The sequence below is a fragment of the Stakelama flava genome (genome assembly GCF_019351405.1).
Lineage (GTDB): Bacteria > Pseudomonadota > Alphaproteobacteria > Sphingomonadales > Sphingomonadaceae > Sphingomonas > Sphingomonas flava_A.
On sequence record NZ_JAHWZX010000011.1, the window covers coordinates 57672 to 115342 of the forward strand.

Consider the following 57671-nt stretch of genomic DNA (forward strand, 5'->3'; position numbering starts at 1 on the left):
TGGGACGGCAGGCGTTGCTGCAGCCGTTCGAATGGAACGCCAATGGCTGGGCACGCCCGGTCGGCGGCGATCTGTCCGAGCCGCTGAAGAAACCGGTTGATCTTGGTACGCTGCCCAGCGGTATGCCGCTCAGCGACGATTTTTCGACCGACCGGTTCGGCATTCAATGGTCCTTCTACGATCCCGGACGGAATGAAAAAACGCGCGTGCGTCGGATGGATAGCGTGATGCATGTTCGCGGCAAGGGGACAAGCCCGTCGGACTGTTCGCCGATCACCTGCATCTGCGGCGATCATCGCTACCGTATCGAAGTTGATATCGAAGTCGATTCGGGTGCCGAGGGGGGGCTGCTGCTGTTTTACAGCCGCCGACTTTATGCGGGACTTGGCCTCAACGCCAAGGGGTTGGTGATGCACCGCTATGGTCTTCAACGGCAATCGGGAAAACCGCCGGCAATCCGAAACCGGATGCGGGTGGCAATCGAAAACGACCGCAATATCGTCACCATGTATACCAGTGCCGATGGCGGGAAAATCTGGGAAAAGTTCGACGTCCAGATGGAGGTTTCTGGCTATAACCACAACACGGCCTATGATTTCCTCAGCCTTCGTCCCGGCCTGTATTCGGCGGGGAAGGGGGAAGTGCGTTTTTCCCGCTTCACCTATCGGGCGATGACATGATCGACCGCCGCACCGCGCTGATCGGGTCGCTTGCCGCCGCCGGAATGGCCAGTTCCACGCGGGTCATGGGGCAAACCGCGCCGCCGCATAATGTCGGCGACCGCGTTCCGGCATGGCCGCAGCCGGTCGAAACGATTGACCTCTGGCCGGGTGGCGCGCCGGGCATGCCGGACAATATGCCTGCCGAAAGCGTTGTCGAGCGAAGCACGGACGGCGCGATCAATGATCGTGCGGTGGACAATATCGCCGTGCCGCGCATGGCGGTGTTCAAGCCATGGCGGCCCAATGGAGCGTCGATGCTCATCATGCCCGGTGGCGGTTATGTTCACGTCGTCATCGACCGGGAAGGCTATGAAATGGCACAGTGGCTTGCCGAACGGGGGTTTACCTGCTTCGTGCTGTTCTATCGCCTGCCGGATCAGGGATGGGCGGCGGGGCCGGATGTCGCGCTTTCCGATGCGCAGCGCGCGATCCGGCTGATCCGTCAGCGCGCGGGCGATTACGCGCTCGATCCGGCGCGCGTGTGCGCCATGGGATTTTCGGCCGGAGGGCATTTGTGCGCCGATCTTGCCGCGCGGTTCGACGCCGCAACCTATGACGGGGTGGATGGTGCCGACAAACTGTCTGCCCGCCCGCTCATCGCCGCGCCCTTATACCCGGTCATGACCATGCAGCGGCCCTGGGCGCATGAAGGATCGCGTACCGCGCTGATCGGCAAGGACGCCGGACCGGCGCTGGAAGCCGCGCATTCGCCCGATCGAAATGTGAAGGAAAATACGCCGCCCTGTTTTCTGTGCCATGCCGAGGACGATCCTTCCGTGCCGGTCGAAAACACGCTGTTGTTCCGCGCTGCGCTGAAAGCGAAGGGAGTGCCGGTTGAAACGCATCTGTTCGAGTATGGCGGCCACGGTTTTGCCATGCGCCGGGTAATCGGAAAGCCGGCCGGACGCTGGCCGGAACTGCTCCTCAATTGGGCGCGAACCCATGAAGTGCTGATATGATCGGCCAATTCGGTTTTTCGCGGCGCACGCTGCTGGGTTCGGCGGTCGTGCTGACGGCGCTGCCCGGCCTTGCCGCATCTGGTGCGGTAACGCGCGATGCCGCGTTGGTTGCGCTGCTCGACGACATCGCACGATCGAATGATCCGGCGCGGGGAATGGATGCGCTGCGTGCGTTCGACCCCAAAGGGCTTTCGCCCGTGCGGCGGCTTGATTTGCTGACGGTATGCGCAGGACTTGCCACCGATGCGCGGATGGTCGCGCAATGGCCATGGGCAGTGCCCGGCCACTCGCCATGGCCCGTATCGCCGCGGGCAGGCCTTTGGCGTCACGGCGGTGCAAGCAATGTTCCAAACGCGGCAGCGCAGATCGATACCGAAACCAGAAGCCTGTCGATTGCTGCGCAACATGGCGTGATCCTGGCCCATGCCGCGCTTGAAGAAACCTTGGCCGGTCTGGAAAAGGCGGCTGCGATGGCCAAAGGCGATGTGGGCCGGGCATTGCAGCGGCAGGCGGCGATGCTGGCAGCGCAGCGCGAAACGGCACCTGCACGCGCCGGGCTGACCCATTGTCCCAGTGGTGCGAAATATTATACGCTGATGCTGGAACGTGCGCTGGGCAAGGCGATAGCGCCTGAAATGGCGCACCGTCGCGCCGAAAGTGTATCGCGGGCATTGGTGCAGCGTGCCGATACGCTGTTCCGATTGATCGGCATGGCGGACGGATCGACCGGCGAGCGTTTTCGCGAGCTGGCGCGCGATCCGCGTTACCTTTATGCAGACAGCGACGCCGGGCGCGATCGGGCGGTGGCCGACATGAACCACCGGCTTGCTCGGGTGAAGACGTGGCTTCCCACGGCTTTCGCGGACTTGCCCCCGGCAATCGACCATGTGGCCGCACGACGTATGTCCCCGGCGGACGAGGCGGCGGGGCGGGGTGGATATCGCATCGTTCCACCAGCGGACGGATCGGGCGAGGGCGGCTACTTCGTCGACCTCAGTCATATCCGGCAGCGGCCGAGCTGGACGCTGCCTTCCGTCGTGCATCATGAATTGCTACCCGGGCACATGGTGCAGATGCCGATCGAGGCAGCGGCCGATCCGCATCCGCTTCGCCTCGATCATGCTGCTGCTTTCACCGAAGGCTGGGCAGTATATGCCGAACGCCTGATGCTGGAGGAAGGCGCTTTTGAGGGCGCTCCCCTCGCGGAACTGGGCTATATCCAATGGGCGTTGTTCCGCGTCGGGCGCGCGCTTGCCGATACGGGAATTCATCACCGCGGTTGGACTCGCGCGCAGGCGGTCGAGACGCTGCGCGATCTTCAGGGAGAGGGCGTGATCTTCGCTCCGCTGGAGGAAGACGTCGCCCGGATCGCGCTTGAACCCGCAATTCGTTCGGCCGAATTTCTGATGGCGGATTCACTGGGTTCGATGCGCGCTGATGCTGCCGACATCCGCGCTTTTCATTCCGCAGTGCTCGTGCCGGGATCGCTACCCCTGACGCTGGTCGAGCAGGTTACACGCGGGATCATATAGGCTGACGCCTTGCCGCGGCGGCGCGGGCAGGGCAGGGACGCTCTGCACAGATGGATATGGGGAGACGGGCGATGGGGCGATTTCTTGCGTTCGGCGAAGTCATGCTTCGCCTGTCGCCACCGGGCCGCCAGTTGTTGTTACAGACGCCGGGGCTGGACGTGTGGACGGCGGGCGCGGAAGCGAATGTGGCGAGCGCTCTGGCGATGCTGGGGCACGATGCGGCGCTTGCGACGGCGCTTCCCGAAAACGCTCTGGGTGATGCCGCGCTGCGCAGCCTGCGCGCGCTTGGCGTCGATTGCCGCCATATCCAGCGGTTGCCCGGAAGGATGGGGCTGTATTTCGTTACACCCGGCGCGGGGATGCGGCCGACCGATGTGATATACGACCGCGCGCATTCCGCCTTCGCCGAAGCGGCAGTGGAGGCGTGGGACTGGGACAACCTGCTCGATGGCGTCGCGCATCTGCACCTGTCGGGGATCACGCCTGCACTTGGCCCCGTTCCGGCAAAAGCGGCGCTGGCCGCGGTCGAGGCGGCATCGCAGCGCGGTATCCGCATTTCGTTCGACGGTAATTACCGTGCCCGGCTGTGGGAAAGCTGGGACAGCGACCCGCGGTCGATCCTTACCCTGCTCGTGCAGCGCGCGCATATCCTGTTCGGCAATCATCGCGACATCGCCCTGCTGCTCGACCGTGATTTCGGCGGTGAGGGCGAAGCGCGGCGGCGGGCATCGGCCCGGGCGGCATTCGAGGCGTTTCCGAACCTTGAAGTGATCGCATCGACCGCGCGGCAGGTAATCGATTCCGATCATCATCACCTTTCGGCGCGGATCGATACGCCCGATGGCCATGCCCAGAGCGAGGAAATTGCGCTTTCGGGCATCGTCGATCGGATCGGGGCGGGCGATGCTTTCGCATCCGGCGTGCTCGACGCGCTGCTGAACGGCAGATCGATAGAAGCGGCAGCGGCCAACGGGCTGGCGCTGACCGCTCTCAAACATTCGCTGCCCGGCGATGCCAGCCTGTTCACCCGGCGCGACCTTGAAAGTTTCAGCATAGCCGGGGTCGATGTGCGACGGTAGGATGTATTGAACGTTCATTCAAATGACTTAATCGTCGGCTATGAAAAGTATCGGCTGATTGTCGGGATACCTGCTTCCCTTGTTAAAAATGGGTTCAACGGGTATTTAACCGGCAGATTGTCAGGAGATACCATTGGTCGATCGTCGTAATTTCCTTCGCAACGTTGCCGCGCTTTCCGCTGCGGGCGCGCTGCCCGTTCCGATCGCAAAAGCGCTCGCCCAACCGGTGGGCAAGCGCACGGGTACGTTAAAGGATGTCGAGCATGTCGTGATCCTGATGCAGGAGAACCGATCATTCGACCATTATTTCGGAACGTTGCCCGGCGTTCGCGGCTATGCCGATCCGCGCCCGATGCCGCTGCGCAGCGGCAAATCGGTTTTCCACCAGCCCGCCCCTGACGGCGGGGAGGTTTTGCCGTTCCGCATGAACGCGCGAACGACCAGCGCGCAACTGCTCAAAAGCCTCGACCATAGCTGGAAGGGCGACGCGCGGCGCTGGGCCGATTACGATGTGTGGATCGACGACAAAACCCCCATGACCATGGGCTATTTCAATCGCGCAGATGTGCCCTTCTATCACGCGCTTGCCGACGCGTTCACCGTTTGCGACTCCTATTATGCCTCGCTCCACGGGCCGACCAATCCCAACCGGATGTATCTGTTCACCGGAACCAGCGGGCTTGCGGTTGGCAATGCCGGGCGGCAGGCGGTGCATAATGCCGATGACGGAAACTGGACGGGCGATGCCAGCCGGGACAAGGCGGATTTCCCCGATGTCGCAACTTGGACCACCTATGCCGAGCGGTTGCAGAAAGCGGGGATAGGCTGGCGCGTCTATCAGGAATATGACAATTTCGGCTGCAATTCGCTTGCCTATTTCAAACAGTTTCGCGGGTTGGACCCGTCGTCCGAACTGTATCGGCGCGGCCGCGCGATCGTGCCCGGATCGACCGCGGAAAATGCCGATGCGACCGATGGCGGGCATCTCGTCTCCGCCTTTGCCGCCGATGTTCAGGCCGATACGCTGCCGCAGGTTTCTTGGATCGTCACGCCGACCAAATTCACCGAACATCCCGAAGCGCCGCCGGCTTTCGGTGAATCGCTGACCTCTCGCCTGATCGAGGCGCTGGTTTCAAACCCCGAAGTCTGGGCGAAAACCGCGCTGATCATCAATTATGACGAAAATGACGGCTTTTTCGATCATTTCCCCGCGCCACTTCCCGCGACCAATCGCCAGATGGGGCTGAGTACCATCGATACGCGCGGCGAAACGTTCGAGGGGCAGTCCGTCGGGCTGGGCATGCGCGTTCCGCTCATCGTGATCTCGCCCTGGACGCGCGGCGGATGGGTCAATTCCGAAGTGCACGACCACACATCGGTCATCCGGTTCCTCGAAAGCCGTTTCGGCGTTCACGAACCGAATATAACCCCGTGGCGACGCGCGGTAACGGGCGACATGACGAGCATGTTCGATTTCGCTGATCCCGATGGTTCCGCGCTTCACGCCTTCCCCGATACCGAGGATTATCTTGCGCGCGTCATGGCGGCGGCAAAATTGCCGCCGCCGCAGGTCCCGGCGAAACAGAGCGTGCCCGCGCAGGAACCGGGGCGTCGCCCGGTTCGGCCGCTACCCTATCGCATGGCGGTTGAGGACAGTTTTGATGACGGCGGTCTGGCGTTGCGCTTCGCCAATCAGGGCGAACAGGGCGTGGTGTTTCAGGTCTATGCACCCGAAACCGAAAGCGCGGGTCCGTGGTTCTATACGGTAGAGCCGGGCAAGAGCGTCAGCGACCATTTGCCGGGACTTGCGGGCGAGGGGCGCTATGCACTCAGCGTCTTTGGCCCCAACGGCTATCTGCGCGAGTTTGCGGGAGAAGCATCGGGTAAGGCGCGAGCCGTATTGGTCCGGCTGGAAGAACGCCGTGACGGCGGGTTGCTGCTGAAACTTGCCAATCGCGGGTCGTCGCCGGTCGCGTTGTCCGTCGGCGCGCCCACCTATGGCGAAACCACGAACAGCGATGTGCATCTGGAACCGGGCGGCAGCCATTCGCTGCGGATCGATCCGGCGCAAAGCGATCACTGGTATGACCTTGTTGTCGCCGAACGCGACGGTCCCTTCCGCCGCCGCTTTGCCGGTCATGTCGAAACCGGAAAGTCGAGCATGTCGGATCCTGCGCTGGAGGCGGGAGCGAAGGCATGATCGCGCGAATGATCGGCGCGGCGATTGCAGCGGTGGCTGGTTTCTCTGCAATGCCCGCCCATGCCCAGCTCGACCAATGGCCTGCCGAGGCGCGCGCCGAAATCAAGCGGGTCGTGGCGGATGCGCCCGCCGGCTCCTATGCGGTGTTTGACGCCGACAACACCATCTGGCGCCACGATCTGGAAGAGGCGCTGCTTCCCTTCATGGAACAGCGTGGCGAACTGTCGACCGCATCGCTCGATGCCTCGCTGCGCCCGGTCCCGGTGCATAAAGGTGAGAGCCTGTACGGCTATTATGTCCGGCTTTGCGAGATCGACGACAAAATCTGCTATCCTTGGATTGCTCAGGTTTTTGCCGGGCGTTCGCTCGCCGCGCTGAAGCGTGATGTCGATGCGCTTATGGCATCGGACAAGCCTATTCCGGTACGCTATGCGGCCGGCGGCAAGGCGGTCGAGGACAGTGTTTCACCGCCGAAGATATTCGCGGCGCAGCGCCAGTTGATCCATATGCTCCAGGCGAAGGGCGTGCATGTCTATGTCGTGACCGCCGCTGCCGAGGAACTGGTGCGCATGGTCGTGTCCGACCCCAAATACGGCATCGGGATCTCGCCGCAGGACGTGATCGGTGTCACTATGCTGCTGCGCGATCCCGACGATGGAAGCGTGACGACCGCGCGGCGGCAGATCGTGAACGGCCATTTCCTCGATACCGAATATACCGCCGCGCATCATGCCCGGATGATCCTCACCCCGACGCTCTGGTCACCGCTTACCTGGTATGAGGGGAAGGTTGCCGGGATCGACGCATATATCGACCCGGTTCGCCATCCGCTGCTGGTCGCCGGCGACAGCCGCAGCGACTGGGCGATGCTTTTTCAGGCAAGCGGGCTGCGGCTATGGGTAAACCGAAAGCCGGACGTGACCAGCGAACTTCACGCTGAACGCCAGCGCCGGGCGGAAGTGCAAAAAAGTTCGGGCAACGGCTCCGCGACGGCCGATGCCAATAGCGGCTGGATAGAAGTCAGGCAGGACGCGCTGGAACAATAGCCGCGTTCCGGGGGAGGACAGACACGCGGATCAGCGCTGCGCGTCCCGCCAGTTCGACGCGCGCGAATATTCGATTTCGGATGGCGCGAGCATCTGCTTGCCCAGAATATGGTCGGCCGCTTTTTCAGCGATCATGATCGTCGGGGCGTTCAGATTGCCGGTAGTGATCGCGGGCATGACCGAACTGTCGACCACGCGTAGTGCTTCGACCCCGCGCACGCGCAACTGAGGATCGACCACCGCCATCATATCGTCGTCCGCCCCGATTTTGCAGGTGCAGGAGGGGTGGTAGGCGCTTTCCACCTTTTGCGCGATCCAGGCGTCGATCTGTTCATCGGAGACGATGTCCGCGCCGGGGCTCATTTCGCGGCCGGTAAAGGGCTTTAGCGGGTCCTGCGCGAAAATCTCCCGCGTCAGGCGAAGGCACGCGCGCATCTCCGCCCAGTCGTCAGGATGACTCATATAGTTGAAGCGGATGCTCGGCCGATCGTTGGATCGCGGACCGCTCAGCGTGACATTGCCCCGGCTTTTCGAACGCATCGGTCCCACATGCGCCTGATAGCCATGCCGGTCCGCCGCCGCGCTGCCGTCATAGGATACGGCGAGAGGAAGGAAATGGAACTGGATATCGGGATAAGGAATGCCCGGAGCCGATCGAATAAAGCCGCAGCTTTCGAAATGGTTGGTCGCGCCGAGTCCCTTTTTGGTGAGCAGCCATTGCGCGCCGATGCGCGCCTTGGCGATGGGGTTCATCACCGAATAGAGCGTGATCGGCTGCGTACATTCCATCTGAAGATAGAATTCGAGATGATCCTGAAGATTTTCGCCAACGCCTGGCAGATCATGCACGACCGGGATGTCGAACCGCGCAAGCTCAGCCGCCGGGCCGATGCCCGACCGTTTGAGCAGGTGCGGCGAGTTGATCGGGCCGCTCGATACGATCACTTCGTGGCCGGCGCGAACCTCATGTTCCGTATCGCCCTGGCGATAACGCAAGCCGACCGCGCGATTGCCTTCGAACAGGATGCGATCGACCATCGCATGGGTGATCAGGGTAAGGTTCGGCCGCTTGAGCGCGGGTTTCAGATAGGCGTTGGCGGCGCTCCAGCGGCGACCGTTATGGACGGTCATGTCCATTCGGCCAAACCCTTCCTGCTGACCGCCGTTAATGTCGCTGGTGACCGGATAGCCCGCCGCGTGCGCAGCGTCGATAAAGGCGGTGTATAGCGGGTTTTTCAATCTGCCATAGCGATTGTGCAATGGACCGCGATCGCCGCGATAGGCAGTGCCGCCTTCGGCGCGGCTTTCGGCGCGCATGAAATAGGGAAGGACCTGTGCATAGTCCCATCCTGCCGCGCCCTGATCGGCCCAGCCTTCGAAATCCATCGGATTTCCACGGACATAGACCATGCCGTTGATCGACGACGATCCGCCGATAACTTTACCGCGCGGCGTGTGCATCCGTCGTCCGGCAAGCCCCGGTTCGGGTTCGCTGCGATAGCCCCAGTCGAATTTCGGGCTGTTCATCGGGATCGAAAGTGCGCTCGGCATCTGGATGAAGACCGACCGGTCCGATCCGCCGAATTCCAGCACCAATACGCTGTTGCGCCCATCGGCGGTCAGCCGGTCGGCAAGGACGCAGCCCGCCGATCCGGCACCGACGATGATATAGTCATAGGCTGTGCTCACCCATGCCTCTCCGTCAATAGGGCGCGTCGACATCGCCCTTGGCGACATAGACGCTTTTGATCTGGGTATAATATTCGATCGCGGCGAGGCCGTTCTCGCGGCCGATCCCCGATTGTTTGTACCCGCCGAACGGCATTTCGATCGGCGTCACGTTATAGTCGTTGATCCAGCAGCTTCCCGCCTGAAGCTGCGCCACGACGCGGTGCGCACGGTTCAGGTCGTTGGTGAACACCCCGGCCGCAAGCCCGTAATCGGTGTCGTTCGCGCGCGCGACCGCCTCTTCCTCGCTGTCGAAGGGGAGGACAAGCATGACCGGCCCGAATACTTCGTCGCGAACGATGGCGGCATCGTCATTTTCCGCCTGGAAGATGGTCGGTTCGACATAGAATCCGCGATCATAATCGCCACCGGTCAGCCGGTCACCGCCATGGATCAGCTTCACGCCCTCACGCCGGGCGCGGCCGATATGGCCCATCACCATGTCGAGCTGGGCGTCGCTGACCAGCGGGCCGATATTGGTTTCGGGATCGAAGGGATCGCCGATGCGCAGCTTTGCGGTGCGCGCGACAAGCCGGTCGACAAACGCCTTCAGCACGCCGCGCTGAACGAAGACGCGGGTTCCGTTCGAACAAATCTGACCGGTCGAATAGAAATTACCCATCATCGCGCCGCTGACCGCATTGTCGAGATCGGCATCGTCGAACACGATCATCGGCGATTTTCCGCCCAGTTCCAGCGTGACAGGCTTTAGGCCGCGTGCCGCGCGCTCCATCACCAGCTTGCCGGTTTCGACCGAGCCGGTAAGCGACGCCTTGGCAATACCGGGATGGCCGATCAGCGCCTGTCCGGTCTCGCCATAGCCCTGCGCCACCTGAAATACGCCGTCGGGAAGGCCCGCCTCGGCAAAGATGTGACCCAGTTCGATCGCCGTCATCGGCGTCTGTTCGGCAGGCTTGAAGATGATCGCATTGCCGCAGGCAAGCGCAGGCGCGGATTTCCAGCAGGCGATCTGCATCGGATAGTTCCATGCGCCTAGCCCCGCCACCACGCCAAGCGGTTCGCGCCGCGTATAGCCGAACGCACTGGGGCCAAGGTCAAGATAACGCCCGGTAATCGTCGCCGCCATGCCGCCATAATATTCCAGGCAGTCCGCGCCCGACACGATGTCCACCGCAGCCGTTTCCTGAATGGGCTTGCCGGTGTTGCGCGTTTCGATGCGGGCGAGTTCGTCATTGCGATCACGCAGCAGGTCGCTGGTCCGGCGAAGCACCCGGCCGCGTTCGGTTGCGCTCATCGCCGCCCAAATCTTCTGTCCGGTTTTCGCGCGGGCAACCATCGCGTCGATATCGGCGGGCGTGGTAACCGGGATGTCGGCGATCCGTTCGCCGGTGGCCGGATTGACCGGGCGAACGCGGGTGCGCGGCGCGGCACGTTCGGGACGGGCAGGGGTGTGCAGCAGGTAATCGTCGACGAATAGCGTCAACATCTCACGCGCACTTTCAGGGTCGGTTTCCTGCCAGCGCGACAGCGCGCCGCGCAGCCATATGCCATCGATCATCGCCGCGATCATGGGGGCAAGCCGGGTCGCTTCCTGCGTGGTGTCCAGTTCGCGGAGCGCGTGGCTGAGATTGGAGATCATGCGCCGCTGATAGACGCGCTGGATACGCCCCAATGTGGGAATCTGAAGCGCTTGCCCCCAAAAGGCGAGCCATACCGTGCTGGTGCGCGGATCAAGCTCCTTCGCCGATAGATTGGCATCGATAATCGCCTGCACCCGTTCGCGGGGACCTTCGGCTGCGCGGAGCCGCATCCGGACGCTTTCGCTCAGTTCGAACACCAGCGCGCGGAAGGCAGCTTCCAAAAGACCATTTTTGTCTTTGAAATAATGTGCGACAAGTCCCGCCGAGACGCCGGCACGCCCGGCGATTTCGGCAAGCGTGGTGCCGGAGAAGCCGACTTCCGCAAGGCTGTCGATCGTCATCTCGATAAGCTGCCGCGCCCGGCCGTCATGCCGATGGCTGGAACGCGGAGCGCCGGAATGGGTCGCCATCGCAAGGCTCCTGAATGGCTGTTCAATACGTGCAGCGACCGCTAAACCTTTGTGCTATGGATAGGCAAGTGGAAAAACACCGCCTATAGAGTAAGGCTAGAGATATCTTTGAATATGCGTTCAATAAGCTTTAGCGTTTCCGGGGGAAGATACATCATGCGTCGTTTCATGGCCATTTTCATGCTGGCCCTGTTCGCCCTCGTTGCGGTGAATCCCGCTTATGCGAAAGCCGAGGCAAAGGCGTGCCGGACGGTGCGACTGGCCGATGTCGGCTGGACCGATGTGACCGCGACAACGGGCATGCTGGCAAGAATATTGAGTGGGCTGGGCTATCATCCCAAAGTGTCGGTACTTTCCGTGCCGGTGACGCTGAACGGACTGCATCGCGGCGATGTCGACGTGTTTCTGGGCAACTGGATGCCGATGCAAACGTCGGATATCGCGCCTTATATCAAGGATGGTTCGATCGTTCGCGTTCGCGCGAATCTGATCGATGCGCGCTATACGCTCGCGGTTCCGGAATATCTTTACAAACAGGGGCTTACCGATTTTTCTTCCATCGCGGATTTCGGTGACGAACTGCAGCACAGGATTTACGGGATCGAGGCAGGCAATGACGGCAACCGGCTGGTTCTCGACATGATCGCACACGACAAGTTCGGGCTGGGCGATTTCGATCTGGTCGAAAGCAGCGAACAGGGAATGCTGGCGCAGGTCGAGCGCGCGGTGCGGCAGAAAAAGCCGATCGTTTTTCTTGGCTGGCAGCCACATCCGATGAACGACCGGTTCGACATGCGCTATCTTTCGGGTGGCGACGATGTGTTCGGCCCGAATTTCGGGGGAGCGAAAGTCTATACCACCGTGCGTCAGGGGTTTCTCGACCAATGCCCGAATGTCGGGCGATTGCTGAAAAACCTGTCGTTCAATGTCGAGGACGAAAATGTTCTGATGGCCGGGGTGACCAAGACCGGCAATGCGCAGGGGACCGCGCAGCGCTGGCTCGCCGCGCACCCTAAGCGGTTGCAGCAATGGTTGCAGGGCGTCACCACGATCGACGGAAAACCCGCCGGTCCGGCGATGATGAAGGGCCTGACGCCCGAACCGACCGGAAATTTCATCACCCGCAACAAGATCCCGGTGGGTGACTGGATCGCCGACGCGGTCGAATGGACGAAATCGCACAGCGCGCTGCTCGATCTGATATCGACCGGGGTCAGTGCCAGCGTAAAGGCGCTGACCGGCGCGTTATCGGCGATACCGCCGCTGCTCTTCGTCCTGCTGGCGACGGTGCTGACATGGGCGTTGCGCCGGTCGATCCCGATTACGGTGTTCGTGCCGCTGGCCCTGCTGTTCATCATCAACCAGGGATATTGGGCGGCGACGATCCAGACATTGGCGCTGGTGGTTTTTGCCGCTGCCATCTCTACCGCGGTCGGCGTGCCAATCGGCATCTGGGCGGGGCATCGCCCGCGCGCCTATGAAGGGCTTCGTTCGGTACTCGATCTGATGCAGACGCTGCCGACGTTCGTGTATCTGATCCCGACGCTGGTGGTATTCGGGCTTGGCGTTGTTCCGGGCCTGATCTCCACGATCATCTTTGCCTTGCCCGCGCCCATTCGCCTGACCCAGCTTGGCATCATGTCAGTGCCCAAACCACTGCTCGAAGCGGGAAAATCGTTCGGCGCGACCAAGTGGCAATTGCTCTTGCGCGTCGAACTGCCCGCTGCGGCCGGTTCGATCCTTGCCGGCATTACCCAGTGCATCATGCTCAGCCTGTCGATGGTGGTCATCGCCGCGCTGGTCGGGGCGGGCGGACTGGGGGTGCCAGTCGTGCGTGCGCTCAATACGGTTCAGGTCGGTATGGGCTTCGAAGCGGGCTTCGCCATCGTGCTGCTTGCCATCATCCTCGACCGCGTAACCCGTCGCGAAACGAAAGGAGACAATTAATGTCCACCGCACTGGAATTTCGCGACGTCACCATTCTTTTCGCGCAAGGGGCGGGGCGCAAGCGCGATGCGGCGATCGCACGGGCGATGGAAATGATCGCAGCCGGGGAAGAACGTCCCGGTATCGCGGAGGAAACCGGCGTCGTCCTCGGCGTCGCGCATGCCGACCTGGCGGTCGAACGCGGGCGCATTTCGGTTCTGATGGGGCTTTCCGGTTCGGGAAAATCGACCCTGTTGCGTGCGGCGAACGGGCTGAACTCCGTCACCAGCGGGCAGGTGCTGGTGCATGGGGAGGCGGGCGCGCAGGACATTGCCTCGTGCGACGCCGCCACCTTGCGCGACATCCGCCGCCACCGCGTGGCGATGGTATTTCAGCAATTCGGCCTGCTTCCCTGGCGAACGGTTCGCGAAAATGTCGCGTTCGGTCTGGAACTGCGCGGAGAGGGCAAGGCGGAAATGCGCGAGCGGGTCGACCAACAGCTTGAAATGGTGGGACTGCACGATTGGGCGGACAGCTATGCCAGCGAATTGTCGGGCGGGATGCAGCAGCGCGTCGGGCTCGCGCGCGCCTTTGCGACCGATGCCGACATATTGTTGATGGACGAACCCTTTTCCGCGCTCGATCCGCTGATCCGCGCCAAATTGCAGGACGACCTGCTGGAGCTTCAGCAATCGGTGCACAAGACGATCATCTTCGTCAGCCACGACCTAGACGAAGCGTTTAAGCTGGGCGACCAACTCACCCTGCTCGAAGGGGGGCGGGTGGTGCAGACCGGCACGCCCAAGGACATCATGATGCGCCCGGCGACCGACTATGTCGCCAGCTTCCTTGAACATATGAACCCGCTGAACGTAGTCACCGGCGGCGCGGTCATGCGCCCGCTATCCTCGCTCCCGCGTGAGGGCGATGCGCTGCTGCTCGATGACGGCGGGCGTTATCGGCTGGAAGGCGAGCAGGTGACGCTGGAGGGCGAGGTTCTGCCCACCACACGCATCGATCGGCCGGATGAGAGCGACGTCCACCCGACAGGCGTCGTCATCTGCCCATGGGGCGCGCCGGTGCGTGCGCTGATGCGCTATTACGCCGAAACCGGTCATCCGGTGCTGCTGACCAAGGATCGCAAGCTGTTTGGTGTGTGCGATGGTCAGGACATTCTTCGCGGCCTCAACGAAACCAGCGGCGACCGGGCGGCGTAACCCTCCGGCGCGTAAACGGCGCGGCGGCTTTCCTATGTGGCGCACAAAAAAGGGCGGCCTCGGGTAGAGGCCGCCCTTTCCCGTTCGCGGGGAAGCGAAACGATCAGAAGGATTTTTTCAGCGTCACGAACCACTGGCGCGGCGGACCGACGAGGAAATACTGGTAGTCGCCTTCCGAATAGCTCGTCAGGTTGCCGCCGGTTTCCCCGATCGTCGCGACATATTCCTTGTCGGTGACGTTGGTTACGTTGAGCTGCAGTTCGGTGCCGTCCAGCAGCCCCGGCTGATTGAAGCGATAGCCGAGCGAGACATCGACCAGTCCGCGTCCGTCAAACGCCAGATCGTTTTCATAAGTGGCGTAGCGCTTGCTCTGATAGTTAAAGTGCACGCGGCCGAAATAGGTGCCGTTGTCATAGGCGATTTCGGCATTGGCGAGATGGCGCGGCTGGTTGACCACCGCCTTGCCCGCCGTGGCGACCGCGACTTCTCCCGCGCCGTTCAGCACATCGTCGTCATATTCGGCATGGGTGTACGAATAGGACGCATAGAGCGACAGGAAACGCACCGGACGATAGGTGCCCGTCGCCTCGACACCATTGGTGGTGACCGAACCCACGTTCGACAGGACTGCGGGGCAGCTCTGGATTGCCGTGCACGGCGATACCGCGAAGAGGCGATTGTCGAATTTGACGTGATAGACGGCTAACGAACCGTCGAATTTGGGAAGATGCGCGCGAACGCCGCCTTCGGCTGTCCACGACGTTTCAGGTTTCAGGCCGCTCGCCTTCAACTGCGCGAACTGGGTGGGCGAGGTGATGAACGGCGTGGTGGTGAAGGCGCGCATGTTTTCGGCATAGCTGGCGAAAAATTCCAGCGCGTCGGTCGGCCGGTAGTTCACGCCGACCTGCGGCAGGAACATGTCCTTCGCTTCCAGCGAACCGCTGGTGCCCCAGGTGGCAAGGTCGGGCGTGTGAGCGGGGTCGTAGCTCTGATCGATATCGACTTCGCTGCCCTTCCAGCCGGCGGTGACCTTCAGCTGGTTGGTGACGTCCCACGTATCCTGGACATAATATTGGTACGTGTTGATGTCGAAATTATAGTCGTAATCATAGGCGAAGGGGTTTTTCGGCCATTCGCGCGCACTTATGCTCGAATGGTCGGTATCTTCCAGACCGAAATAATCGCGCGCCTGTTCATAGTCGTTATGTTCGTACCAGCCGCCGACCTCGACGGTGTTGCCGGCGAACAGGTCATAGGCGAGGCTTCCGGTGATACCCGACCGCTTGATCCAGTATTCGGTGCCGCGCACCGACAGGTTCGCGCCGCCCGGCGTGGGCGTGTAGAACGTCCACCACGTCCCGATCCCGCGATTATGGTGGTAATAGGGGGTCAGCTTGATCGTCAGCTTGTCGTCGATGGTATATTCGAAATTCGCACCCATCAGCACGTCACTGCGCAGGCCATAGCCATCATAATAGGCGTCGTCGCCGGTCAGCGTGCCATAGCCGTCATAATCGTCGACATAGACGCCGTTCTCCTGATAATTATCGGCGATCGCGCTGGCCGTATCCCAGTCATAGCGCAGATAGTCCCAGTCATATCCTTTGCGTTCGAGCAGATTGGGCCACATGTCGACATAATCGTCATCGGCGAGGTAGGAATAATTCACGAAAAACGCGAACGAGCCCTCCGTGCCGATCGGCGCCTGGATCTTCGTATTGACCTGATATTGATGCTGCGCGCCCTTGCCCTTCCATTTCGGCGTATCGCTGAACGCGCCGCTGACATAGGCTTTCAGCCCGCCGCCCAGATCGCCGGTATCGATCCGGCCAAAGACGCGGAAGGCATCGTTGCTGCCATAGGTGGCCGACATGTCGCCGCCCAGCGTGTCGCTGGGTTCGCGGCTGTAAAACTGAATCGCGCCGCCCAGATTGGACGTGGAGGCAGTGGAAAGCGCGCCTGCGCCCTGCGACAGTTCGGTGCGCGCGATATTGTCCGAAATGATCGCGCGGCTGATGTGCAGGCCGTTGAAATTGGCATAGCTCATATCGCCGAGCGGTACGCCGTCGAGCGTGAAACCAAGCTGGTTCTGGGTGAAACCGCGGACGGAAATGCGCGTCGACCATTCGTTCGACCCGAACGGCGTCGCCGACTGAAAATTCACGCTGGGCAGCTTGTCGAGCACCTTCAGCGGGCTGGTTCCCGGAGGTGCGACCGCGATATCTTCCTGAGTAAGGCCCTGCACCTGCCGCGTCTGGCCCTGACCGATGACCACGATGTCCTGAACCTGCGGATCGGCCTTCGCCTTTGCGGCGCCTTGTGCGGTGGCGGCATTCGCGGCGGCGGTATCGTCGGCCGGCGTGCCGTCCACCGTGCCAGCATGGGCTGGCATCGCGCTGGCGCACGCTATCGTCATGATACTCGAACTAATCAACATTCTGGTTCGCATCGTAAAACCCCTTTTTAAAAACCGACGATCCGCAAAGCGCGGCGCGCTGATAGGTCGCGTGTCGTTTTGTCGACGGCGAAACATGCCCGCTTCAAACCGGTCGATGGTGCGCATGTCCGGGCCGCGGCGGCCAGCGGCGGACCAACCGGTCCCTGCGTCCCTCCCTGCATAGCCGACTCCGCCTATTGATCAACCATTCAATTCGGTTTGCTCATTTGCCTGAGCAATGTGTCAATCTTGCTACAGTCGGATTTCATCCCAATTTTTCGTGATTTCAAGAACTCGTCTTTCAACCGAAAGCGCCATTCATCGGCGTGACCCACAGAAATGAGGCAGAGAAACGCTGGCTGATTTGGGATTATTGAAGTGCTGTTCAATTATCGGGATCGAGCAGTCGCTGGCGCTCCATCCGCTGGCCAAACTCGATATTTGGAACGATAGGCCTGGAACGTGCGGAATTCCGCATGACCATGCGGAGATCGTGTCACGAACTCCGCACAATATTCAGGCGAAATTTCGCATAATACATTGATTAAAAGCTATTTTGTTTAATTTTGCAGGGCGACGACGTTTCGATCGATCCTTCCTGCACCAACACGGACCTTCAAAGTGTCCGGACGAGGGGAGAAGAATGACAAGCGTTGATACTCATGCGGCGGCGGATCGGCCCGCGCGCCTTCCCTGGTATCGCCACCTTTATATTCAGGTGCTGATCGCGATCATCATCGGTGCGCTGATTGGCAATTTCTGGCCTTCGGTCGGCGAATCGCTCAAGCCGCTGGGCGATGGTTTCATCAAGCTTGTGAAAATGGTCATTTCGCCGATCATTTTCCTTACCGTCGTAACCGGTATCGCGGGGATGGGCGAATTGCGCGGTGTCGGCCGCGTGGCGGGCAAGGCGTTCGCCTATTTCCTGTTTTTCTCCACACTGGCGCTGTTCATCGGTCTTGTGGTCGGTGAACTGGTTCAGCCGGGCGCTTCGATGAACGTCGATCCGGCGACGCTCAACAGCGATGCCATCGCGCATTATGCCAGCGAAGCGCACGAACAGACGATCAGCGGCTTCATACTGGCGATCATCCCCAATACGTTGATAAGCGCGCTGACCGACGGCAGCATCCTGCAAACGCTGTTCGTCGCCATTCTGGTCGGGATCACGCTGACGCTGATCGGCGCGCCGGGCAAGCCGGTACTTGCGGTCTTTGAATCGGCCAATGTTCTCGTCTTCCGGCTGGTCCATCTGCTGATGCTCGCCGCGCCCGTCGGCGCGTTCGGCGCGATCGCCTTTACCATCGGCAAATATGGCGTCGGCACGCTGTTCAGTCTCGCCGCGCTGGTCGGCACCTTTTACCTGACCTCGCTTCTGTTTGTGATCATCGTCCTCGGCACGGTGGCGCGGCTCGCCGGTTTTTCGATTTTTTCGCTGATTTCCTATCTGAAGGCCGAATTGCTGCTGGTGCTGGGAACCTCTTCTTCGGAAGCGGCGCTGCCCGCGTTGATGGAGAAGATGGAGGAGGCGGGGTGCGAACGCTCGGTCGTCGGTCTGGTCGTTCCGACCGGCTATTCCTTCAACCTCGACGGCACCAACATCTACATGACGCTTGCCTCGCTGTTCATCGCGCAGGCGACGGGCATTCACCTGTCGCTTGGCGAGGAAATGCTTCTGCTCGCCGTCGCGATGCTGAGTTCAAAGGGCGCGGCGGGAGTCACCGGGGCGGGGTTCATCACGCTGGCCGCGACATTGTCCGTGGTCCCGTCGCTGCCGGTGGCGGGCATGGCGCTGATCCTGGGTGTGGACCGCTTCATGAGCGAGTGCCGCAGCCTCACCAATTTCGTCGGTAACGCCGTTGCCTGTGTCGTCGTCGCGCGCTGGGAAAAAGCGCTCGACCATGACCAGTTGGCGCAAACGATCGGCGGCAAGGCCGGCCGTAACGGCCCGATAAAGCAGGGAGAGAAAGCATGAATTTGCGAAAGGCGGTGCTCGGCGCGCTCGCGGCGATTGCCGCATGTTTCGCCGCGCAAGGCGCAAGCGCGCAGACGGCAAGCGATGACGGCGCGAACGTCGTCAATCTGTGGCCGGGCGATGCGCCGGGGCGCGGCAAGCCGTCGGGGCCAGAGCATGTCGGCGTCGAGGGCGCGGCGCTGGGCGCGGTTTCCAATATCACCGTCCCGCGGATGAAGATTTACAGGCCCGCCAATCCCAATGGCACGGCGGTGCTCATCATGGGCGGCGGCGGATATTTTCGGATCCAGATCGCGCATGAAGCCATGCCCGCCGCGCGCTGGCTGATGGCGATGGGCGTGACGCCAGTGGTTCTGTATTACCGCCTGCCTGACGATGGCTGGTCCGCCGACGCGCCGATGCAGGACGCGCAGCGCGCGATGCGGCTGCTGCGTTCGAAAGCGGAAGAGCTTGGCATCGATCCCGGCGAAATCGGCGTAATGGGTTTTTCGGCCGGGGCACATCTCGCCGCGATGACCGAAACCACCTATGACAAGAAATGGTATAAGCCGGTCGATAGTGCCGACACGCTTTCGTCACGGCCGGACTTCGCCGCGCTTGTGTTCCCGGTCATCACCCTAAAAGCGCCCTACGACACGTCACGCAGCAAGACCGAGCTTGTCGGCGACAGCACTGATCCGGCGGTGCTCGAACCTTATTCGCCCGAACTGCACGTCACGAAGAATACGCCCCCGACCTTCCTCGCACAGGCCGAAGATGATCCGATTGCCGATCCGCATCACAGCATGATCATGTTCGACGCGCTGCAAAAGGCGGGCGCGCCGGCGGAACTGCATATTTTCCAGAATGGCGGGCATGGTTTCGGGCTTGGCGCGCCGGGGACGCTGCCATCGGCATGGCCGCGCCTGTTTACCGCATGGGCAAAGCATAACGGGTTTCTGGGCGCGCCCGCACGCGCCGACGGGGCAACGGACAATAACAACGAAGCCGACGAGGAGGAGGATTGATGTCCATACGGGGAAAACAGGCGCTGGCCATGGCGGTAAGCGCGATCGCGGTGGCGGCTGCCACGCCGGCGTCGGCGCAGGATTCAGCGGACGTGAAGGAACTGATTTCGCTGGTGAAGAAGCAACAGGCGCAAATCGCCGATCTTCAAGCGCGACTGGACCGGATGGAGGCGAAACAGGCCGGAGCACCGGTTGCCAGCGCCGCCGCCGCCCCGCCCGCCAAGGCGCCCACACAGGCCGAGCAGCAACAGGCGGCGATCGATGCCCAGGTGCAAAACGCAATCTCCGACAGCCAGTCGGGCGAGGTAGAGACGATCAAGGCGCAGCTTGCCCAGATGGCGGCGAATAATGAGCGCAGCGTCGATGTACGCTGGCGTTCGGGTGGCCCGGAATTCGAATCGAAAGACGGGTTTTTCACCTTTCGCCCGCGCGGCGATTTCCTTGCCGATTTCTCGACCACCTGGGGCTCGCAATTCGACGAGCGCAACATTACCGGCACTGAAATCCGCGATGTTCGCTTGGGAATGGAAGGATCGGTCGGAAAGATCGGGTACAAGGTCGATGTCGGCTTCGATCACAATGACGTGCACCTGAAAGAAGCGTACCTGTCCTATAACACCACGCTTTTCGGCAACACGACCGAATTTTATGCCGGTCAGCGGCTGGAGGATCGCTCGATCGACGGTTCGACCTCGAAGCGTCGTATTCCGTTCATGGAGCGTAACGCGGTTGCCGCCGTCGGCGCGCCAGAGGTCGGTTTCTTCAACATGGGTCTCCTCGCCAAGATGGTGGGGCCGAGCTGGCATATCTCGGTTTCGGCGAGCGGGGACGGCGCAGGCAATACCGGTGATGAATCCGACAGCTATGCGTTTTTCGTGCGCGGCCACTGGAACCCGGTCAAAAGCAATGCGGGGTTCGTCCATCTGGGCGCATGGGGCTGGACCGAATATCTGGGCTCGGACGCCGACAGCATCAACGAATTTCCTGATATCGCACAGCACTTCAATACAAACCTTCACGTATCGGCGAGTTCGATCGACGGCACTGTTCGCGACCACGCATATGGCGTGGAAGCGGGCGGGGTGTTCCACAATCTGTACGCTTTCGGCGAATATACCGATCGCTTCATCCGCGCGGTCGATGACCCCAGCGTGCATCACAAGGCCTATTCGGTTTATGGCGGCTGGATGATAACCGGCGAAGATCCGTCCTTTTCGACGCGATCGGGCATATGGGGATCGACCAAGGTAATTGATCCCGTCACTTCCGGGGGGACGGGGGCGTTCGAACTGGCCGGTCGCTATGATGATTATGATTTCAGCGATGAAGCCAGGGGCGGGATCGGCCATAGCTGGACGCTGGGCCTGAACTGGTATCTCAACAACTGGTCGCGGATCATGGTGAATTATGTCCGCTGGCACACCGACAATCAGGTCAGCGCCGAGAGCGGCCCCGACAATGGCAATTCGGTGGGCGTGCGGACGCAGGTTTCGTTCTGATCACCTGCGTGAATTTCCTGCCAAAACGATAGCGAGGGGAGGGCATCGTCAGTCGGTGTCCTCCCGCCTTCGCGTCGACTCTCCGCGATACCGGCCGGGATCGATGCCGTGTCTTGCCATCTTGTCGTACAGGGTTTTGCGCGGCAGTTGCAGCATCGCGGTAACCGCCTTGATATCGCCCCCACAATGATCGAGCGCTTCGCGGATAAGCGATGCTTCGAACCGCTCTACCCGCTCGGCAAGCGTCGGCTGCCCGTTCTCACCGACCGGTCCGGCATCGGGCCACAGCCCCAGCGCCGCGTTGAAGGCGAAGTTACGAAGCTCGCGTACATTGCCGGGCCAGTCATGTTCGATCAGATGACGCCGGATGGCGTCGTCGAGCATGAAATCGCGCTGCCCGGTCTGTTCGATCGCGGCGTCGAGGAAATGCGCGAACAACAGCGGAATATCCTCACGCCGGTCGCGAAGCGGCGGCACGCGCAACCGGGTGACGTTCAGACGGTAGAACAGGTCCTCGCGAAGCCGGCCTTCGCGTACCAGTTCCATCGCGTCGCCCTTGGCCGCGGCGACCACGCGCAGATCCACTGCTCGCGGCGCGCTGCCGCCCAGGGGCAGAACTTCGCGTTCTTCGAGCACGCGGAGCATTTTCGCCTGCACCGCCGGAGTCATAGAATCGATTTCATCGAGGAACAGGGTGCCGCCGTTCGATCGTTCGACATGCCCCTGCCGTTCCAGCCGCCCCTGTAACAGCACGCCCTGTTCGTGCCCGAACAGTTCCGCCTCCGCCACGCTTTCGGGCAGCGCCCCGCAATTGACCGCGACGAAGGGCTTTCCGCGACGCGGCCCCTGACGATGCAGCAGCAACGCAACCAGTTCCTTGCCGGTGCCGGTTTCGCCCTCGATCATCACGTCCAGGTCAGCGCGCGCGATCTGGCCGATCGTTTCACGAAGTCGCACCATCTGCCGCGTTTCGCCGATCAGCGGGCTGTCGCCATGATCGGCGGCGGCGCGCAATCGCCGGTTCTCCATCACCAGCGCCCGCGTTTGAAGCGCACGCCGCGCCGCGGCGACAAGCTGTTCGCTGGCAAAGGGTTTGGTCAAAAAGTCGAAAGCGCCGTCACGGATCGCGCCCACCGCCATCGGCACATCGGCGTGGCCGGTGATCAGGATGACGGGGATCGCCTCGTCCAGCGCGCGGATACGGGCGAAGAATTCCAGTCCGTCGATTCCCGGCATGCGGACATCGGTCACGACCACGCCCGTGAAATCGGCGTTGATTGTCCGCAACGCCGATTGCGCGTCGGCAAAGGCGCGCGTTTCCAGCCCCGCAAGATCGAGCGCCTGCACATTCGCTTCGCGAAGTTCCGCATTGTCGTCGATGAAGAAGACCATGCCTTCGCGGTCGGTGTCGGTCATGCCTGTTTCAGCCTCAGTTCGAATGCCGCGCCCCCTAGCGGAGACGGTATGATATACAGCTCGCCACCGAATTCACGGGCGATATCGCGCGCGATCCCCAGGCCGAGGCCAAGCCCCTTTGGCTTGGAGGTCACGAACGGAGTAAAGACATCGCTGGCGATTTCGGGGGCGATGCCCGGACCATTGTCTGCAACGATGATGGAAGGGGTGCCGGTGACGATAATCCGGATCACCGGCCCATTGGTCGTTTCCAGCGCCTGAATTGCGTTCTGGATCAGGTTGACCAATATCTGTTCCAGCCGGATCCGGTCGGCGGCAACGGCGATACTGGTGTCGGTATCGACCTGTTCCAGCGCGATCGACGCGCCCCGAACCGCGTCGCCGATCAGCAACAATGTTCCTTCCACCACTTCGCTCAACTGTACTGCGCCGATGGCGGGGGTGCCGCGCCGGGCGAATGCGCGCAATTCGGCGGTTATCGCGCCGATGCGCTGCGTCAGCGCCACGATATGGGCGATGTTGCCCGCGACCTTGTCCCGCGCGCCGCGATCGAGAAACGCTCGGGCATTCTCGGCAAAGGTGCGGATCGCGGCGACCGGCTGGTTGATCTCGTGCGCAACGCCGGCGGTAATCTGACCGATCGAACCGAGCCGGTTGGCCTGTGCCAGTTCCTCGCGCGCCAGACGATAGCGGTGATCGGCTCGTGCCCGTTCGCGCGACTCCGCTCGCAACTGGTCGTTTGTCTCGGTCAGTTCGCGGGTGCGAAGCGCCACCTGTTGCTCCAGCGCCTGACGCGCGGCGCGTTGCAGCGATCGCCGCTCATGGGCGCGGAAAACCAATCCCGCCACAAGAAGCGCGGCTGCAAAGGCGATTCCCAAGGCAAGCCGGGCGAGCGCATGCGCCGAACGCTTCTCCCGGTCGAGCGGCTGATAATTGATCAAACGCCCGTCGAGCAGTGGTACAGAAACCTGCGACGCCATATAGGCATGATCGCCTATACGGGTTTCGCCGTTGCCGTTTGTGGCGATGTCGAGCGGCGGCCCCGCTCCTTCGCCGAACTGGCGGGTCCTGCGGATGATCGACCGGACGGGTTCGGACAGCGGCGTCAGCGAACGGAAGTGCCAGTCCGGGCGGCTGGCGATGATGACCACGCCATGATTGTCGGCGACTGCGGTGATGCCCGGCTGTGCGGCCCATATCGCTTCGAGTGCCGCGAACTCCACCTTTACCACCAGAACGCCCAGCGGACGCTTTCCGTGATCAACGCGGGCCGCGATATACAGACCGGCGCGGCGGCTGACCGTGCCGAGCGCGAATAATTGCGCGCCGCCGCTTTGCATCGCGCGTTTGAAATAGGGCCGAAAGCCGTAATTCTGCCCGACGAAGCTGTCGGGAGAACCTGCATTGCTGGCCGCGATGGTCATTCCCGTCCGATCGATCAGGTAGATCGCCGCGGCATCAGTGCGTCTTGCAAGGCTGGACAGCGTGTCGTTCAGCCGGGCTATCCGGTCGGGGCGGTGCTGCTGAAGCACTTCGGTCACATCGGGATATTCAGGTATCACGACGGGCAGAAGCTGAAATTTCTGCAACTCGCTGCCAAGCAGGCCCGCACGCAGGATCGCCGCCTGATGCGCGCTTTGTTCAGCCCTTTCGCGCGCCCGCTGATCCGCCCATCGATCGGAAAGCCATGCCAGACCGGACAGCGCGATCAGCGCGGCTGCAAGCGACAATAAGAGGATTCGGCGGTCGCGCGTCACGGTATGACGATAGGATGTCGCGCCGGGAAGGGGAACCGCGCGCGATCCGAATCGCCCATCGGCTTCAGAAAATCGGACTCTCGATCATTCCTCGTCCGGATAGGGACCGACGCCGCCGGATGCGATAAACCTGTCGATATGCTCGTTCAGGACGGGCAGGGGGACCGATCCAAGTTCGAGCACCGCATCGTGAAAGGCGCGGATATTGAATTTCGGGCCAAGCGCCTTTTCCGCCTTGGCACGATCCTGACGGATGGCCATTTCGCCGAGATAATAAGACAGTGCCTGGCCGGGCCATGCGATATACCGGTCGACCTCGGTCTTTATCTCATGATCGGCAAGGGCGGTGTTGTCGTGCAGATATTGCTGCGCCTGTTCGCGGCTCCAGCCCATCGAATGAATACCGGTATCGACGACCAGTCGGGCGGCGCGCCACATCTGATAGCTCAACATTCCGAACCGTTGATAGGGCGTCTTGTAAATCCCCATTTCCTGTCCGAGCCATTCGCAATAAAGCGCCCAGCCTTCGCCATATGCGGAAATATAGCTGTTCTGGCGAAAAGCGGGCAAATCCTTGTTTTCGGCAGCCAGCGGCATTTGAAAAGCATGGCCCGGCGCGCTTTCATGCAGAGTCAGCGCCGGCAGCGAATATAGCGGACGGGACGGGAGGTCATAGGTGTTGACCAGATAGATACCCGGCCCGCCGCGCCCGCCAGTATAATAAGGAGCGATATCGGCAGGCACCGGCACGATCGCGAAGCGGCTTCGCGGCAGGCGCCCTATCCATTTGCTCGCTACGCCATCGAATTCCTTTGCGATCCATGCGGCATCCTTCAACAGCTCTTCGGGCGTCTTGGCGTAGAATTGCGGGTCGGTGCGCAGAAATTGGAGGAATTCAGGCAAGGTGCCGGTAAATCCGGCATCCTTCATCGTCTTCAGCATTTCGGCATGTATTTCAGCGACCTGATCCACCCCGATCTGGTGAATTTGCTCCGGCGTCAGGTCGAGCGTCGTGAACTCCCTGATCTTCGCACGGTAATAGGCTTTTCCATCCGGAAGGTCCGCCGCTGAAATCGATGGCTGCGCATTGGGGATATATTCATCGCGTAGAAAGGCGAGCAGCTTTTTATGCGCCGGGATCACCGATTGGCGAATTGCCCTTGCCGCCGCTTCGCGCAGTTCCGTCTTGTCAGCATCCGGAATGCTGCCCGGCATGGTTTCGAACGGTTTGTAAAATACGCTGTCTTCCGGCTTGTCGATGTCGATGACGGAGCTGACGGTGTCGTCGCGTCCCTGCAACGTGATCTTCGGGGGCGTGAAACCGCGCGTCAGGCCGGCGCGCATATTGGCGATCTGCTGATCGAAATAGCGCGGCATGTCACCAAGCTGGGCGATATAGTTTCGATAATCCTGTTCATCGGCGAACGATTTGCGCGCCGTTCCCGCAAGGTTGCCCCAAAAGGAGGTGTCCGACGTTAACGGCCGCTGATAATCCTTGAACTTCTGCTGATTGATGAGGACGTCGATCTGCGCCTTATATACATCGTAGTTAATCTGGTTTTCGGGCGACAGCGCGCTTCTATCAATCGCGTCCAGCGCCTTGGCCACGCTTTCCCATTTCGTCAGTCGCGCCTGCTGCGCCTCTGGAGAGACGTCGGGCAGTTCAGCGCTGATTTTCGATCCGGCGCTATCCTCATCATCGGCAAGCTGGGTCTGTCGCCAGCTCCATTCGGCCGAATAGATTTTCCTGAACGTGATATCAGCCGCGGCTTCGGCTCTCGAACCGCTGCATGCGCAAGCGGGTTCGTCCTGTGCCGCGTGCGACGCGGCCCATGCATGGTGGCTCGTCATTGCCAATATGCCTGCGGCTCCGAGTAGAATTGATCGGCGCATGAAACGTGCCCCCTATTCAGCGCGTGATAGTATATCGTATAATTATAATTTGGAATGTTTGCAAGTGCGGCGTTTACGATGGCGGCGAACGCCTTCAAAACGTGCCGACCTTTACCCGCACAAGCGCGGGTTCCTTGTGAAAATTGATGCCGTAATCGACTTCGTCTCCGTTCAGCCATCGGTGCGTTTGCCAACTGCCATGTTCAAAGCGCCCTTCCTCGACGCGGATCAGCTGACCGTGCTTGCCATCCTGGAGCGTACGCTCGAAAGCGGCGCGCACATCCACGCCGCTGAGAAGGAACTGATCGTTGCCAAGCCGGATCACGAACGCGCGTCCGTCAACATCAGGCGAATTCGGCAAAATAGCAGGGGAACTTCCCCATGGCGGAGGACCAAAGGACAGGGTGACGCGCCAGTCACCGAAATCAAGCGTTTGCCGCGGCTGTCCCGGCGTTTCGATTGCGGCTTTCAGACGTCCGTCGGCGATCGATCGCGCCACCACCGTGTCGATTGAAGCGAGCAGCGAATAATTGCGGGCATGGGCGGCCACCGTCGCGCTTTGCGTGTCGGAGGGCGGGTTATCGATTCCGAAGAGCGAAAAGCCGATCCCGCCATGCGCGAGAACTTCATAAAGCAGCGGAGCCGTACCGGGTTCGAAGCCGGTTTCCGAAATCCATGTCGGATTGTCCGGCCGGTGATATTGGCCAAGTACTTTGCGAAATTCGGCGGCGTCGGTCGTGTAAAGATCGGTGCCGACGAAATCGATTGCCGGACTGACTGATCGCCACACATCGAAGACGTTGTAGGTGGGGCCGCCGCTGGGATAGTCCATCCCCGGATATTTCTTGTCCTTGTAGCGCAGCCAGCAATTCACATACATCGGCAGCGGATAGATTTGCTTGCCCGCCTGCGCCACCGAATTGATGTAGCGGGCGGTGCTCCACGCGTTGAACATCTCCTCCGCATCGACGCCGAAGACATCGCGCCACGAACCCGATGATCGGCCGGTTCGTGCCAGTACGTCGGCGGGAACCGGAGCGGCAAAGGCTTTGTCGGCGGCGGGTTGATGATCGCGAACCGCGCCGAAAGTGCCCGGTTCGTTTTCTACCTGAACCAGAATGACCGTATGGGCGTCGCCGTCCACTTTCTTCAAATGCCGCATCAACGCGCTGAATGCCCTGCGGTCGGCATTCAGATTGGCCGGGGCGAAGGTCGACAGATTGTCGAGCGGAAGGCCGTGTTCATCCAGTTGCCGCGGATAGGTTTCAGGATCGCTCTTCACCCATTCCGGCGCATATTGCATCTGCCCATTCTTCCAGCTGGCGAACCATAGAAGGATCAGGCGCTTGTCGGTTGCGCGCGCTTTCGCGATCAGCGCATCGACGTTGCGCGTATCATATTGTCCGGGGCGCGCTTCGAACTGTTCCCAATATACCGGCGCTTCGACCGTGTTGGCGGAAAGCGCATCGATCGATTGCCACGCTGAATCGAGCATTTGCGGCCATGCGCTGGAATTGTGCAATTGCGCTGCCAGAATGAAGAAGGGTTCGCCGTCGACGATCAGTGAATAGCGTCCCTGATGCTGAATCAGCTGCGGCAGGGAATATGTTGTCGGCGCGCTTGCGGCGGCGAGCGGCACGGCAACCGAGAGCGAGAGCGCCGCGATCGCATGCGACAGGGATCGGAACAGCAACATCGTGCTTCCTCGATTCAATATGGGATCGTGCGGGGCAGCTGCGACACAAGCGAAAGGGGCGGCGCCAGGCGCCACCCCCTCCCGTCCATCAGAAGTCAGCCGTCACTCCGACGAAGATCTTGCGGCCCAGCGCATCGTAGAAGCCGGGGAAGGTGTTGCCGTTGCCATACACGCTGTTGAGCCCTTCATAGAGCGCGGGCGGATCGCGATCGAACAGGTTATTGATGCCGGCGCGCATCATGATGCCGTCATACAGCTTCACGGTGCCCGCAAGATCGAAATAGTCATAGGCTCCGATTTTCGCCCCATAGACATAGGTGGTGCCGGCCAGGAGCGAATTTTCCTGATTGTTGGTCAGTTCGACCGGTCCCTTGTGCCGCCAGTTGATCGACAGGGTGGCGGGTGCCCAGGGCAGCTGCCAGGTGGTCCGGAAGGTATGCCGCCAGTGCGGGTTTGGCTGCCCGCAACTCGGTCCGTACAGCCCGGCGCAGTCATAGGTGCCCAGACCGGGAAGCGGCTCCGTCGTCTGGTGCAGAAGATAGCTGCCGACCAGATTGAAGTTCAGCTTGCCCGCGCTGCCGATATCCAGCGTATAGCTGCCGTTGATATCGATACCGTTGGTTTTCAGATACCCGGTATTCTGTGTGGTTGCGACGACATAGCCATCGGTGCCGAACAGGACTCCCGATTGCGGGTCGCGGTGGAACAGGGAACAGAAAAAGCTGTTTCCCGCGATGCACTGTTTGATGATCAGCGTGGCGTCGATCGATGCGATATAGCCATTGACCTTGATATCGTAATAGTCGGCGGACAGCGACAGGGACGGTGCAAAGGACGGCGTTATTACTGCCCCGATCGTGTAGGTATCGGCCTTTTCGGGTTTCAGGTCGGGATTGCCGCCATATTGCTCCACGCATTGCTGCGCCGGACATTCCGGTATGCTGCCATATTGTGAAGCCGTGACTCCACTTGCCTCGCACGCTTCCAGGCCGGCGCTGGGGTCGGACCCCGCGCACGGATCGCTGGCCGATACATTGCCCAGTCCCTGCGACTGGAACAGTTCGGCGATGTTCGGCGCACGAATGGCGCGGTTATAGCTTGCCCGGAACCGTATATCGCTGGTGGGCGCATAGTTGAGTTCGAGCTTGTAGGTCGACGCTTCGTAATGCGACTTTGAATCTATGCCGGTATTGGTATAGCCCGAATAGCGAAAACCGCCGTCGATGCCGAGCATGTGCGCAAAGGGTTTATCCTGAATGATCGGCAGGTCGATTTCGGCGAAACCTTCGGTAACGTCGATCGTGCCGTGAGAATTTTCATACCCCTTTGACAGCGCGACTTCGTCGGCCTGAAAATCCAGATACTCTTCGCGATGTTCGACGCCGATTGCGACGCCCAGCCCCTGTGACGCCCAGGGCGTGACAATCCCATAGCTGGTCAGGTCGGCGTTGACGCTGCCGTTCAGAACCAGTTCGCGGTTCACGCTGCGAGTATAGCTCGGCACGTAGAGATAGTTGAAGGCCGCTTCCGAAATGGTGCCATAGCCAAAAACGTCCACCGGGACGCAATCGGGATCAGTGCCATCGATAACGGACTGACAGGTAGGTGTGCCGTCGACATCGACAACCTGAAGCGCCCGCGCGGCTCGGGTCTGGTCAATATCGTTCTTGTAGCTTTCTTCAAAAATCACCTCCGACCGCAAGGCGCTGACGTCATAGGTGATGTCGTGCGCCAGCGTGCCGCGCAGACCGGCAGTGAAGCGGAAATCGGTGTGGCGAAGGTCGTCGCGCCGCGGAAGTGCGCTGCCCGCCGTGGGGCGATAGCCGATGAAGACGTTTTCATCGGTGGAGGTGCCCGCCGCGTCGCCGCAAAGCGTTTCAGCCTGCGACGTGCTCATTAACGGGTTATCGCAATTGATGGCGAAGGTCGTTCCCTGCCAGATGGCCGACGGTGCCACTTGCGACCATGTATGATCTTCCATGAACATCGCGCTGCCGTATAGCGTAACGAGATCGGAGACGTCGTAATGCGCGAACGCACCCGCAGTATAGCGGTTGTCGGATCGCTGGAAGTAATTGGTCGGCGCATAGTTATAGGCGTAGGAACTGTCATACGTCGACCAGGTCTTCGACCCGTCTTTGGCATTCACCAGTGTCTGCCCCTGATTGGGGCCGCTGAGCAGGGTGAAAAGACCATATTGGTTGTTGCTCGAACCGCCGCAGCGAAGCGTGCTGTTGGCATCGTCATTGGGATCGATCGCACAGGCCGAAACGTCACGTGAGGATTCGAGAATTGGATTGGAATGCCGGTTGCCGATGAACATCGTAACGTTACCGCGATGGTCGGCGAAATCGGTGCCGATCGCGGCATTGATTTCATAGGTTGCGCCGTCCGCGACATTTTTCGGCGCGACATCATAGCCACTGCTTGAGACAAGATCGCGCAGTGTATCGTTGTCATTGGTGTGCTGGAAAAAACCAAAGGTGCTGTCCAGCCGGACGCCATTCAGATTGTTCTTCAGCACGAAATTGACGACGCCCGACACCGCGTCGGCGCCGTATACCGCCGATGCGCCACCGGTCAGCACATCCACGCGATCGATCAGCGATGTCGGCACGAAATTGAGGTCGATCGCCTGGGTCGGCAGCAGTCGCTTGCCGTCGAGCAGGGTTAGTACCCGGTTTGAACCCAGATTGCGTAAGTTGATGTTCGCGGTGCCGTCCGATCCGTTGGAGACGTTCGCGTTCGCATCGGGCGTGAATTGCGGAAGCTGGTTGAGCGTGTCCTCAACCGCAGTCGATCCCTGATACTGAAATTCCTGATTATCGACGACCGTTATCGGGCTGTTGCTTTCAAGATTCGGTCTGCGGATCAAAGTGCCGGTGACGATGAGGTCCTGGGTCTCGTCGCTGGTAACCGTCTCGGCCGATGCGCTTCCAACCGGGGCTGCCTGCTGAATATTGTCATCGTCGCTTTGCGCATATGCCGGTGAGCACAGCAGCATAGCCGAAAGCGAAACCCCAGCAGAGCCGAGCAGCGCCGCCTTATTCTTTGATGATAGGATCATTTCAAAACCCCCTGTGGCTTTCGTTCCCCACAGGCACAAAATCACGATTCGCAAAAACTATCAAACAAATTATACGATATCCGATATATCAAAGCTCCAGATGGACGACCGATCGTTCAGTGGCTCTGCGGAGCAAGATGCAGAAGGAGATGCGTCAAAACGGCCGTACCGGCCTTTTCGGATCGCGGTTTATCAGTATACCGTATATCATCGAAGGGCGGCAGGGGCAGAAATGATGGCGCGAATAGTTTCTTATGTGACCGGCATATTGGCATTTGTGCTTTCGAGTCCGATCTGCGCACTGGCTCAGACCCCCGCCCCCGACCAGTATCGCGATGCACTGACCCTGCGCGATCAATGGCAATATCTCACGCGCGACCTTCCCTTTCCGGCTGACTGGGTGGATGGCACGCATGATTTCGTGTTTCGCAAAACGGTAGCCGGTGGGTTTGCCTTTATCCGCGAAGATGCCGATAGTGGAGAGTCTAAACCTGCGTTCGACCAGGCGGCGGTGGCCGCTGCATTGGGCGACGCGATGGGGGAAAGCTATGCCGCATTACGGCTTCCCTTCGACAGCTTTCGCTATAGCGAGGATGGCGATGCGATCCTTTTCGATATTCACTACGCCCCCTGGCGCTGTTCGCTGAGGGGCAGGGGGTGTGCAGCCATTGATCCCAAGGGTCGGCCCAGCGGCTTCGGCGTCGTACGCGACCTTCGTGTGCCGTCCGACAACACGCCGCACATTTCGCCGGACGGAAAATGGGAGGCGCTGGTACAGGGCTTTAATCTGGCGGTCCAGCCTGCGGGAGGCGGCCCCGTGACGATGCTCAGCAGCGACGGCAGCGAAGGCAATTTTTATGATCCGAAAACGATTCACTGGGCGCCCGATTCGCGAAAAATCGTCGTCGAAAGGGTGCGGCCGGGCTTCGCGCGCTACGTCACGCGTGTCGCTTCGTCGCCCGACGACCGCCTGCAACCCGAAATCCGCCACCAGCTTTATCCCAAACCAGGCGATGCGATCGATGTCGAGCAACCGGTATTGTTTCACACGGCCACACAGGGCGGCTGGCAACAGGTTGCGGTTGATCCGGCGTTGTTTCCAAATCCCTATCAGCTTACCGACCTTCACTGGCGCGCGGACAGTGGCAGCTTCGCGTTCGAATATACCCGGCGCGGCCATCAACAGGCAAAGATCATCGCAGTGGACGCCGAAAGCGGGGCGGCGCGAGCAATCGTGTCGGAAACCGCAAAAACCTTCATCTGGCAGGATCGCGGATATTGGCACGATGTCGGGGATCATGGCGCCGAACTGATCTGGTTGTCCGAACGCGACGGCTGGGCGCATCTGTACCTGTACGATGGCGAAAGCGGGAAGGTGAAGAACCGCATCACCAGCGGCGACTGGCCAGTGCGCTCCGTGCTTCGTGTCGACGACAAAAAGCGCCAGATATGGTTCGCGGCGAGCGGTATGGACAGCGACGAGGACCCGTATTTCGTCCATTATTACCGGATCAATTTCGACGGCAGCGGGCTGACCGCGTTGACGCCTAAGCATGCGTCGCACGACGTCGCCTTTTCATCCGACATGCAATATTATGTCGACACCTATTCACGCGTGGACCTGCCCAATATCGCCGAACTTCACCGGACGAGCGACGGCGCGCTGATCCGGACGGTCGCCAAAGGGAATATTTCGCGATTGCTTGCCGCCGGATATAAAATCCCTCAGCCGTTTGTCGCGAAAGGACGTGACGGCACCACCAATATCTGGGGGCTGATCGTAAAGCCGCGCAATTTCGATCCCGGCAGGAAATATCCGGTGATCGAAAACATCTATGCCGGTCCGCACGACAGTTTCGTGCCGAAGACCTTCTGGCCGTTCGGCTATCATTCGGGCGGCGACAAGGTGATCGGCATGCAGGGCCAGGCCGATATGGGCTTCATCGTCGTTCAGATCGACGGCATGGGGACCGCCAACCGTTCAAAGGCGTTCCAGGACGTGGCGTGGAAGAACCTGGCCGATTCGGGTTTTCCCGATCGGATCGCATGGCACAAGGCGGCGGCCGCCCGATATCCGTGGTACGATATCGCCGATGGCGTCGGTATCTATGGCGGGTCGGCGGGGGGACAAAGCACGGCGGCGGCGCTGCTGTTCCACCCCGAATTCTATACCGTCGGGGTGGCCTATGCCGGTTGCTACGACAACCGGATGGACAAGATCAGCTGGAACGAACAATGGCTCGGCTGGCCGGTGGACGACAGCTATCTTCGTTCTTCCGAGGTGATGAACGCGGCGAAGCTCAAGGGTAACCTGCTGATAATCTTCGGTGAGCAGGACAGCAATGTGGACCCGTCGTCATCGTTGCAGCTCGTCGATGCGCTGATCAAGGCGCACAAGGATTTCGACCTTCTCGAAGTGCCGGGGGGCGAACATACGACCGGTCGTTCGACCGGACCGATCCTGTATGCACAGCGGCGCCAATACGATTTTTTCGTCCGCCATCTTCGCCATGTACCGACGCCGGACTGGAACAGCATGCCCGATATTCTCCCGGCACCATAGGCGGGCGGGGAGCGCTTATTCGGCGTTAGCCCCAAGCTGACGCCGAAGGTCCTCCAGCGTATTCTGGACATGCGCGTGCATGCTTTGCGCAACACCGTCCTCATCACGCGCAAGCCAGCGCTGCAGCAGTTCGGCATGTTCTTCATTGGCGCGCTCATCCCGGCCTAAAGGTTCCAGATGCTTGCGGACATACCGGTCGCTCAGGACGTGCAGGCGTTCGAGCAATTGCGTCGTGATCGACCGGCCGGCAGGGCGGATCAGCGCAAGGTGGAAGGCGCGGTTTGCGGCACCCACACCCTCTCCATTATGTTTCGTCATGGTGTCGAGCGCGTCGAGCGCGGCCGACGCCTTTTGCCGCTCCTCTTCCCCGGCGCGGCTGGCGGCAAGTGCCGCTGCATCGGGTTCCAGCTTCAGGCGCAGCGCATAGACCTCCTCGGCCTCTTCGGTCGAGAGCGGGCGGACGAAAAACCCGCGATTGGCCTGCGATCGCACCAGCCCTTCCTGTTCCAGCCGGGTCAGCGCCTCACGCAACGGAATCTTGCTTACCCCCAGTTCGGCGGCAAGGGCGTCCTGTCGAATCGCCCGGTCGACCGGAACCAACCCCGCCAGAATGCGGTCGCGAACCAGGTCGACGAGTTGATCGGGAAGCGTGCGAATGACGATGCTGTTCATGACTGCCAGACCTTCGGAATATTGTTATTGGTATACAATATGCCGCAATAAGGCCCGATTGCGAAATTGCTATCGCCATGGGCTCTATCCGGGCCACGGCTCTCCCGCATGAGCACACATCGATTTATGCCGCAGCGTCAACGATATGGCTGGCAAGTGCGCTGCGCGAACGTCCATATAGGAAATAGACCACCAGCCCGAACGCGTTCCAGATTACGAAGCGGGCCAGCGTCTTTTCGGGCAGGCTGATCAACAGATACAGGCAGCCGATGATCGCCGCCGTGCCGACGAAATAGGGGGCGGGGCACCGGAAAATACGTTGCAGATCGGGCGATCGCCGACGCAGGATCATCATGCATGCGCCGACGGAGATGAACGCGAGCAGCGTTCCGGCATTGGCCAGTTCGGCAATTTCGCCGACGTTGAAAAACGCGGCGATCAGCGAAACGAACACGCCGGTCAGCATGGTTACCGAAACCGGCGTGCCGGTGCGTCGGGAGACCGCCGCAAGCCGTCGCGGCAATAGGCCGTCACGCGCCATCACGAAGAAAATGCGGCTCTGCCCATACATCATTACCAGAATGACCGAGGGCAGAGCGACAAGCGCCGCGCCCGCCACCAGCCACGAGGTAACCGGATGACCGAGTTCACGAAGCGCCAGCGCCAGCGGTTCGGGCGAACCGCCCAGGACGGTGTAGGAAACCGCACCAACAGCGGCGATGGCGACCAGGATATAAATGGTGGTGGAGAGCACCATCGATCCGATAATCCCGATTTTCAGGTCGCGCCCGGGGTTACGCGCTTCTTCGGCAGAGGTCGCTACAGCGTCGAAGCCGTAAAAGGCGAAGAAAACGATTGCCGCCGCCGCCATTACACCGCGCTTCTCCCCCGCCTCGAAATGGCTTGCGAAACCATAGGGCATGAAGGGGTGAAGATTGGCCGGATCGAAGGCGGGGAACACCACCGCGACGAAGATGCCCAGCGCGACCAGCTTGATGATGACAAGCACGATATTGACCGTCGCGCTTTCGCGCGTACCGGCCATCAGCATCGCGGCAATCCCCATCGATACCAGCACGGCGGGAAGATTGATCAGCCCGCCCGCGTCCGGACCCGCCAGCAGCCATTGCGGCGGATGAAACCCCGCTGACTCTATCAGCCCCACCAGATATCCCGACCAGCCGACCGCGACACCCGAACAGGCGAGCGAATATTCCAGGATCAGGCTCCACCCGATGATCCAAGCGGTCGTTTCGCCAAGCACCGAATAGGTATAGGTGTAGGCGCTTCCCGCCGCCGGGATCGCGGTGGCAAGTTCGGCATAGGCAAGCGCCGCACAGGCGCATACCGCGCCCGCGATGGCAAAGGCGATGATTACCGCTGGTCCGGCACGGTCGGCACCGACGCCGGTCAGCGTATAGATGCCGGTCCCGACGATCGCGCCGACGCCCAGCGCGATCAGGTGGGGCCAGGAAAGGGTCGGTTTCAACCGGTGTTCGTCTTTCCCAGCATCGTGTTCGATCGGCTTCAATCGTCCCGATATGGCCATCGCTCTTCCCCCTGATCGCCGCTGATTAGATGATGGGATGGCGCGTTCAGATTGCCTCGCGCGCCAGCTTGCCCGGCTGTGTCGCCCGGCACTGCTCAACCATCCGCGTAACCGCTTCACGGCGTTCGCCGGTCAGGGGCATGCGCGGCATGCGCACGCGCTCGCTGCCGCGGCCCATGATCGTTTCGGCCAGTTTGATCGACTGAACCAGATCATGCTCCGCATCGAGATGCAGCAGCGGCATGAACCAGCGATAGATTCTGCGAGCTTCTTCCCAGTCGCCAGCATCGGCGGCGGCGACCAGACGGACCGATTCCTGCGGAAACGCGCTGGTAAGCCCCGACACCCATCCGCTGGCCCCCAGCATCAGTCCTTCCAATGCGATGTCGTCAAGCCCCGCCATCACGGTATAACGGTCGCCGAAACGGTTGATCACATCGGTGAAGCGGCGCGGGTCGGGGGCGCTTTCCTTGATCGCGACGATGTTTTCGACATCTTCGAGCGCGGCCAAGGTGTCGAAATCGATATCGACCCGATATGCGGGCGGATTGTTGTAGAGCATGATCGGAAGCGAGGTCGCCTGCGCCACTGCACGGAAATGCGCCTGCAATTCTTCCGGTTTTGGGACGTAAACCATGGCGGGCAGCACCATCAGCGCATCCACGCCGATCTTTTCGGCATCACGGGCATAGGCGATGGCAGCTTCGGTGGTGAATTCCGATACCCCGGCGACCAGTGGCGCGCGGTCTTTCAGCGCCTCCACCGATCCGGAAAGCACTCGCCTTTTTTCCTCGGGTTTAAGGGAATTATTCTCGCCGCAGGTGCCGAGCAGGATCAGGCCATCCACACCGTCATCGATCAACGCGCTTTGCATGCGCTGCGTAGCGTCAAGATCGATGCTGTCGTCGGCAGCGAATTGCGTTGTCGCGGCGGGATAAACCCCTTTCCACAAGGTTTTGGGTGCATTCATTGCGGTAACGTCTCCATCTTATAAAATTCGTATACGATATAAGATCGGGTTGAACAATGACTTTGTGCGCCGGAAAGGCGTTGGTGAGATTATGTTTCGGCGCGATGGAGCACGATCCTGGTCTCGGTGCTCGACAGCGGGATCGAAAAGGCGCCACGCACTTTTTCGTATCCTGCCAGGCTATAGCCGGGGCCGTCGGCGGTCCGTTCAATCCGCAGAAAAGCCGTGTCCGTATTCGCTGTCGCCGGTGCGAGCATGATGCTTACGGTGCCTTTGGCGGGATCGAATTCGATCGCGTCGAACTTACCGGCATCCAGCGTCAGCCAGAGCGCGGCGGGCGCGATAAAGAAGCGTGATCGCGCGCTGTCCTTCGGGACGACGCGGATACGCCCTCCGCTTTGTTTCAGATTGCCGCCGAACGCGATCCAGCCGAATTGCGGGTCGTTCACCATATAGGTTGCGCTGGCATAGGCATGGCCAAAAAATCCCATGCCGTAGTCGCCGGTATACGGGTCCCAGCGCATCCTGTCCGGCCAGCTGTGGAAAGCGGCCGAACCGAACCCTTTCTGATCGATATTGGTGATGCCGCCCATTAACCCGCCATAGGCGACGCGCAGAAGATAGAGGTCTTCGGGATTACGGCGATACGCCTGAAAAAGCGGGATTGCGTTGTTGGTTGATCCGTAATGATGAATTTGCCGTTCGATACGCGCATATTTGCCGCCATACAGAAAATCCCAATAGCGTCGCGCATTGCCGTTATAGCCCCAGCTTGGGATCGTCGGATCATATCCCAGGATCACCTCGCGCGTTTCATCGGCAAGATGCTGGTGGTTGAAAAAGCGCATCCATGCATAGACTTCGGGTTGGCCGGTCGAATCCCACGCCATTTCACTGCCGAAAGGATAGCGAAGCGTGGCCCAGTGATCGGCGCGCGTCTTCATCAGCTTTTGCAGATCGGCAGCCTTTCGGCGCATCCCTTCGCGGGAAAGGTCTTTTAGAATTTCAAGGAAGACTTCCCCTTCCATTTGCCCGAATTGCGCATAATGCGGCGCTTCGCGCATCATCGCGACGATGGTTTGATAGGCGTGGTCGAGATACCAGTTCGCCGGATGCGCCTTCACCAATCCCTGATGGTCGCGCGCGAGCCGGTACAGCACCCAATGGCCGATCGCGACGTGTGGATAGTTGAACGACCGGCCAAGATCATCCGCCTGTTCTTTCGACCAGGCGGTCCAGCCCGTCCAGTCGGTGCCGGGTGCGTAATAGCCGGGAAAGGCTTTCGGGTCGTAATAGAAAAGGCTTTTCTTCACCCCGCCCGCATAGGGGCCGTCCGCCACCTGAAGCTTGCCGAGTACCGTTTCGTCGACCAGCGTTTCCAGCTTCGCGACTTCTTCGGGCACGGGATTGTCGAGTTGCTTCATCATCGCCGCGACCCAGCTTCCCGCGCCGCCTTCATCACTCATCCCGGCGATCCATACCCGTTCTTCCTGAGTGAGTATTTTGCCGCTTTCATCATCGTAGCTCAGGATGGCGGGCGCGCGGTGAAACGGATCGTTCGCATCGTCGAACCATTGCCGGGTGGTGGTGAAACGGCCAAGGTCCGCCACGGTCTGACCCAGCGGCTTGGTGAGGTAATAGCTGACCGTCTGGGCGCTGCCATCGGCATAGCGTATCGTCAGCCGCGCCCGGCCGAACCCGTGCCCCGTCACGGCAAAGCGCCGCCATTGCCCGCGTGGCGCTTGCTCCGCAACGGTAAGCGAGTGGTCGGGAAAGCTGGAAAAACCCGTTATCCTTTGCGGCGCTTTCACGAATAGCGAAGCGTCCATGTCGGCTGGCACGACATAGCCGGGAATGCCGACTGCGACCGGACGGCCATGCGCGGCCAGCGTATCTTCGATCCCGCGAATATCTGGCGATTGTACCAGCCGCACCCCGAAACTTCGTTCGCCGCCGGGCGGCAGGATGATGCTGGTCGGCGCATTCCACTGACGACCGGCCTGTTTCCATTCGCGTTCGGCAAAGCCCTTGCTCGCCACCGTCCAGTCGTAAAAGCCCTCCGCAGTCTGGCTGCGCGGCGTGCGTTCGGTGAAGATATTGGCATCGCCACCGGCTTCGTCCGGGTTACGCAACGGGCGATACGCTTCCAGCGGGGTGCCCTTTTCGGGCAGGACCAGAAGCGCGGGGCCTTTGCCGTTCAGGCGCGTAACCTGAAGATATCCGGCATCACGGCCGATATACGGATCGGTGAAACTGGCCTTTGCATGTGCCGTTCCCAGCGATCGATCGGTGATGATATTATCAAATACCATCGGCATACCCAGACCGCCGATCTCGATTGCACGATCGGTGGGATTGGTGAGGGTGAAGCGCAAGATCAGGCCGTCATCGCCGGCGATCCACGCGCGGCGAAGATCGAGCGGAAAGCCGCTCCCCATCGTCGCGGTGATGTCAGCGGCGGCGATCGTGTTACCATGCACGGCAAGCGGTGTGATTGGCGAGCGGTGATGCGCCGAGGCGAAGTCGCGCCAGCCCTCACCGGCAAAGCGCAGGCGGAGGTTGATGTCGCCCAGATGATTATAGCCGTCGCCGGCCCGTTCGGCTTCGCGGTCGGCCGGCACGAAACTTAAGTCAGGCGCCGATTTTGGAGAAAGACGCGCGAGCGTCTGCGTATCCCGGCGCAGCGATATGTCGAACATTGCCAGGCGAAAGACGGACTGTGCGACGGGCGTTGGAACGGCATTGAGTACGATTTGCGCAAAAGCCGAATGCTGCGCCGATCCGGCAAGCGTCGTCGCGATGAGCAAAGCGGCGATAGCCGTCGGATAGGCGGGTTTGATACTGTCCTCCTCTTCGCCGAGCACGCCGGTCTGTCTGGATCGCACGCCGATCGCGTGCACGATAATGCGCAGGAAACAGTGCAGTCAAACATATTATACCATATACGAACTACTGGCGTTATTAGGCTGTCACCGATTGACCCTCATACTGACATCTATATCGTATACGGTATCTCAATTTTCAGGAGGGCGACATGACAACCCGCAGGATGCTTCTCATCGGTGCCGCCGCCAGCGCATTTGCCGCGCGCAGTGGGATTACCCTTGCGCAAACGTCCGCCTCTCGCCTTCCCAAAGGGGCGAAGCCGCTGCCGCTTTCCGACATTCGCCTGCTACCTTCGGATTATGCAAGTGCGGTTGAGATCAATCGTGGATATCTGATGCGGCTAAGCCCCGACCGGCTGCTGCATAATTTCCGCCTCTATGCGGGACTTGAGCCAAAGGGCGAGATTTACGGCGGCTGGGAAAGCGACACGATCGCGGGCCATACGCTGGGCCATTATCTTTCCGCGCTCGCGCTGACCCATGCGCAGACCGGCGATGAAGAAGCGTGCGAGCGTGCAAATTACATTGTCGACGAACTCGCACTTGCGCAGGAAAAACGCGGCACCGGATATGTCGGCGCGCTTCAGCGCAAGCGCAAGGATGGCAGCGTGGTCGATGGCGAAGAGATTTTCCCCGAGATCATGGGCGGCGATATTCGTTCGGGCGGGTTCGATCTGAACGGCGCCTGGTCGCCGCTCTATACCGTTCACAAGCTCTTCGCCGGGCTTTTGGACGTGCAGGCATTGTGCGGCAATGACAAGGCGATGAAGGTCGCCATCGCACTGGGCGGCTATTTCGAACGGGTGTTTGCCGCGCTTGACGAAGCGCAGATGCAGGAGGTGCTGGCCTGCGAATATGGCGGGCTGAACGAAAGCTTTGCCGAAATATACGCACGTACCGGTGACATGCGCTGGCTGCGTATCGCCGAGCGGATTTACGATAACAAGATTCTCGATCCGCTGGCCGAGCGCAAGGATGAACTGGCTAATCTGCACGCCAATACGCAGGTGCCCAAACTGATCGGACTGGCCCGGCTGCACGAACTGACGGGCAAGGAGGCGCAGCGTGTCGCGCCGAGCTTTTTCTGGGAAACCGTCACCGGCCATCACAGCTATGTCATCGGCGGCAACGCCGACCGCGAGTATTTCTCCGCCCCCGACACCATCGCGCAGCATATCACCGAACAGACATGCGAGCATTGCAACACTTACAATATGCTAAAGCTGACCGGACATCTCTTCGGGTGGAATCCGGACGGGGCATTGTTCGACTATTATGAGCGCGCGCATCTCAACCATGTTCTGGCCGCGCAGCATCCCCGGACCGCAGGGTTCACCTATATGACACCGCTGATGACCGGAACGGCGCGCGAATATTCCAAGCCGGGGGAGGATGCCTTCTGGTGCTGCGTCGGGACGGGCATGGAAAGCCATTCGAAACATGGCGAAGCGATTTTCTGGGAAGGCGAGAGGATGCTGTTCGTCAACCTTTTCATTCCATGCGAAGCGCGCTGGAAGACGCGCGGAGCCGAAATGACGCTCGACACCAGTTATCCGTTCGGGCCCGAAACGCGGCTGACCTTCGACCGGCTGGCAAAGCCGGGACACTTTCCGGTGGCGGTCCGGATTCCCGGCTGGGCCGGAGCCGCGGCAACGATTTCGGTCAATGGAAAACCGGTTCCTGTGGCGATGGAGCGCGGCTATGCGATCATTGAGCGCAACTGGAAGGAAGGCGACAGCATCGCGCTGGTCACACCGCTGGAGTTGCGGATCGAGCCCACTGCCGGCGCCGCGAATACCGTCGCTGTCGTACACGGGCCGATGGTGCTCGCCGCCGATCTGGGACCGGTCGAGGACGAGTTCGAAACGGTGGACCCGGCGATGGTCGGGACCGATCTGCTGGCGGCATTCACCCCGCTTGCCGGCGATCGCGGGATTTACGAGGCAAAGGGCGTTATCCGTCCCGGCGACTTACAGTTCGTGCCGTTCTACAGCCAGTATAACCGCCGAAGCGCGGTTTATTTCCGGCGCTTCACCGAACCGCAATGGAAAGCCCAGCAAGCGGCGTTTCGTGCCGAGCAGGCGCGTGCCAAGGACATCGCGGTGCGATCAGTCGATGTCATGCATCTTGGCGAGATGCAGCCCGAGCGCGACCATGATCTGGTATCGGAAATCTCTTATCCGGTTACCTATCGCGGTCGTAACGGACGCGATGCGCGGTCTGGCGGGTTTTTCGAATTCGATATGAAGGTAAAGCCCGGCCCGCTGATCCTGCAGGCAAGCTATTGGGGCGGCGAGCGCAGTCGTGACTTCGACGTCCTTGTCGACGACGTGAAGATTGCAACCCAACATCTTGAACAGGACAAACCGGGCGCGTTCATCGATATCGAATATCGCCTGCCGCAAGCGCTGACGAAGGACAAGCAGCAGGTCCGGGTGAAGTTTCGACCGCATGACGGTAGCACCGCAGGGCCGGTTTTCGGTGTCCGTGTTTTCACCGCGAAACCGGGAACGGCGGCCTGATTGCCGCCGCCCGGTTCCGAATGGCTCACGCAAAGGGCTGATCGATCGATGTTTGCGGGCGGGTGAACCATGCCGCGCCGGTTTCGGTCACATGGAAATGATCTTCAAGCCGGATACCGAACCGATCGGGCACGACCAGCATCGGTTCGTTCGAAAAACACATGCCCGGTGTCAGCACTGTTTTATCGCCGCGAACCAGATAGGCGGGTTCGTGAATCGAAAGGCCGATGCCATGGCCGGTGCGGTGCGGCAGGCCGGGCAGGCGATAACCCGGACCCAGTCCGGCCTTTTCGATCACGCCACGCGCCGCTGCATCGATATCCTCGCAGATGCGGCCGGGAAGCACCGCATCGAACGCCGCCTGTTGGGCGGCTGCCTCGATCGTCCAGATTTCGCGTTCTGCCTCGCCCACCTCGCCAAAGGCATAGGTTCGGGTGATGTCCGAATGATATCCCTCTACCAGACAGCCGGTATCGACCAGCACAAGCTGGCCGTCTTCGAGCGCGCGGTCGCCGGGAAGCCCGTGGGGATAGGCGGTGGCCCGCCCGAACTGGACGATGCAGAAGCTGGACCCCACCGCCCCCAGCGCGCGATGCGCAGCGTCGATGAAGCGCACCACCTCACTTGCCATAATTCCGGGACGCAGGATGCGAGCAGTACGTCGATGCACTTCCAGCGTCATCGCCTTGGCCTGAGTCAGAAGCGCCAGTTCGGCGGGGGATTTGATCATCCGGCAACGATCGATTGGCGGTCCGCCGTCGATCAGGGTGCAGGAAACCGCCGCGCGCAATCGTTCCGCCCATTGAAAGGGAAACAGCGGATCGACCGCAAGCGTCTGGCATGCACCTGAACCAGCCGCGTCGGCGATACACGCGATGGGGTCTTCATCCTCTTCCCAAAGGCGCATGTCCACATCGATGGCGAGGTCCGCTTCAAGCGTTCCCAGTTCGAAAGCGGGGCAGATCATCGTCGGTGTGCCAGTGACTGGCACCAGCATCGCGACGAGCCGTTCGCTCGGTTGCCAGGGGACGCCCGTGAAATAACGCAGGTTGGGGCCGACATTCACCAGCACCGCATCGGCGCCTGCTTCGCCAGCCAGCGCGCGAAGCTGGTTCAGCCTCGTATCGCGTTCCCCGCGTGTGATTGCGGGTGCCGGGTCGGGCCAGCGGCTCAGGTCGGAAAGTTCTGCTTCGGGCGTTGATCCACCGATCATTCGGCTTTCCTTTATTTTGCGAAACGGGCGATATCGAACGGCGCGATGTCGATCGGCAACGTGGTTTGCGCAATCATCGCCGCGATGATGTCAGCGGTGGCGGGGGCAAGCGTCAGGCCGAGATGCTGGTGGCCGAACGCGTAAAACAGGTTTGAAGCGTGGCGCGACCTGCCGATTGCGGGAAGATAGTCGGGCAGGGTAGGCCGACTGCCCATCCAGCGGCGGAAGGGAGGATGCAATGGCAGGCCGAGTTCGGCGACATGGCGTTCCAGTCTGCGCCATTTGCGTGGATCGGGGGGCATGCGGCTGTTGCCCAGTTCGACGAAGCTGGCCGCCTGTACGCAGTCGGCATAGCGCGTGACGATCATCGATCGATCCTCGAACACAACCGGCGGCAGATCGGCGGGCCAGTCTCCGGCGTGCGCGCGAATGTGATATCCCCGCTCCGCGATCAACGGGGTGCGATGGCCAGCCTGCTCCATCAAAGCACGCGATCCGATGCCGGCCGCGACCAGCACCGCGTCCGCCGAAACGCCGTTCACGACTGCACGACCGTCGCGCAATTCCAGCGTCGCCGAAAGGTCATGCACCGCAACACCGGCGTCAGCCACGGCGCGGCGAAGCAGTTCGCGAAGTTCGGTAAGGTCGCGAATCTGGCCGCTTCCGGTGAACAGTGCAGGGCGGTGCAAGGGCTTTCGCATCAGTGCGTCGATCCGGGCAGCATCCTTTGGTGACGCAGCCGTAAATGCGGCTGTACCGATATCGGCGTTTTGCCATGTCCGATAGCCTGTTTCACCGGAAGCTTCCGTTTCCCAGACCATCAGGTGCCCCGCGTCCGAGAGAAGGTCGTGCGCATCGAGCGTATCGACAAGGCGTCGCCAGGCCGGAAAGGCAAGCGCCATCAACTCGGCGAGCGCGACGCGACCGGCGGTGAAGCGTGCCGGTGTCGAGGCCTTCACGAAATCGAGCGAGAAGGGCAGCCAGTCGCGCATCATACGCGGCGGCAGAGCAAGCGCTCCGCCGAAAATCGTCAGTCGACCGATCGCGCTCGCCAGCGATGCGCGCGAAGCCAGCGGCGCGATCTGTTCCACGGCAATATGCCCGGCATTGCCCCAGGATGGGGCCGCATCATCGACAGGCGCGAACGCAATTACGTCATGGCCGGCACGGGCGAGCGCGAGCGTGCAGGTAAGCCCCACGATTCCGCCGCCGATCACGATTATCATCTTGGTTTCGTCCCAGTTGCGTAGGCAACCGACGTATCGTATACGATATGAGTACGCAATCGTGGGAACGACTATCAATTATGAGTGCTAATCGCGGAGGAGGCTCTTCCGCCTCTCAAACAGGGGCGGGAACGGCCCGCGAGATGGTTTGGCCTGGTCATATGGCACTCTGCGGCCCGCGAAGCGCCCTCCCGTCCCACACTGATTGACGGTTTTCATGCGACATATGTTTTTCTGCATCGACGGTCACACCGCCGGTAATCCCGTCCGTCTGGTGGCGGGGGGCGCGCCCCCGCTGAAAGGCGCCACCATGTCCGAACGGCGCCAGGATTTTCTTGCGCGTTTCGACTGGATTCGCACCGGCCTTTGCTTCGAACCGCGTGGTCACGACATGATGTCGGGCGGTTTCCTGTATCCCCCCACGATGCCGGAGGCGGATGTCGGGATACTCTTTATCGAAACATCCGGCTGCCTTCCGATGTGCGGCCACGGGACGATTGGTCTTATCACCTTCGGGATCGAAAACGGCCTCATCCACCCCGCTGAACCGGGGCGGGTGCGTGTCGAGGTGCCCGCCGGACTGATCGATATCCGGTATGAGCAGGAGGGAAATCGGGTCACATCTGTCCGGATCACCAATATCCCGTCCTATGTGGCGGCACGCGGCATTCAGGTCACGGTCGACGGGATCGGTCCGCTAACGGTGGACATCAGCTATGGAGGTAATTTTTACGCGATCATCGAACCGCAGGGCGCCTATACTGGCCTGGATGCGCTTGGCGCCGCACGCCTGCTCGACCTCAGCCCGAAGGTCCGCGCAGCTTTGCGCGAGGTGATAACGCCGGTGCATCCACTGGACCCGACCATTCAGGGCGTCAGCCATATATTGTGGACCGATGCCGCAAAGGGGGAGGGCGCTGACGGACGCAACGCCGTATTCTACGGTGACCGCGCGATCGACCGCAGCCCGTGCGGCACCGGAACATCGGCGCGGCTTGCGCATCTGCATGCCACCGGCCGTCTGGGCGTGGGAGAACGCTTCGTCCATGAAAGCTATATCGGCAGCAGATTCACCGGGCGTATCGAACAAACGGTAACGCTTGACGGCCAGCCGGCAATTATTCCGTCGATCGAAGGATCCGCCATCGCCACCGGTCTGAACACGATCTGGATCGACCGGGACGATATGTTCTGGCGCGGTTTCCAGGTGACCTGAAGAGGCTCCGGGCGGCAATCGGCGCGGGCGACCCGTTCGCGGTGGAAAACGGGCCGCCCGCTATAAGCGTCATTGTCCCGGTGCTGGCCCCTTTACGGCAGTGACAAAGGCATCAGGGCGCAGATATTTGCGGAAAGCCGCCTGAATTTGCGGGGCGGTGAGCGCGGCATAGTGGCGCGCGGCGATCATGTCGCTGTCGAGCGGCTTGTCATCGAGCGAAAATTGCAACAATTGCTGCGCGATATCGCCGAAACTCGCTTCGCCCAGCGGTAGCTGTCGAAGCAGCATGCTCTTTGCCTGATGCAGTTCGCTCGGCGACACGGGCGCATCCTGCATTTGGCGCAGGTCGTGGATGATCAGGTCGTGCGCCTGTCCAACCTTGTCGGGGTCGCTGCCGAAATAAACGGCATACCGGCCGCGGTTCGCATCGAGATCAAGTCCACTGCCGACCGTGTAGACAAGACCGCGTTTTTCGCGCAGGTCGCGCGTCAGCCGCGCCGCGTAAAAACCGCCGCTCAACACCAGATTGCCCGCGTTCAGGGCATATCGGTCTTCGCTGTGCGTAGTGAGCGGGATTTGCTGCGCCATCGTCACCGAATCCTGCACCGACGTGGCCACGGGCGTGTTGAACTGGCGTGCGGTTTCGTTGACAGGCACCGCCGGGTAGTCGGTGTTTGGCTTCGGCCCGCTTGCCTGCCAGCCGCCAAAGGTCTTTTCGGCCACCTGCCGGGCCTTTTCGGGCGTGATGTTTCCGATAATTACGATGGTCGTCATGTCCGGTCGATAGGTGTCGGCATAATAGCGTTTGACATCGTCCAGCGTCAGGCTGCTGACCGTAGCGGGCGTGGCGTAGCGCAGCGCCGGGTCATTTTTGGGCAGCAGCGCGCGTTCCATCCCGATGCGATCAAGAAAGTCGGGGGACTTTACGATGCCTGCCGCCGATCCCGCTTCGCGCTGCTGCATGACCTGAAATGCCTGATCGGGCAGCGCTGGATGGAGTTCGTTGTCGGCAAGCAAGGCCATGCCCGCTTCGAAATTGTCTGCCGGAACGGCCAGCGAAAAACGGCTGCCCGCGCTTTCATGCGCGCTGATCGTATCGAGCGCGGCCTGAAATTGCAGGCGGTCGAGATGGGTGGTGCCGAAATCGAACATGTCGTCTAGCACATCGGCAACGCCTTCCTGCCCCTTGGCGGCCTGAATATCCTCGTTCGTTTCGATCTGACCGAAAACCTGTACGGTATCGCTTACGCTTTCGGGCTGAACGATGACGCGCAGGCCGTTCGCCAGCCTGAAATCGGTCGGGTGGATCGCCGATTTCGGTTCCGGCAATGTTGCAAAGGCGGTTTGCGCCCAGTCGGGCAACGTTACGGGGCCGTCCGGCGATCCACCGAAATTCTCCGCACCGCCAAAGCCCTTGCTTGCAACCTGTTCGCCCGAATCCTGTGGGGTCAGAACAGCGGTGATCGCGTGATCCGGGGCCAGCACCCGCCTGGCGAGGGCATCGACCTCACCCGGCGTGACGGCGGCGATCTTCGCCTTCACCGCATCGGGCGAATCCGCGTCGGCAAAGGCGAGTGCATGCGACCATGCATTGGCAAGTCCTTCGACCGAATTTTTCTGATATTCCAGATCGGCGATCGCGCGGCGCTTCGCCGCTTCGACCAGATCGGCCGAAACACCGTCGCTTGCCGTTTTCGCCAGAATGTCGCGCATCGTTTGCAAAACACCAGCGGAATCACCGTCGCGCGGAAACACGCCTTGCGCATAGGCGAACCCGCCGTTCGGCAGAAAATCGGAAGAAAAACCGCCATATAGCGCCTTTCCGGTCAGCCCCATGCCGAACAGCGCGCCGCGTTTGGAATCCAGCGCCTGCGACAGTACCAGCGCCGTTGCATAATCGTCGGCGCGTAGGCTGGGCATCCGATAGGATAGCAGGACAAGGCCATAGGGAAGGTCGGACGGCAATTCGATCGTGTGCGACTCTACCGGTTGCAGCTTGAAATCAGGACGTTGCGGCAGCTTCTTTCGCGGAATGTCGGAAAACAACGCGCGGACCTGTCTGAGCGTCGCCTGCGGATCGACATTGCCCGCGATCACCAGAATGGCGTTATTCGGCGCATACCAGGTGTCGTGGAACTGCTTCAGCGATGCCGCCGTCGTCTTGTCGAAAGAGGAACGCGTGCCCAGCGGTGTGTGGGCATAGGGCGTACCCGAAAACATCCGCGATCGAAGTTCGGTATAAAATTTGAACGTGGGATTGGACAGGTCGCGCGACACTTCCTGTTCGATCGCACCGCGTTCCTTTTCCCATTCGGGTTGCTTCATATCCACGCCGCGCATCCGAATCGCGTGGATGCGAAGCGCCACGGCCAGATCGTCGACCGGAACGGTAAAGAAATACTGGGTGACATCCTCGGTCGTGTCGGCATTGAAATTGCCGCCCATATTCGCCGCCAGCGCCGCGATCTGATCCTTGTCGAGGCCGGGGCTGCCGCGAAACATCATATGTTCCACGGCGTGCGCCGTGCCGGGAAAGCCGTCGGGCACTTCGTTCGAACCGGCGAGATAGTTCATTTCGGTCGTAACCACCGGGGCAAGCGTGTTGCGCACGATCACGACGCGCAGGCCGTTTTTCAGTGTCGCACGGGTGACATCCTGCTGCCCGGTCGTCGCTTCGCTCGTTTGCTGCGTCCGATCGGCCGCAAGACCGGGATGGGCGGTCAGCGTCATACCCAGGATGAACGCGCTCGCCCCGGTTTTCAGAACATGGAAAAGACGCTTCGCGGTCGGCTTGGCCTGCATGGTATTTCCTTATGAATCGGCGCTATATAAGTGATGGTATATCATTCGTATCGCGAGCATATTGATCGCGATCCGGTTATTTGCGGGGCGTATCAGGGTCCGTCATGCCGTTCGAACCAGGCGCGCAATATCGCTTCGGTCTCCGCCGGGCGGTCGTTGAAGATGCCGTGCGCCGCGCCCGGTATGACGCCAAGTTCGGAATGCGGCGTGCTTTCAACATAATCCTGCACGGTATCGATCCGCGCTTCATCATATTGACCGATCAGGAACAATGTTTTGGAACCGTCGATCTTTTGCAGAAGCGGAACGGCATCATAATTTTTGAGCGAGCCGGTTGAGCGAAACTCGCTCGGCCCCCACATCGCATTGTAGATGACCGGATTGAAGCCCTGACCGCCAATCCTTTTGGCGTAGGCGCGTTCCGCTGAACTCGCCGGTTCACGCCCGTTAAAGGCGTGATAAAATTGCGCCGTAGCCGACCGACACGTATCGGGTGGGGGCGGACTAGCGCCGTCACATGCCGCGATCGTATCCTGCACTGGTTGGGGCAGTCGTTTGAGAAGTTTGTTGGCGTCAGCGATCCATCTTTTGGTCGAGATATAGGTTCCCGCCAGAACGGTCGAGGCGACATGATCGGGATAGCGCGCGGAATATTCCAGCGCCAGCGCCGACCCCCAACTGTGCCCCACCACATGCCAGCGTTCGATGCCGAGCGTCTTGCGGATCGTTTCCAGCGTATCGACGAAGCGACCGACGCGCCAGTTCGCCGGATCGTTCGGCCTGTCGGATTTGCCGCTGTCGAGCTGATCGTACAGGATGACGGGTCTTTCATCGGCAAGGCCAAGTACCTGCGCAAAGCCGTTATGCGTGCCCCCTGGGCCGCCATGAATGAAAATTGCCGGAATCCGGCCTTCGCCGATTTGACCGTTGATGCGGACATAGACGCGTCCGCCTTGCACCGGGATCATCATTTCGCGGTCCGGCGCGGCGAACGGCGCGACGGATGCGCTCACCTGTTGCTCCGGTGCCGGAACGCTCGCCGATGTCGTCGCGCATGCGGACAGGGAAAGGGCGATGAGCAGAGCGAAGAGGGGCTTCATCGGGCGAACCTGAACCACCACCGCAAAAGGGGCAAGTCCGGAAAGACCGGGACTGGCCCGCTGTCATCGAAATGAGACAGGACATCCTTAGTAGCCATGCGATCGATACTCATGCTAGCGATGCGGGCAATATGACAGATCACAAGAAACCGAAGAATTCCGCCAGCGATCTTGCTGATCCACGCCGCCGGCAATTGCTGGGCGGCGTTGCCGCCGCGGCAGGTCTGGCCGCGATGGGCGGCGCGACATCGTCGGAAACGGCGGCGGCTGCCGAGCGTCCGGCAGGTGGCGGCGTCACCGACGAGCTGCTGCGGCGGCACATCGACACCGTGGTTGTAATTTACGCCGAAAATCGCAGTTTCAATAATCTGTTCGGCGATTTTCCGGGACTGGAGCAGCCTGTTTCCGAAATTTCGCGCGACCGCTGGATCCAGCGCGATCGGGACGGCAGCGTTCTGGCCGAACTACCGCCCATCTGGGACGGACTGGTGCCGAACAAGCAGGTTGTGCGGCATCGCGAATTCGCGATCGGGCAGGATGACTTGCCCGCCTTGCCCAACGCGCCTTTTGCGTTGCGCACGCCCGAAGGCGATCCGTTGCCGCAGGGGATCGTCACGCGCGATCTGGTCCATGCTTTTTACAACAATCAGTTGCAGATCAATGGCGGGCGCAACGACGGTTTCGTAGCGTGGGGCGATTCGGGTGCGCTCACCATGGGCCGCTACGGCGACAATTCGGCGAATCTTCGCTTGTGGCAGATCGCACGCGAATTCACGCTATGCGATAATTTCTTCATGGGTGCGTTCGGCGGATCGTTCCTGAACCATCAATATCTGATCGCCGCGCGGCCGCCCTTCTATCCCGATGCGGACCACAGCCCCGCGCGGGATCGTATCACGGCGATCGAAGGCAACGATCCCAAAGGCATCCGGCCCAAACAGGCCGCAAATTCGCCAGCCAGCGCGATGGAGGGGCCAGTACGCTTCGTTCCCAATTCGCTCTCGCCCGATTTTTACGCGGTCAATACGATGTTGCCGCCTTATGCGCCGACCTATCGGCTCGATCCGACGCGACCGGGCTATGCCGACTGGTCGGATTCGCATACGATGGTTCCGCAGGGCTATGCCACGATTGGCGACATGCTGTCTGACCGGGGTATCGAATGGGCCTGGTATGCCGGGGGCTGGGATGCGGCGATGCAGGGGCATGGCAGCGATAAGGCTTTTCCCTCCGAACCCAATTTTCAGCCGCATCATCAGCCGCTCAACTATTTCAAGCAGTTCGCACCGGGCACCGACGCGCGAAAGCGGCGGCTGCGCGACGGCGGCACCGGCGAAACCGCGCGCACCAATCGCTTCCTCGCGGATGCGCAGGCAGGGCAACTGCCCGCGGTTTCCTATTACAAGCCGCAGGGTAGCCTGAACATGCATGCGGGCTATTCCGATGTGGATGCCGGTGACCGGCATATCGCGGGCGTTATCGAAACGCTGCGCGCCAGCCCGCAATGGGAAAAGATGTTGGTCGTCGTCACGTTCGACGAAAATGGCGGCTGGTGGGACCATGTCGCCCCGCCAAAGGGCGACCGTTGGGGGCCGGGCACCCGCGTGCCCGCACTGGTCATATCGCCCCATGCGAAGCACGGCAGCGTCGATCACACGATTTACGACACCGGATCGATCGCGCGTTTCCTTACGCGCCGATTCGGCCTGAAAAAACTGCCCGGCCTTGTTGAGCGTGAGCGGGCGATGATTGCGGCCGGCGGCCCGCCGCCGGGGGACCTTACCGGCACGCTCGACCTCGTGTGACGATCAGCCGCCGGGATGAACCGGCGGCCGGCGGCGCGCTTCGGCAAGCGAGCTTGCATAGTCGCTTGTCCATAGCCGGTTTTCCAGCGCGCGAACGCGTGCCGCCATCTTCGCATCGTGCAGGACGACCTCGACATTGCGTGAGGTATCCAGATAGCCGCCCTCCCAGTTGCTGGTGCCGATCCACGCGATGCTTTCGTCGATCGTCATGACCTTCGTATGTACCACCCGGGCATAGGGTATCGCGCCGCTGTCGGGCTGCGGAATGCTGGCGACGCGAATTTCGACCCCCGGCACCGCGGCAAGGCTGATCAGCCCAGGCAGGCGCTGATCGGTCAGCGCCCAGTCAGCGATCATCAGCCGGACCTTTACGCCGCGCTTTGCTGCGGCGCGCAGGGCATCGTCGATGACATGATATTCGCCGCCGCCGAACGCGGTCGTGGAATATTCCATCACCTCGATCGCGATTTCGCGTTTCGCAGCGCCGATCAGCCGGACCAGCGTCGCTTGCGAATCGCCTATGCCACGTGGGTCATAGGTGTTGGGACTGGCGACCAGCAGCGCGTGCCCTGCCGTCGGGGCATATCCGAAGTTGCGAAGTGGTGGCACGCTTTTGCCGTGCGCGATCCGCTCCTGCGCCTGCCAGTCCTGTTCGAAAATCGCCTGAAGCTGGTGGACGATGCGGCTTTGGGTGATACGAAGCCCGGTTTCGTCGATTTGCGAGAGTGACCGCCAGTCGAAATTCTGGCTTCCGATATAGGCCGCCCGAGCATCGACGATAAAGAATTTGGCGTGAATGATGCCGCTGCCCGCGACATCGGCCCAGGCGATCGTCCGAAAGCTGAGATTGGGGATCGACTTCAGGCGGTCGATCGTCGCCGGTTCGGACAGCGCTTCCCCCTTCTTTTCCATCAGAAAGCGGATATGGACGCCGCGCTGTCCAGCGGACCGAAGCGCCTCGATCACGGCGTCCAGCGCTTCGCCATGCTTGCCCGCGACATAGAATTGTTCGATCGCGATGTCGTGCTTCGCGCCGTTGATCATATCGACCCAGGTCGTGGCGGGATCACGAAGGTCGGGAGTCGCGAGCGAGGTTCCGGCGGGCGCGTTGTGGACCAGTTCGAACCCCGGCACGGTGGATTGCGCGGCGGCGTGCAGGGGCAACGCGGCGAACAGACAGGTCAACACAGCCGACACGGCAGTCGCGACGCAGCGGCCGGACATCGACGGTTTTGTGGACCGGAACAACGTCATCTCCTGTTGCTCATGGCAAAAGACCGTGTCGGCGCTGTGCCGACTTCGGAAACCGGGGATTAGCAATGTTTGGTCGCGGGAAAAGCGCAAAAATCGCTTTTATGATGATTCAGCCGGCGCAATCCCGAAACAATTTGTCAGACAAGCCGGTGGCCACCGATAAGTAGGTGATTAGTCCATTATGGACCATGTGAAATATATCAAACAAGAACTGAAATATGCGCGAAATTCATGCATGAAGACATTAAAGAGCACTTTGCAAAATGTAAACGTATACATTATCGTATCCGTCTGATGTATTTATTAAACCAATTATTAATATATCAGGCAAACTATTCTATGCATAGCGTAAGTGATGTCAGCACATAAAAAGGGGCCTGTGTATAATATAGTATTGTAAATTATCGGGTCCCTCATAAACGGAGGGAAGTAAGATGGTGTTGCATATTAAATCTGAATTTGAGAAATCTGGTCGCAGAATTGGGGACAGAGCCAGCAAGCGATCTACAATCAAATATGGATTTGGCGTATGCAGCGCCGTGCTCGCAGCAGCAACCATGCTGCCGTGTGCCAATGCCCAGACAGCCACGCCCAATCTGGTAAGCGCATGTTCGGGCGTCAGCCTTCCGCGATCCGCGGTCACCGATATCATGAGCCCCGTCATCACCGGCGTGGCCGATCCTGTTCAGGGAACGGTCAATTCGCTGCTGGGTGCTCTGACGCTGGTGGGAATCGATCCACTCAGCATCGACACCACGCAATTGCTAACCGATGCCGCGAACGGTGATCCGATTACGCTGCGCGTCCTCAACACCGACGGTACGATCGTAGGGCCCACCGATCGGTGCGACCTGCAATCGGACTCCTATTCGCTGGATACCGAAGGGGGCATTTCCATCGGTGGCAACCGCATCACCGGGTTGGGAACCAATGGTCAGGATGCCGTCGCGGGAGAAGAAAATTCGATCGCTTTCGGCAACCTCGCTACTACGGATGCGACTGCGGTCAATTCGATCGCGATGGGCACCAGCGCCAGCGTGGGTGCCAATGCAACCGGAGGGTTGGCATTGGGATCGGGCAGCAGCGTGACCGCCGCCAACAGCATTGCGCTCGGCGCGGGCAGCGTCGCGGATCGCGGGCCGCTTACCGGATATACCGCCTTCGGCCTGTCGGGGACGCAGGATTCGGCAGGAGAATTGTCTGTCGGCGTGATTGGAGCGCCGCGCCAGATAACCAACGTCGCGCCGGGCTCTTCGCCGACCGATGCGGTCAACGTGGCCCAGCTGACGAGCGTCGCCGCACAGATCGGCGATGTCGCAGGCACCGCTGTGCTGTACGACACCGCGGCCCAGGATCAGGTCACGCTTGCCGGTGCGGATGGCACGACGATTTCCAACGTGGCGGAGGGGACGCTCTCGGCGGACTCCACCGATGCGGTGAACGGGAGCCAGCTTTACGCGACCAACAACCGGGTGGATGACAACAGCAGCTCGATCACCAACCTGACGACGAACATTCAGAACGGCGCGGCGGGTCCGGTGCAGTATAGCGATGCGGCGACCCCCGACCAAGCCAATGGCGGGACCCCGACCAACGACCTTGCGCTGGTCGGCGCGGCGGATGCGCCGGTCGGGCTGCACAATGTCGCCGATGGCGATGTGAGCACGGGATCGACCGATGCGGTCAATGGCGGCCAGCTCTTCGATGTGAGCAGCGGTCTCGACGCGCTGGCCGGACTTGCGGTGCAATATGACGATGCGGGCCAGACCAGCGTCACGCTCGGCACCGCCGGAACGCCGGTTGCGGTGCGCAACGTGGCGGACGGCACGCTCTCGGCGGACTCCACCGATGCGGTGAACGGGAGCCAGCTTTACGCGACCAACAACCGGGTGGACGACAACAGCAGCTCGATCACCAACCTGACGACGAACATTCAGAACGGCGCGGCGGGTCCGGTGCAGTATAGCGATGCGGCGACCCCCGACCAAGCCAATGGCGGGACCCCGACCAACGACCTTGCGCTGGTCGGCGCGGCGGATGCGCCGGTCGGGCTGCACAATGTCGCCGATGGCGATGTGAGCGCTGGATCGACCGATGCGGTCAATGGCGGCCAGCTCTTCGATGTGAGCAGCGGGCTCGACGCGCTGGCCGGACTTGCGGTGCAATATGACGATGCGGGACAGACCAGCGTCACGCTCGGCACCGCCGGAACGCCGGTTGCGGTGCGCAACGTGGCGGAAGGGACGCTCTCGGCGGACTCGACCGACGCGGTGAACGGGAGCCAGCTTTACGCGACCAACAACCGGGTGGACGATAACAGCAGCTCGATCACCAACCTGACGACGAACATTCAGAACGGCGCGGCGGGTCCTGTACAGTATAGCGATGCGGCGACCCCTGACGAAGCCAATGGCGGGACCCCGACCAACGACCTTGCGCTGATCGGCGCGGCGGATGCACCGGTCGGGCTGCACAATGTCGCCGATGGTGATGTGAGCGCTGGATCGACCGATGCGGTCAATGGCGGGCAACTCTTCGATGTGAGCAGCGGTCTCGACGCGCTGGCCGGACTTGCGGTGCAATATGACGATGCGGGCCAGACCAGCGTCACGCTCGGCACCGCCGGAACGCCGGTTGCGGTGCGCAATGTGGCGGAAGGGACGCTCTCGGCGGACTCAACCGATGCAGTGAACGGGAGCCAGCTTGCCGGTTTCGGAAGCAGCGTGGCGACCGCGATCGGCGGAAACACAGTGTATGATGCATCGCTCAACCAGCTGCTGACCGACATTGACTTTGAAGGCCTGAGCTATTCGAGCATTCAGGAAGCCGTTGCCGCAATTGATGCTTCGATCAGCGACGGTTTGGACAGCCCGTATTTCCGGGTGCAATCCGAGCGCGGCCCTGCCACGGTGAGTGCGCAGGACAGCATGGCGATCGGCCCGGAGGCGGAGGCGTCGGCAGCCAACAGCGTCGCGCTGGGTTCCGGTGCGGTAGCCAACCGGGGCGGGCAGGCCGACTATACCGCGCTTGGCCTTGGCACTCCCCAGACATCGGTAGGCGAGGTGTCCGTCGGCACACAGGGCGCAGAACGCCAGATCACCAATCTGGCGGCAGGATCGGCAGCGACCGACGCGGTCAATGTCGCCCAGTTGCAGGGCGTTGCCGACCAGGTGACCGCGATCGATTCTTCCAGCGTTCAATATGACGATGCCAGCCACAGCACGATCACGCTGGATGGCGGCACGGGCGGAAGTACGCTCACCAACGTCGCGGCGGCATCGTTGACGGAAGGTTCCACCGACGCGGTCAACGGCTCCCAGCTTTATCAGACCAACGTCAATGTCGCGAACAACAGCAGCGCGATCAGCAATCTTGCGAACAGCATTTCGAATGGTGGCACGGGACCGGTTCAATATTCGAATCCGTCCACACCTACCGTTCCTAACGGCGGAGTGAGGAGCAACGATGTAACTCTGGTGGGCGCCGATGACGGGTCTGTGGCGCTGCACAATGTCGGCGACGGTTCGATTTCGGCAGGCTCCACCGACGCGGTCAATGGCGGGCAGGTCTATGAGCTGGCGCTGACAGCGGTGAACGCGGTTTCCTATGACACCGACGACGATGGCAACCGAACCAATTCGATCACGCTGGAAGGCGGAAATGCGTCGGAAGCGGTGGAAATCCATAACGTGGCCGACGGCACCGTCGCGGAAGGATCGACCGATGCGGTAAACGGCAATCAGTTGAATGAAACCAATCAGGCCGTGGCAAATGCGCAGTCGACCGCAAACGCTGCGATGTCGAGGGAGCAGAATGCCGTACACTATGTGACATCCGCCCATAATGAGGTTGCCCTGGGCGGGCAGGATGCGGACAACCCGGTTGAAGTGCACAATGTTGCGCCCGGTGTTGCGGCGACCGACGCTGTCGATGTGCAGCAGATGAACGATGGTCTCGCCAGTGCGATCGATACCGCCAACAGCTATACCGACGCCCGGTTCGCGGCACTTGATTATGATATCAAAGACGTTCGCCGCGACAATTATGCCGGGACCGCAGGGGCGCTCGCTACAGCAGGCCTTCCGCAAGCCTATATCGCCGGCAAGGGAATGATCGCCATCGCGGGTGGAACCTATGGCGGAGAATCGGCCGTAGCGTTCGGCTTTTCGAAGGCGATGACGGACCAGCATAGCGTGGTGAAACTGAGCGGCAGCTATGATTCGCGCGGGCGGGCCGGGGCGTCCGCCGGGTTCGGCTATCAGTTCTGACAACGCTTGCGGGGGTGTCCTGCGCAGGACACCCCCGCTCACGTTTTCGGCGAAGTGCTCGCTGAACCTATATCCTCATACCTATTCGAACGAATGCCGATCGGCCGGGGGCCGGTAACCGTGCGCCCTCCGGCACGTCGGAATCGGTCACGCGATTATAGCCGGCAAGGTGTGGTGCATAACGTTTGTCGAACAGGTTCTCGACGCCCGCCGACAGGGTCACGCCTGGAATTGCGCCGAATTCGCCGGACAGGTTGAATATCGCATATCCATCGCTCGGTTCTTCGCCATTGGTGACCGAAACATGGTCCTGTTTGGCGTATCCCACGCCCTCGACCGTCAACGACCAGGGACCCGGAGCCCAGCTGAGGCCAAGCCGCACGTTCGGAGGTGCTATTCGGTAAAGATCGTCATCGATATCGCGTCGCTTTGCGCGAACATAGGTGGCGGTTCCATCGA

At 60.9% G+C, this 57671-nt stretch carries 34 protein-coding genes (2 of these 34 cut by a window edge); 16 read left to right on the top strand and 18 right to left on the bottom strand.

The features are described 5' to 3' along the window. From KY084_RS12145 to KY084_RS12170, 6 genes are all read left to right on the top strand, one after another. Positions 1-680, top strand: the 3' portion of a protein-coding gene (locus tag KY084_RS12145) for a family 43 glycosylhydrolase (protein WP_425516738.1). 943 nt of this gene lie to the left of the window's left edge; 680 of the gene's 1623 nt are visible here — the last part of the coding sequence; its start codon lies beyond the left edge, outside the window; it ends in the stop codon at positions 678-680. Then, the gene (locus tag KY084_RS12150) at positions 677-1681 is read left to right on the top strand and encodes an alpha/beta hydrolase (RefSeq protein WP_219238740.1); all 1005 of its coding nucleotides are present in this window, start codon (positions 677-679) and stop codon (positions 1679-1681) included. Before KY084_RS12145 ends, KY084_RS12150 begins: the two co-directional genes overlap by 4 nt. Continuing rightward, positions 1678-3213: a DUF885 domain-containing protein gene (locus tag KY084_RS12155; RefSeq protein ID WP_219238741.1), complete on the top strand. Its 1536-nt coding sequence runs from the start codon at positions 1678-1680 to the stop codon at positions 3211-3213. The genes KY084_RS12150 and KY084_RS12155 overlap by 4 nt, the downstream gene beginning before the upstream one ends. Before the next feature lie 71 nt (positions 3214-3284). Continuing rightward, a complete protein-coding gene (locus KY084_RS12160; protein ID WP_219238742.1) occupies positions 3285-4292 on the top strand; it encodes a sugar kinase in 1008 nt (335 codons plus the stop codon). Positions 4293-4425: 133 nt separating this feature from the next. After that, positions 4426-6492 carry a phosphocholine-specific phospholipase C gene (locus tag KY084_RS12165; protein WP_219238743.1) on the top strand — a complete coding sequence of 689 codons (2067 nt, stop codon included), beginning with the start codon at positions 4426-4428 and terminating at the stop codon, positions 6490-6492. After that, positions 6489-7538 (top strand): HAD family hydrolase, encoded by a 1050-nt coding sequence (locus tag KY084_RS12170; protein ID WP_219238744.1) that lies wholly within the window; start codon positions 6489-6491, stop codon positions 7536-7538. The genes KY084_RS12165 and KY084_RS12170 overlap by 4 nt, the downstream gene beginning before the upstream one ends. Positions 7539-7568: 30 nt before the next feature. Here KY084_RS12170 and betA read toward each other — a convergent pair whose 3' ends face one another. After that, positions 7569-9227: a choline dehydrogenase gene (betA, locus tag KY084_RS12175; protein WP_219238745.1), complete on the bottom strand. Its 1659-nt coding sequence runs from the start codon at positions 9225-9227 to the stop codon at positions 7569-7571. A gap of 13 nt (positions 9228-9240) precedes the next feature. Beyond that, complete coding sequence (betB, locus tag KY084_RS12180) at positions 9241-11277, bottom strand: betaine-aldehyde dehydrogenase (protein WP_219238746.1); 2037 nt, start codon at positions 11275-11277, stop codon at positions 9241-9243. Positions 11278-11433: 156 nt separating this feature from the next. Here betB and choW point away from each other — a divergent pair, with 156 nt between their 5' ends. Then, a complete protein-coding gene (choW, locus tag KY084_RS12185; RefSeq protein WP_219238747.1) occupies positions 11434-13224 on the top strand; it encodes a choline ABC transporter permease subunit in 1791 nt (596 codons plus the stop codon). After that, positions 13224-14420, top strand: a complete 1197-nt coding sequence (gene choV / locus KY084_RS12190) for a choline ABC transporter ATP-binding protein (protein ID WP_219238748.1) — start codon at positions 13224-13226, stop codon at positions 14418-14420. The genes choW and choV overlap by 1 nt, the downstream gene beginning before the upstream one ends. A 103-nt stretch (positions 14421-14523) precedes the next feature. Here choV and KY084_RS12195 read toward each other — a convergent pair whose 3' ends face one another. Beyond that, on the bottom strand, positions 14524-16836 hold the full coding sequence (locus KY084_RS12195; protein ID WP_219238749.1) for a TonB-dependent receptor: 2313 nt from the start codon (positions 16834-16836) through the stop codon (positions 14524-14526). A gap of 664 nt (positions 16837-17500) precedes the next feature. On the opposite strand from KY084_RS12195, the gene KY084_RS12200 reads away from it, so the two are divergent. Genes KY084_RS12200 through KY084_RS12210 form a run of 3 tightly spaced genes read left to right on the top strand, consistent with a single transcriptional unit; the run spans position 17501 to position 21338 of the window. Continuing rightward, complete coding sequence (locus KY084_RS12200) at positions 17501-18832, top strand: dicarboxylate/amino acid:cation symporter (protein WP_219238750.1); 1332 nt, start codon at positions 17501-17503, stop codon at positions 18830-18832. Continuing rightward, entirely contained in the window at positions 18829-19839 is a 1011-nt protein-coding gene (locus tag KY084_RS12205) for an alpha/beta hydrolase (protein ID WP_219238751.1), read from the top strand. Before KY084_RS12200 ends, KY084_RS12205 begins: the two co-directional genes overlap by 4 nt. Further along, on the top strand, positions 19839-21338 hold the full coding sequence (locus KY084_RS12210) for an OprO/OprP family phosphate-selective porin (RefSeq protein ID WP_219238752.1): 1500 nt from the start codon (positions 19839-19841) through the stop codon (positions 21336-21338). The genes KY084_RS12205 and KY084_RS12210 overlap by 1 nt, the downstream gene beginning before the upstream one ends. A 48-nt stretch (positions 21339-21386) precedes the next feature. On the opposite strand, the gene KY084_RS12215 is transcribed toward KY084_RS12210, so the two are convergent. The 5 genes from KY084_RS12215 to KY084_RS12235 all read right to left on the bottom strand — a co-directional run bounded on the left by KY084_RS12215 (position 21387) and on the right by KY084_RS12235 (position 31167). Further along, positions 21387-22754, bottom strand: coding sequence for a sigma-54-dependent transcriptional regulator (locus KY084_RS12215; protein ID WP_219238753.1), 1368 nt, complete (start codon positions 22752-22754; stop codon positions 21387-21389). Then, complete coding sequence (locus KY084_RS12220; protein WP_219238754.1) at positions 22751-24484, bottom strand: sensor histidine kinase; 1734 nt, start codon at positions 24482-24484, stop codon at positions 22751-22753. The genes KY084_RS12215 and KY084_RS12220 overlap by 4 nt, the downstream gene beginning before the upstream one ends. Positions 24485-24595: 111 nt before the next feature. Further along, a complete protein-coding gene (locus tag KY084_RS12225; RefSeq protein WP_246587091.1) occupies positions 24596-26362 on the bottom strand; it encodes a DUF885 domain-containing protein in 1767 nt (588 codons plus the stop codon). A 136-nt stretch (positions 26363-26498) separates the two neighbouring features. Then, positions 26499-28100, bottom strand: a complete 1602-nt coding sequence (locus KY084_RS12230; RefSeq protein ID WP_219238756.1) for a DUF5597 domain-containing protein — start codon at positions 28098-28100, stop codon at positions 26499-26501. An 88-nt stretch (positions 28101-28188) separates the two neighbouring features. Beyond that, positions 28189-31167, bottom strand: coding sequence for a TonB-dependent receptor domain-containing protein (locus KY084_RS12235; RefSeq protein WP_246587092.1), 2979 nt, complete (start codon positions 31165-31167; stop codon positions 28189-28191). A 232-nt stretch (positions 31168-31399) separates the two neighbouring features. Between KY084_RS12235 and KY084_RS12240 the strand changes: the two genes are divergently transcribed. Further along, positions 31400-33730: a S9 family peptidase gene (locus KY084_RS12240; protein WP_246587093.1), complete on the top strand. Its 2331-nt coding sequence runs from the start codon at positions 31400-31402 to the stop codon at positions 33728-33730. 15 nt (positions 33731-33745) lie between these two features. On the opposite strand, the gene KY084_RS12245 is transcribed toward KY084_RS12240, so the two are convergent. The 4 genes from KY084_RS12245 to KY084_RS12260 form a co-directional block, all read right to left on the bottom strand. Next, positions 33746-34402, bottom strand: coding sequence for a GntR family transcriptional regulator (locus KY084_RS12245; RefSeq protein ID WP_219238757.1), 657 nt, complete (start codon positions 34400-34402; stop codon positions 33746-33748). Between the two features lie 124 nt (positions 34403-34526). Further along, positions 34527-35951, bottom strand: a complete 1425-nt coding sequence (locus tag KY084_RS12250; protein ID WP_219238758.1) for an amino acid permease — start codon at positions 35949-35951, stop codon at positions 34527-34529. A 46-nt stretch (positions 35952-35997) separates the two neighbouring features. Continuing rightward, positions 35998-36921 carry a dihydrodipicolinate synthase family protein gene (locus KY084_RS12255; RefSeq protein ID WP_219238759.1) on the bottom strand — a complete coding sequence of 308 codons (924 nt, stop codon included), beginning with the start codon at positions 36919-36921 and terminating at the stop codon, positions 35998-36000. Positions 36922-37010: 89 nt separating this feature from the next. After that, on the bottom strand, positions 37011-39806 hold the full coding sequence (locus KY084_RS12260; RefSeq protein ID WP_343228008.1) for a DUF5695 domain-containing protein: 2796 nt from the start codon (positions 39804-39806) through the stop codon (positions 37011-37013). A 149-nt stretch (positions 39807-39955) separates the two neighbouring features. Between KY084_RS12260 and KY084_RS12265 the strand changes: the two genes are divergently transcribed. Further along, complete coding sequence (locus KY084_RS12265; protein ID WP_219238760.1) at positions 39956-42328, top strand: glycoside hydrolase family 127 protein; 2373 nt, start codon at positions 39956-39958, stop codon at positions 42326-42328. Positions 42329-42353: 25 nt separating this feature from the next. Here the strand turns inward: KY084_RS12265 and KY084_RS12270 are convergent, their stop codons facing one another. Both KY084_RS12270 and KY084_RS12275 read right to left on the bottom strand, forming a co-directional pair. After that, positions 42354-43541: a M24 family metallopeptidase gene (locus KY084_RS12270; RefSeq protein WP_219238761.1), complete on the bottom strand. Its 1188-nt coding sequence runs from the start codon at positions 43539-43541 to the stop codon at positions 42354-42356. 11 nt (positions 43542-43552) lie between these two features. Next, on the bottom strand, positions 43553-44767 hold the full coding sequence (locus tag KY084_RS12275) for an NAD(P)/FAD-dependent oxidoreductase (RefSeq protein ID WP_219238762.1): 1215 nt from the start codon (positions 44765-44767) through the stop codon (positions 43553-43555). A 217-nt stretch (positions 44768-44984) separates the two neighbouring features. On the opposite strand from KY084_RS12275, the gene KY084_RS12280 reads away from it, so the two are divergent. Next, positions 44985-45983, top strand: a complete 999-nt coding sequence (locus KY084_RS12280) for a 4-hydroxyproline epimerase (protein WP_219238763.1) — start codon at positions 44985-44987, stop codon at positions 45981-45983. A gap of 69 nt (positions 45984-46052) precedes the next feature. Here KY084_RS12280 and KY084_RS12285 read toward each other — a convergent pair whose 3' ends face one another. Both KY084_RS12285 and KY084_RS12290 read right to left on the bottom strand, forming a co-directional pair. Then, on the bottom strand, positions 46053-48785 hold the full coding sequence (locus tag KY084_RS12285; RefSeq protein WP_219238764.1) for a M16 family metallopeptidase: 2733 nt from the start codon (positions 48783-48785) through the stop codon (positions 46053-46055). A gap of 92 nt (positions 48786-48877) precedes the next feature. Then, complete coding sequence (locus KY084_RS12290; RefSeq protein ID WP_343228009.1) at positions 48878-49798, bottom strand: proline iminopeptidase-family hydrolase; 921 nt, start codon at positions 49796-49798, stop codon at positions 48878-48880. Positions 49799-50016: 218 nt separating this feature from the next. Between KY084_RS12290 and acpA the strand changes: the two genes are divergently transcribed. Next, complete coding sequence (acpA, locus tag KY084_RS12295; RefSeq protein ID WP_219238766.1) at positions 50017-51690, top strand: acid phosphatase; 1674 nt, start codon at positions 50017-50019, stop codon at positions 51688-51690. 3 nt (positions 51691-51693) lie between these two features. Here the strand turns inward: acpA and KY084_RS12300 are convergent, their stop codons facing one another. Then, complete coding sequence (locus KY084_RS12300) at positions 51694-52887, bottom strand: phospholipase D-like domain-containing protein (RefSeq protein WP_219238767.1); 1194 nt, start codon at positions 52885-52887, stop codon at positions 51694-51696. 596 nt (positions 52888-53483) lie between these two features. Between KY084_RS12300 and KY084_RS12305 the strand changes: the two genes are divergently transcribed. Next, entirely contained in the window at positions 53484-57212 is a 3729-nt protein-coding gene (locus tag KY084_RS12305) for a YadA-like family protein (protein WP_219238768.1), read from the top strand. 67 nt (positions 57213-57279) lie between these two features. Here the strand turns inward: KY084_RS12305 and KY084_RS12310 are convergent, their stop codons facing one another. After that, positions 57280-57671: the 3' portion of a TonB-dependent receptor gene (locus KY084_RS12310; protein WP_219238769.1), read on the bottom strand. The gene runs 1690 nt beyond the window's last position; the window shows 392 of its 2082 coding nt (coding positions 1691-2082); its start codon lies off the right edge, out of view; the stop codon is at positions 57280-57282.

Excerpts from the sequence above, each read along its gene's own strand:
- KY084_RS12150 (WP_219238740.1), top strand. The coding sequence starts at position 677 with ATGATCGACCGCCGCACCGCGCTGATCGGGTCGCTTGCCGCCGCCGGA.
- KY084_RS12155 (WP_219238741.1), top strand. The coding sequence starts at position 1,678 with ATGATCGGCCAATTCGGTTTTTCGCGGCGCACGCTGCTGGGTTCGGCG.
- KY084_RS12160 (WP_219238742.1), top strand. The coding sequence starts at position 3,285 with ATGGGGCGATTTCTTGCGTTCGGCGAAGTCATGCTTCGCCTGTCGCCA.
- KY084_RS12170 (WP_219238744.1), top strand. The coding sequence starts at position 6,489 with ATGATCGCGCGAATGATCGGCGCGGCGATTGCAGCGGTGGCTGGTTTC.
- betB (WP_219238746.1), bottom strand. The coding sequence starts at position 11,277 with ATGGCGACCCATTCCGGCGCTCCGCGTTCCAGCCATCGGCATGACGGC.
- choW (WP_219238747.1), top strand. The coding sequence starts at position 11,434 with ATGCGTCGTTTCATGGCCATTTTCATGCTGGCCCTGTTCGCCCTCGTT.
- choV (WP_219238748.1), top strand. The coding sequence starts at position 13,224 with ATGTCCACCGCACTGGAATTTCGCGACGTCACCATTCTTTTCGCGCAA.
- KY084_RS12195 (WP_219238749.1), bottom strand. The coding sequence starts at position 16,836 with ATGACGATAGCGTGCGCCAGCGCGATGCCAGCCCATGCTGGCACGGTG.
- KY084_RS12200 (WP_219238750.1), top strand. The coding sequence starts at position 17,501 with ATGACAAGCGTTGATACTCATGCGGCGGCGGATCGGCCCGCGCGCCTT.
- KY084_RS12205 (WP_219238751.1), top strand. The coding sequence starts at position 18,829 with ATGAATTTGCGAAAGGCGGTGCTCGGCGCGCTCGCGGCGATTGCCGCA.
- KY084_RS12210 (WP_219238752.1), top strand. The coding sequence starts at position 19,839 with ATGTCCATACGGGGAAAACAGGCGCTGGCCATGGCGGTAAGCGCGATC.
- KY084_RS12215 (WP_219238753.1), bottom strand. The coding sequence starts at position 22,754 with ATGACCGACACCGACCGCGAAGGCATGGTCTTCTTCATCGACGACAAT.
- KY084_RS12225 (WP_246587091.1), bottom strand. The coding sequence starts at position 26,362 with ATGACGAGCCACCATGCATGGGCCGCGTCGCACGCGGCACAGGACGAA.
- KY084_RS12230 (WP_219238756.1), bottom strand. The coding sequence starts at position 28,100 with ATGTTGCTGTTCCGATCCCTGTCGCATGCGATCGCGGCGCTCTCGCTC.
- KY084_RS12235 (WP_246587092.1), bottom strand. The coding sequence starts at position 31,167 with ATGATCCTATCATCAAAGAATAAGGCGGCGCTGCTCGGCTCTGCTGGG.
- KY084_RS12240 (WP_246587093.1), top strand. The coding sequence starts at position 31,400 with ATGATGGCGCGAATAGTTTCTTATGTGACCGGCATATTGGCATTTGTG.
- KY084_RS12245 (WP_219238757.1), bottom strand. The coding sequence starts at position 34,402 with ATGAACAGCATCGTCATTCGCACGCTTCCCGATCAACTCGTCGACCTG.
- KY084_RS12250 (WP_219238758.1), bottom strand. The coding sequence starts at position 35,951 with ATGGCCATATCGGGACGATTGAAGCCGATCGAACACGATGCTGGGAAA.
- KY084_RS12255 (WP_219238759.1), bottom strand. The coding sequence starts at position 36,921 with ATGAATGCACCCAAAACCTTGTGGAAAGGGGTTTATCCCGCCGCGACA.
- KY084_RS12265 (WP_219238760.1), top strand. The coding sequence starts at position 39,956 with ATGACAACCCGCAGGATGCTTCTCATCGGTGCCGCCGCCAGCGCATTT.
- KY084_RS12270 (WP_219238761.1), bottom strand. The coding sequence starts at position 43,541 with ATGATCGGTGGATCAACGCCCGAAGCAGAACTTTCCGACCTGAGCCGC.
- KY084_RS12275 (WP_219238762.1), bottom strand. The coding sequence starts at position 44,767 with ATGATAATCGTGATCGGCGGCGGAATCGTGGGGCTTACCTGCACGCTC.
- KY084_RS12280 (WP_219238763.1), top strand. The coding sequence starts at position 44,985 with ATGCGACATATGTTTTTCTGCATCGACGGTCACACCGCCGGTAATCCC.
- KY084_RS12285 (WP_219238764.1), bottom strand. The coding sequence starts at position 48,785 with ATGCAGGCCAAGCCGACCGCGAAGCGTCTTTTCCATGTTCTGAAAACC.
- acpA (WP_219238766.1), top strand. The coding sequence starts at position 50,017 with ATGACAGATCACAAGAAACCGAAGAATTCCGCCAGCGATCTTGCTGAT.